Below are 56941 nucleotides of genomic sequence, written 5' to 3'. Positions count from 1 at the left end.
GATGCCGATGGCCTTGGACACGAACGGCACGGTGCGTGAAGCACGCGGGTTCACTTCCAGCAGGAACACCACATCGTCGCCAGCCTCATCCACCTGCACCGCAAACTGGGTGTTCATCAGGCCGACCACGTTCAAGCCTTCGGCCAGCATCACCACCTGGCGACGCAGCTCGGCCTGGGTCTTGGGCGAGAGCGAATACGGCGGCAGCGAGCACGACGAGTCACCCGAGTGCACGCCGGCTTCTTCGATGTGCTCCATTAGGCCGCCGATCAGCACGTTGCCGTCCTTGTCGGCAATGATGTCCACGTCCACTTCCACCGCATTGTCGAGGAAGCGGTCCAGCAGCACCGGCGAATCGTTGGACACCTTCACCGCATCGCGAACATAGCGCGCCAGATCGGATTCGCCGTACACGATTTCCATGGCGCGGCCGCCCAGCACGTAGCTCGGGCGCACCACCAGCGGGTAGCCGATCTCGCGCGCCAGCACCAGCGCTTCTTCCGGGTTGCGGGCAATGCGGTTCGGCGGCTGCTTCAGGCCCAGCTTGTCGACCAGCTGCTGGAAACGCTCGCGGTCTTCGGCCAGATCGATCGAGTCCGGCGAGGTGCCGATCACCGGCACGCCGTTGGCTTCCAGCGCGCGCGCCAGCTTCAGCGGGGTCTGGCCGCCGTACTGCACGATCACGCCCTTGGGCTGTTCCAGCTCGACGATTTCCAGCACGTCTTCCAGCGTGAGCGGCTCGAAGTACAGACGGTCGGAGGTGTCGTAATCGGTGGAGACGGTTTCCGGGTTGCAGTTGACCATGATGGTCTCGTACCCGTCGTCGCGCAGCGCCAGTGCCGCATGCACGCAGCAGTAATCGAACTCGATGCCCTGGCCGATGCGGTTGGGGCCACCGCCCAGGATCATGATCTTGTCGCGATTGGTCGGCAGCGCTTCGCATTCGTCCTCGTAGGTCGAATACAGGTACGCGGTGCTGGTGGCGAATTCGGCCGCGCACGAGTCGACGCGCTTGTAGACCGGGCGCACCTTCAGCGCGCGACGCAGCGTGCGCACCGATTCTTCGTTGCTGCCGATCAGCTCGGCCAGGCGCGCATCGGAGAAACCGGCGCGCTTGAGCTTGCGCAGACGCGGCGCGTCCAGCGCGGCCATGCCATCGTCGGCCAGCTGCTGCTCGTGGCTGACGAGTTCTTCGATCTGATCCAGGAACCAGGGGTCGATGAACGACAGCGCATACACCTCGTCCACGCTCATGCCGGCGCGGAACGCATCGGCCACATAGAACAGACGCTCCGGGCCGGGGGCCTTGAGCTCGCGCTTGAGCGCAGCGATATCGTCTTCGCTGCCCAGATCCAGGCCGGTCGGGTCCAACCCGATCTTGCCGGTTTCCAGGCCGCGCAGCGCCTTCTGCAGCGATTCCTGGAAGGTGCGGCCCATCGCCATCACCTCGCCCACCGACTTCATCTGCGTGGTCAGGCGCGCATCGGCCTGCGGGAATTTTTCGAACGCAAAGCGCGGAATCTTGGTGACCACATAGTCAATCGACGGCTCGAACGAGGCCGGGGTCAACCCACCGGTGATCTCGTTGCGCAATTCGTCCAGCGTGTAGCCCACCGCCAGCTTGGCGGCGACCTTGGCGATCGGGAAACCGGTGGCCTTGGACGCCAGCGCCGACGAACGCGACACGCGCGGATTCATCTCGATCACCACCACCCGGCCATTGGTCGGGCTGATGCCGAACTGCACGTTGGAGCCGCCGGTATCGACGCCGATCTTGCGCAGCACTGCAATGGACGCATCGCGCAGGCGCTGATATTCCTTGTCGGTGAGCGTTTGTGCCGGCGCCACGGTGATCGAGTCGCCGGTGTGCACGCCCATCGGGTCGAGGTTTTCGATCGCGCAGACGATGATGCAGTTGTCCGCGGTATCGCGCACAACCTCCATCTCGAATTCCTTCCAGCCCAGCACCGATTCTTCCACCAGCACTTCGGTGGTCGGCGACAGTTCCAGGCCGCGGCCGACGATATCGATCAGTTCTTCGCGGTTGTAGGCGATGCCGCCACCGCTACCGCCCAGGGTGAAGCTGGGGCGGATGATGGTCGGGTAGCCGACGCGGGTCTGGATATCCAGCGCTTCTTCCAGCGTATGCGCCACTTCGGCCTTGGGGCAATCCAGGCCGATTTCGCCCATCGCCACGCGGAACAACTCGCGGTCTTCGGCCATGCGAATCGCTTCGCGCTTGGCGCCGATCAGCTCGACGTTGTACTTCTCCAGCACACCGTGGTCGGCCAGGTCCAGCGCGCAGTTCAGCGCGGTCTGCCCGCCCATGGTCGGCAGCAGCGCATCGGGCTTTTCCTTGGCGATGATCTTTTCGACCGTCTGCCAGTTGATCGGCTCGATATACACCGCATCGGCCATGTCCGGGTCGGTCATGATCGTGGCCGGGTTGCTGTTGACCAGCACCACGCGGTAGCCCTCGTCGCGCAGCGCCTTGCACGCCTGCGCGCCGGAGTAATCGAACTCGCAGGCCTGGCCGATGACGATCGGGCCGGCGCCGATGATCAGAATGGTTTTTAGGTCGGTGCGCTTTGGCATGGGGGTCCTCAGTAAAGTCGGTCCTGCCACGCCGCAGGGGCGCGCCAGGTAATCTGGTTGGGCGATCGGGCATCGATCGCACCATGGTCGACCGCGGCGCGAACCTCTCGCTGCATCGCGGCCCAGCTCGGAGCGGCCGCGCCAATGCGCGCGCCGATCGTGTTGTTGTGGGCATCCATCGCCCGACTGGCGTTGCCCTGCCCGCCGCGCTCCATCACCGCCGTCACCAAATCCACGCAACGCGGGGACAAGGTGTAGGCGACGATGGCGCTTGCAAGGCTGTGCCGATACGCATCGGCCGGGCCGTTGCGTCCACCTGCCAGCCCAGCGCCGAGCCACTGCGAATACACCGCAACCAGCACGAACGCCGGATAGGCCGCCAGCGCCAGCGCCGCCAACACGTACACACGCCAACGGCACGGTCGCGACGGCAGAGCCAGCGACGCCATCATCAGGCCCTGGCCGCCATCAACGCGGTAAACCGGTCGAACAACGGCCCCACATCGCGCGGGCCCGGCGAAGCTTCCGGGTGGCCCTGGAACGAGAACGCCGGTGCGTCGGTCAGGGCGATGCCCTGGTTGGTGCCATCGAACAGCGAGCGATGGGTGACCCGCACATTGGCCGGCAGTGTGGTTTCGTCCACCGCAAAGCCATGATTCTGCGAAGTGATCATCACCCGCCCGCCATCCAGATCCTGCACCGGGTGATTGGCGCCGTGGTGGCCGGTGGTCATCTTCACCGTCTTCGCGCCGGCGGCCAACGCCAGCAGCTGATGGCCCAGGCAGATGCCGAAGGTGGGCATCTTCTGCGCGATCAGTTCCTTGATCGCGGCAATCGCGTAATCGCAGGGTTCCGGGTCGCCCGGGCCGTTGGACAGGAACACGCCATCGGGCTGCATCGCCAGCACCTCGGCCACCGGGGTCTGCGCCGGCACTACGGTGACGTCGCACCCGCGCTCGGCCAGCATGCGCAGGATGTTGAGCTTCACGCCGTAGTCGTAGGCCACGACCTTGAACGTGCGTCCTTCGACAGAGTTCGCACCTGCATCTGCGGACTTGCCACTATTCAACGCACCGAGGCCGAGAAAGGCGTCGGAGTTCAGATCGAGCGAGCCTTCCTGCCAGGTGTAACGCGTCTCGGTGGAGACCACCTTGGCCAGATCCATGCCCTTCAGGCCGGGGAACTTGCGCGCGGCTTCCAGCGCCTTTTCGACGTCGATCTCGCCGGCCATCAGCGCGCCGTTCTGGGCGCCCTTCTCGCGCAACAGGCGGGTCAGCTTGCGGGTGTCGATGCCGGAGATGGCGACTACGCCGCGGGCCTGTAGCCACTCCGGCAAGGCCACCTGGCTGCGCCAGTTGCTGGGGCGGCGCGGCACATCGCGCACGATCAGGCCGGCGGCCCAGATCTTGCGGGCTTCGTCATCCTGGTCGGTAAAGCCGGTATTGCCGATGTGCGGATAGGTCAGCGTGATCATCTGGCGGGCGTAGGAGGGATCGGTCAGGACTTCCTGATAGCCGGTCATGGCGGTGTTGAACACCACTTCACCGACAGAAAGCCCGGTGGCGCCTACGGATTCGCCCTCGAACACGGTGCCGTCTTCGAGGACAAGGATTGCGGGTTGGGTCACGTGGGGGTCTCGCTCTGGCTGCCTGGGACTCCGATGCGCTTCCGGCCAAATTCCGGTTGCAGCAAAGCGCGGACGCGGTGCTGGGGACCGGTCCGACGCTGGTTCGGGCAAGCGAGAATTGTAAAGGCAAGTGCCCCGGCTTGCCAGCCTGCAGCGCAGTCAATGCGCCGGGCGCATCGCAACGGCGGCATGAATACGCCGCGCAACCGTGCAATTGTTCATACGCGGTTGCGCGATGTCTTACAGCACCAGGTCGCGTACCCGGTAGCTGCCGGCCGGCCGGCCAATCAGGCGTTTGGCCGCGTGCAGGGCGCCGCGCGCGAAGATGTCGCGATTGGTGGCGCGGTGCACCAGCTCGACGCGCTCGCCCAGCCCGGTGAACTGCACCGTGTGCTCGCCGACGATATCGCCGGCCCGTAGGCTGGCAAACCGCGGCTGCGCCCCGCTGCCGGTGGCAGCTTCGCCCAGCGTCAATGCGGTACCGGATGGCGCGTCCTGTTTGTGGACGTGATGCGCTTCGATGATGTCGCAATCCCACCCTGGCAAGGTGCCGGCGGCACGCTCGACCAATTCGGTGAGCACCGCGACACCCAGGCTGAAGTTGGAGGCCCACACCAACGGAATCTGTTGCGCAGCATCGCGCAGCGCGGCGCGTTGCGCCTCGTCCAACCCGGTGGTGCCGGACACCAGCGGCTTACCGCGTTGCGCGCACAGCGCCAGGATCGGCGCAAAGCCTTGCGGCAGGCTGAAGTCGATGGCCACATCGAAGGCTGGTGCACCGCCCAGTTCGCTGGCGGCAAAGAACGGCACGCCGTCCACCACGCGCTGCGATGGCGAGCGCCCTACCACCGCGCCGACGACATGCAACGCGTCGTCTTCAGCCGCCAGGCGCAGCAATGCCTTGCCCATCCGCCCGGAGGCGCCGTGGATCAACACTTTTACAGGGGACGTTGTCATGCCCGCAGGCTAGCGAGGCGGTGGAGGTTGCACAAGGTGCGGGAATCGGGAATCGGGATTGGGGAATCGTCAGAGCGGTGTGTGCGGTCTGAGCGATTGTTGGGGATGTCGTGGTTTGGTGGATGTGGAGCCGCTTGTGGCTTGTCGTGTTGACGTTTGCAGTGGCGCCGCGGCTGGCTGCGCGCATCTGTGGAGACTGCGCGTGCTCGGCGATGCGCTTGGGCCTTCAGCGCCGCCGCAGCGCGTGACGTTAGCTTTGCGCTGATTTTTGCGCGGTTGGCTAGCGGCCAATCACTGACCGCAGAGCGCGACGACTGCCCGGAGCGGCTAACAAAACGTAGCGAGCAGTGCACAGCTGGGTGTGCACGGCGCGCAGCAACCGACGCGTGCGAGTCGTACAAGAGAATTCCGAGCACCGGCCGCGCCCGCCTGGAGGTGAGCACGGTGGTTTTTTGTTAGCTGCTCTTTATTCGTCGACGCCGGTCAGGCGCCTGCTCCAGCTCTCCACTTCGCTGCGCTGCAGGCGGCGCTCGAACAAGGCCTGCCACGACGGCACCAACGGAAGACGTAGCAGCTCGGTGATGGCCGCGACATCGACTTCGCGTGCATACAGCACCTGCTGTACCCGCGACAGGCTCCACTTCGGATGCGGCCGCTCCTGCAGTGTCAGCGTGTCGCCGGAGGCCACGGCACCGGGCTGCAGTACGCGGTAATACCAGCCGGTGCGGCCGGTTTCCTGCACCCGGCGCGCCATGTCGCGCACACCGAAGCGGTCCGACAGCTTCCAGCACGGTTGACGCAGCTGCGAGACCTCCACCACGGCCGTGCCCAACCTAAAGCGATCGCCAAGGCAGACCGTGGCCTCGGTCAGGCCGGTGCTGCTCAGGTTCTCGCCGAACGCGCCGGCCGCTTCCAGCAGTGCATGCGCGCCAATCTCGTTGCGCCAGGCAGCGTAGTGGTCGCGCGGATAATGATGAATCGCCTTGTCCGGCCCGCCATGCACGCGCCGGTCGCCCTGCTCGTCGCCTTGCAAGCCTTCGACACCGACTTGCAGCGACCCGTGCACGACGCGCTTGTCGATCGCGCTGCGGCTACCGGGGCGGGTGAAGTCGCGCGCAACACCAATTGCGACGCTATCGATGTGCGTGGCAACCGGCGCTTGCGACACCAACGCAGGCGATGTCATGCGCCCTGCCCTGGCAGTTCGGCCAGCGCCTCGCGTAGCACCTCACCCAGCACCTGGATGCCGGCATCGATCTTCTCGCCCGGCACGGTGACGAACGACAGCCGCAGCGTGTTGACTTGCGGCAAGGTCGCAAAGAACGGCGCACCCGGCACGAAGGCGACATTGCGTGCGATCGCACGCGCCAGCAGCACGGTGCCATCCAGACCCGGCGGCAGCGTCACCCAGAGGAACATGCCGCCTTCGGGGCGGTTCCACTGCACCTGCGCCGGGAAGTGGCGGTCCAACGCGTCCAGCATGAGACTGCACTGCCGCGCGTACAGCGCGCGGATCTGCGGGATATGCGTGTCGAGAAAGTCGTCCTGCAGCGTCTGATACACCATGCGCTGGGTGAACGAAGGCGTATGCAGATCGGCCGCCTGCTTGGCCTGGATTAGCTTGCCCAGCACCGCCTCCGGCGCGACGACATACCCCAACCGCAACCCGGGCGCCAACACCTTGGAGAACGAGCCCATGTAGATGACGCCTTCCGGGTTCATCGACAGCAGGCTCGGCAGGGGTTCGCCGCTGTAGTACAGCTCGCCGTACGGGTCGTCTTCGACGATCGGCACACCGGCCTCGGCCGCACGCGCGACCAGCGCCTGACGTCGCGCCAATGGCAGGCGACGACCAGTGGGATTCTGAAAATTGGGCAGGCAATACAGAAAGCGCGCATCGGCCAGCAGCGCCGGATCCAGCGCATCCACCACCACGCCATCGTCGTCCGATGGCATGCCGACAAACGCTGGTTGGAACAGCGAAAACGCCTGCAATGCGCCCAGATAGCTCGGCGTCTCCACCAGCACCTTGCTGCCTTCGTCGATGAACACCTTGCCGAGCAGATCCAGGCCTTGCTGCGAGCCGGTGGTGATCAGCACCTGGCTGGGCCGGATCGTGGCGCCATCGCGACTCAAGCGCGCGGCCACCCATTCGCGCAATGGCGCATAGCCTTCGGTGGGGCCGTATTGCAACGCTGCCTGCGGCGCATCGCGCAACACCTGATCGCTGGCCGCGCGCATGCGCTCGACCGGAAAGGTCGCCGGCGATGGCAGACCGCCGGCGAAGGACGTCACCTCCGGCCGCTCGGTCACCTTGAGGATTTCGCGAATCGCCGAACTGGTCAGCGCCTGCGCACGTCGGGAGATCTGGAAGGAGGTCGTCATACCGCAAGCATACCCAACGCCCGTAATGCAGGCGCTGTGCACTGCAGCGTGCGTGCTGCGATGTAGAGCGCTGACAGAACGTGGCGAGCCGTCGTCAGGTGGGTGTGGACGGCCGCGCCTAGAACCGGAGCGGACGAGTGGACACTGCCGCACCGAGCATCGGCCGCGCCCAACTGGCGGTGCGCGCAGTCGCGTCGTTAGACGGTCTTGGCGGCAGTAGAAGGCACCGTGGTTACCGGCTACCGATACGCCGGACCAACCCAGGCGGTGCCTTCGCTACGCGTGATCAAGGTCTTCCAGCGCTTGCGCACCACCTTGTCGCGCGAACGGAAAGTCATGCGCAGACCCGGCAGGCCGAGCGTTGCGCGTGTTTCGACCATCGCCGATTGCTCATCGGGCGCGATCTCGATCTTGGTAATCGAATGCTTGTAGTCCATCAGTTCTTCCGGCTCCGCCACAGAGCGCATCTGCTGCAGCACCTGTGCCCACTCGCCGTTGGACTTGCAGTACTTGGCGCGATTGACGGTCTCGCGTTTCTGATGGGAGTCCATGCGGTACAGCACCACCATTTCGAATTCCGGCGCGGTCATGGCGCAGAGCGCCTCACCATCCTGACTCACCATCGCCTTGTCGTGCGCCGCGTAGAAATCGCGCACCTGCGTCTCGTCGAGCGCGTTGCCGCCATAGTTGTACAACCCCGCAACCGCGGCCAAAACCGCCAACAACACCAGCAAACGCATGTACTGCCCCCTGTCACGCCGCGTCCTGCGGCCGTGCAAGTTTAACCGAGGCGAACGGGATCAGTGCTTGCGTGTTGGCACTGGGCCGCAACTGTCGCAACCACCGCAGGCCGCACTGCTTTGCGTGGCCGGCGGCGCCACGCGTCTCCCCAGGGTCTGCATCCAGGCCGGTCGCCCATCGCGCAGCAACGCGAGTGCCAGCGCGCCGCGCATGCGTCGCAAGGCGCTCGGGAATTGCTTCTTCATCACCACCCAAAGACTGACCAGCACTGCGATAGCGATGACCACGTATTGCAGGGTGAGCGAAAGATCCATGTCAGCCGGCGCCAAACAACACGGCCAGCTGGTAGGTCACCAGCGAGGCCAGATACGCCAGTGCGAACAGGTAGACCGCACTGATGGTCATCTGCTTCCACGAGTTGGTTTCGCGCTTGATCGTGGCCAGGGTGGAGATGCACATCGGCGCGTAGATGTACCAGACCAGCAGCGACAGCGCGGTGGCCAGCGACCAGCCGTCGCTGATCAGCGGCGACAAGGCCTGCGCCGCTGCGTCGTCATCGGCAGCCGACAACGCATAGACGGTGGCCAGCGACGCCACCGCCACTTCGCGCGCGGCCAGGCCGGGAATCAACGCGATGCAGATCTGCCAGTTGAAGCCCAGCGGCGCGAAGAACACCGCCATCGCGTGGCCGATGCGGCCGGCAAAGCTGTAGTCGATCGGCGGCAAGGTCGCATTGGCCGGCGCGGCCGGGAACGACAGCAGGAACCACAGCAGAATGGTCAGCGCCAGGATGATGCCGCCGACGCGCTTGAGAAAGATCACCGCGCGTTCCCACAAGCCCAAGGCCAGGTCGCGCAGCTGCGGCACGCGGTACGACGGCAGCTCCAGCATCAAGGGATGCTCGCTTTTGTCGCGACGCCACTTCTTCATGGTCCACGACACCAGCAACGCGCTGACGATGGCGGCGGCATACAGGGCGAACAGGATCAGCCCCTGCTGATTGAAGATGCCCCACACGGTTTTCTGCGGAATGAACGCACCGATCAACAGCGCGTACACCGGCAGGCGCGCCGAGCACGTCATCAATGGCGCGACCATAATGGTGGCAAGGCGATCGCGCGGGTCCTGGATGCTGCGCGTGGACATGATGCCCGGCACCGCGCACGCAAAGCTCGACAGCAACGGAATGAACGAGCGCCCGGACAAGCCGGCTGCCGCCATCATGCGATCAAGCAGGAATGCCGCACGCGGCAGATAACCGGATTCTTCCAGTGCCAGGATGAAGGCGAACAGGATCAGGATCTGCGGCAGGAACACGATCACCCCGCCCAGACCGGCAATGATGCCGTCCTTGAGCAGACTGTTGAGCGGGCCCTCCGGCAGCGTGGTGCCCACCCATTCGCCCAGCAATGCGGTGCCGGCATCGATCAGGTCCATCAGCGGCGTGGCCCAGGCGTACACCGCCTGGAAGATCAGGAACATCACCACCGCCAGCGTCACCAGCCCCCAGATCGGGTGCAGCAGCCAGCGGTCCAGCGCATCGTCCACGCGCGAGGTCCGCGTCGGCATGGTCACCGCCGCGCTCAGGATCTGCCGCACCTGCGAATGGTAGTTGCCGTCGGCAGGCGGCGTGGCGGTCGGTGCCGCCAGGCTGGCGGCCTGCGCATCGATGCGCTCGACCAGAGCCTTGGCGCCACCGCGCCGCACCGCAACGGTCTCCACCACCGGCACGCCGAGCGCCTGCTCCAGCGCCGGCAGATCGATCACGATGCCACGCCGTTGCGCGGCGTCGACCATGTTCAGTGCCACGATCATCGGCCGCCCCAACTCGCGCAGCTCCAGCGCAAAGCGCAGATGCAGGCGCAGGTTGGTGGCATCCATCACGCACACCAGCACGTCCGGCGCCGGCTCGCCGGGGTAGAAACCACGGCACAGGTCGCGGGTGATCGCTTCGTCCAGGCTGGCCGGTTGCAGGCTGTAGGCGCCTGGCAGATCGAGCACCGCAAAGTCGCGACCGGACGGCGCACGGAAATGCCCTTCCTTACGCTCGACGGTGACGCCGGTGTAGTTGGCTACCTTCTGGCGACTGCCGGTCAGCTGGTTGAACAGCGCGGTCTTGCCGCTGTTGGGGTTGCCCACCAGCGCCAAACGCAGCGGCACGGCCGCCGCATTCATGCCGATGCTCCGTCTGTCCGCACCTGCACGCGCGCGGCCTCGCTGCGGCGCAGGGCAAAACGCGTGTAGCCCACCTGCACCAGCAACGGTTCGCGGCCGACCGGCCCGGTGGCCAGCACGGTCACTTCCTCGCCTGCGACAAACCCCAGCTCGCGCAGGCGCCGGGCGATCGTGTCGTTGGGGAGACGATCCTCCACGGAGTCCACGATAGCGGCGCGATGCAAAGGCATGTCGGACAGCGTCACAAAGACGGCCTGATTGTTAGGAATGGTTCTCAATTCTAGCATCGACGCACCGCGTCATGGCTCCGGCGACCCGTGCCGCTATCATGGTTCGCATCCCATTCATGGACGTATGCGCAATGCAGGACACCGGCTTGATCGTTGAGGACCAGGGACCGGTCCGCAGCTTGCGACTGCACCGCCCGACCGTCCACAACGCCTTCGATGCGACCTTGATTGCCGCGTTGACCGACGCACTGCAGCAGGCCGGCACGGCGGCGCACATTCGCGTGGTGATCCTGACCGGTGACGGCGGCGCCTTCTCTGCCGGCGCCGACCTGCACTGGATGCGCGGCATGGCCACCGCCAGCGAGGCCGAGAATGCCGCCGATGCACTGGCGCTGGCGCGCCTGATGCGCACGCTCGACGAACTGCCCAAACCCACCATCGCGCGCGTCAATGGCGCAGCCTTCGGCGGCGGCGTGGGGCTGGTGGCGTGCTGCGATATCGCCATCGGCTGCACCGAGGCGCGCTTCGGCCTGACCGAGAGCAAGCTGGGGCTCTTGCCCGCGGTGATTTCGCCGTATGTCATCGCCGCCATCGGCGCACGCCAGGCGCGCCGCTGGTTTGCCACCGGCGAGATCTTCGACGCCGGCACCGCGCAGTTGCTGGGGCTGCTGCATCAACTGGTGGCGGCCGATCAACTGGACATTGCGGTGGAGCGGCAGGTGCGTCTGCTGCTGGCGGCCGCGCCGCTAGCCGCCAGTACGGCCAAGTCGCTGGTCCGTTCGGTGCTGCCGGCTGCCGACCGCGATGCCATCGATGCCGCCAACGCCGCGTGGATCGCCCGCTTGCGCGTCTCGCCCGAAGGCCAGGAGGGCCTGGGCGCATTCCTGGAAAAACGCTCGCCGGCCTGGATGCCGGAGAACGCGGCATGAGCGTGATCGATCATGTGGGACTTGCATGCAGCGACCTGGGCGCCAGCGTGGCGTTCTATCAGGCCGCATTGGCTCCATTGAACATTGCATTGATCACGGAGCTGAGTGCAGAACAAACAGGCACCCGCGCCCACGCCGGCTTCGGTATCGAGCGGCCAGTTCTCTGGCTGGGCGCCGACCCACAGGCGCCGGGCAATACGCATCTGGCGTTGGCCGCCACCCACCGCGCCGAGGTCGATGCGTTTCATCGGGCTGCGCTCGCTGCAGGCGGCCGCAACCATGGTGCACCTGGCCTGCGCACGCAGTATCACCCTGACTATTACAGCGCTTTCGTACTCGACCCCGATGGCAACAACATCGAAGTGGTCTGTCACTGCGCCGCATGAGCACGTTAACGATGTCTTTCACTGATGATTGTCGACGCGCCGCAGCGACCTTGCGCGGTGTGGTGTTGGTCGCTGTTCGCACTACTGCAGGCAGCGGGGCTCGCGCATGAGCGACTTCGTGCGCATTGTCGAGGTCGGCCCGCGCGATGGGCTGCAGAACGAGGCGCAACCGATCGCCACCGCCGACAAGATCGCGCTGATCGATCGGTTGTCGGCCACCGGCCTGCGCACCATCGAGGCGACCAGCTTCGTCAGCCCGCGCTGGGTGCCGCAGCTGGCCGACGCAGCCGAGGTCTTCGCCGGCATCGCCCAGGCGCCAGGCATCGCCTATCCGGTGCTGGTGCCGAACCTGCAGGGTTACACCCGTGCGCAGGCAGCCGGCGCGCAGGAAGTGGCGGTCTTCACCGCAGCGTCGGAGGCCTTCAACCGCACCAATACCAATGCCGGTATCGACGAATCGATCGAGCGGTTCCGGCCGATCCTTGCACAGGCTGCCAGCGACGGCGTGCGCGTGCGCGGCTACGTCTCCACGGTGCTGGGTTGCCCGTATCAAGGCGAGGTGCCAGTGGCCGACGTGGTGGACGTCGCGCAGCGGCTGTACGCGCTGGGCTGCTACGAAATTTCGCTGGGCGACACCATCGGCGTCGGCACCCCGCGCAAGGCGCGCCAGATGCTGGCCGCGGTGGCAGAGGTGGTGCCGATGCACGCGCTAGCTGTGCATTTCCACGACACCTATGGGCAGGCGCTGGCCAATATCGCCGCCTGCCTGGAGCAAGGTGTGCGCGTGGTCGATGCCGCAGTGTCCGGCGCCGGTGGTTGCCCCTATGCCAAGGGCGCCAGCGGCAATGTCGCCAGCGAAGACGTGGTGTATCTGCTGCACGGCTTGGGCATATCGACCGGGATCGACCTACCTGCCCTCGCCCACACTGGCCGCTGGCTGGCGCAGCTACTGGGCCGCGACACCGGCAGCAAGGTCGGCAAGGCGCTGGCGGCCGCCGGCTGACACCGCGCTGCTGCCGTTGCAGCGGCAGCGTCCACCGGCGCGATCACGCAAAAGCTTCGGCTAGAATTGCCGGCCGCCTCGTCCACCGTTCGCGTGCCGGCATCCGCCGCCATGCTTGTCTCTACCAGGGAACCACCGCATGCAGTCATCCTCTGTTCTTGCCGTCATCACCGGTGGCGTGTCCGGCCTGGGCCTGGCAGTGGCGCAGCGCATCGTGGCCGACGGCGGCAAGGTCGCGTTGTTCGACGTCAATGCCGACAAGGCCGATGCAGCGCTGGCCTTGCTGGGTGCCGGCAACGCGTATTACTTCGCCACCGATGTCACGGATGAGGCGCAGGTTGCCGCCAATATCGCGCAGGCCGCGCAAGCGCTAGGCGGGCTGAATCTTGCGCTGAATTGCGCCGGCATCCTCGGCGCCGGCCGTGTGCTGGGCAAGGAGGCGCCGATGCCGCTGGCGACCTTCCGCACCACCGTGCTGGTCAACCTGGTCGGCAGCTTCAATGTCGCCAAGGCCGCGGCCGATGTGATGCAGCACAACGCTGCCGGCGACGATGGCGAGCGCGGGGTGATCATCAACACCGCCTCGGTGGCCGCTTATGAAGGTCAGATCGGCCAGGCGGCCTATGCCGCCAGCAAGGGCGGCGTGGTCAGCATGACCCTGCCGATGGCGCGCGAACTGGCGCGCTTCGGCATCCGCGTGATGACGATTGCACCGGGCGTGTTCTGGACCCCGATGGTCGACGGCATGCCCGAGGCCGTGCAGCAATCGCTGTCCGCCTCCATCCCGTTCCCGTCGCGCCTGGGTCAACCCGACGAATACGCCGACACCGTCGCCTTCATCCTGCGCAACCGCTACCTCAACGGCGAAACGATTCGCCTGGACGGCGGCGTGCGGTTGGCGCCCAAGTAGGCCGGGAATGGGGAATCGAGAATGGGGAATCGCAACGGCGCCCTACTCTCAGCACCCCGCTACCAGCTTTTCCGATTCCCCATTCCCTACTCACGATTCCCATGAAAGCTAACGACATCAAGAAAGGCAACGTCGTCGAATACAACGGCGGCATTTACCAGATTCGCGACATCGAGCGCAGCTCGCCGCAGGGGCGCGGCGGCAACGTGCGCTTCCGCTTCATCATGTACAGCGTGCCGGGCGGCATAAAAACCGATGCCAGTTTCGATGCCGACGACAATCTGCCCGAAGTGGAACTGCTGCGTCGCCTGTCCACGTTTTCGTACAAGGATGGCGAAGCGTTCGTGTTCATGGACGACGAAGACTTCACGCCCTACACGCTGGACGCCGATGTGATCGGCACCGACGCCGGCTACATCACCGATGGTTTGACTGGCATCTATGTGCAGGTGATCGACGACCAGCCGGTGGCGGTGCAGCTGCCGCAGACGGTGACGCTGGAAGTGATCGAGACGCCCCCGGAGCTCAAGGGCGGCACCGCCACCAAGCGTCCCAAACCGGCCAAGCTCAACACCGGCATGGAAATCATGGTGCCCGAGTACATCACCAACGGTGAGCGCGTGCTGGTCAACACCACCACCGGCGAATTTGCCGGCCGCGCCGACTGATGCGTCGCCTGGCCGTTGCCCTGACGTTGGGGCTGCTGGCTGCCTGCACCACGGAACCGGCCCCTGCGCCGGCCTCCGCTGCGGTCGCCTGCACCGATCCCAAGGTGGAAGAAGAATGGCTGCAACATCCGGCAGGCCTGTGCGGCATGCCGGAGGATGTGCGCAAGCTGGTGGAGGACTACGACACCTGCGAACACTTCGCCGGTGAAGAGCCCTACGACGCCGACCGTCGCCACGAAATCGAAGTGGCGATTGCGCAGTTCTGCACACCGGCACCGGCACGCCTTGCCAAGCTGATGCAGCGGTACCGCAACGATGCGCAGGTGAGCCAGTGGTTGCGGCAATACGCCACCCAGGCGGAGTTGCAGCCGGCAACTTGAGCAGTGCGTGCGAGAGATGTACCGGTTTGCTGCGCACTCGATGGCAGCAAGCCGCTCTTCCATGCTGAAACATGCTTAATAGCGCGCATTTCTCGCTGGTGTTTGCGCGGAAACGCTACGTGCGCGCGGTCGTCGGCAACGAATAGCTCGCTCTGTCTAGAAGCGCCACCTAGTCGCACGCCCGTCCGGTTCTCGGCTGCACTTGCACAACGTCTGCAGCGCCATCACCAACCGATGCAGACGCCACCGTTATTGCTCGCCAAGCGCCTGCTGCACCGGCACGGCCGCAGCTGCCTGCACCGGCTGTGCAAGCACCCGCAGTCGTGCACGCAGTCTTTCCACGTTCGCCTCACCCTGCTCCAGACCGTCGCGCAACTCGGCTGGCAACTGTTGTCGGCCCAAGGCCTGCAATTGCTTCCAGCCATCGGCCAAGCCGCTGCTCGCCTGGGCGACCTGCGCGCTCACCCGTTGTTGCTCGTCCGCCTGCGGCAGTCCGTAGCCGGGGCCATCGAAACCGGAGTCATCGAGAAGCGCCGCCGGGTGACTGAGCTGCGCCTGCCGGGCGAATAGGCTCTGCAGCTGCTCCTGCACTGCTGCACGCTCGGCAATGCCGGGCCGCAACAGGCGCTTGAGCGCATCGCGCGCCACCAGTTCCTGCCGCCGTAACGCGGCTTGTTCCAGCAGCAATGCGGCTGCGGTTTCGCGCAGGCCACCGCGCTCGAACCACTGCGCGCGTGCACCAGGCGCGGCATCCAGCCATTGGGCCACACTCGTCTGCGGCACCGGGATACCGCGTCGAAGCACATCGAACATGGCCTGATAATGCGCGGCCGCCGATTCGAAGTAATAGCCCTGACGTGTGGCCTGCGCGCGGTCGTCCAGCACGCGCAGATCGGCAAGGCCGGCACGCTGCAGGCGCTGGCGCACGCCACGCGGAGTGATCGATGACAGGCCGGCTGCGGCCAGACGCGGCACCCCGTCGTGCAACAACTTGTAGGTTTCCACCGCGCAGTTGTTGCTGATGAAGTAATAGCGCCCGTCGTAGCTCCAGTGCACCTGCGCGGCGCGCGTGAGCAAAGCAGCGATCTCATCCGGGCTCAGCGCCAGCGGCACCGACGACAGGGCACGCAGTTCCACCTTGGTGTATTCGTCGATAACCTGGTTCAACGGCAGCACGAACAGCCGCGACGGATACGAGCCGGTCAGCCCGCGCCAGCTGGAGATCTGCACATCGCCAACGAATGCCCGAAACGACAGCACGCGGTGATACTGCAGATCCAGCCGGCACGCCGGCCCTTGCACGCGACCGGGCGCGCAGATCACCAAGCGCAACATGCTGTGGCCCCAGCGACTCATCGGCTGCTCGTTGCCTTCGGCAAGCAGATAGTCCACCGCATAGACCCGCGATGGATCCAGCGTCAGCAACGACATCGCACCGGCATCGTTGTCGGCCTGCAGATACGGCAAGGTCGGCGCGCATGCTGCCGCCTCCTGCAGCGGCCCTAGCCGCTCGGAAAACCATGCCGCCAGCGCGGGACGGCGGCAGGCGTAGTCCGCATCCAGCACGTAATGCTCGAGATTGACCGCAACAAATTCGGCCGGGCTATGTCGCTCGTACGCATCGGGACTACGGTCGCTGAAACGGTTTACGCCGCGTCCGACCCGCCAGGGACGCACCTGCCAGCCGGCAAGATCGCGCAGGCGTGGGTCGCGCGACAAGCTGCTGCCGGTGCCACGGTCGCGCACATGCGCCAGTTCGTGCACCACCGCTGCCATCGCCGCCCGCGTGGCTGGCGCGCCGATGTCGGAGCGTGCGCTGGCGGATTGCACGCTCCAGGCTTGCAACAACGCATGATCGAGCAGGATGCGATTGCCGATCGCGCGGCCGTGCACCTGCGCCGGCAGATCGCGGCGCCACTGCAATTGAATGGGCGCCGCATCGCGCGCTACCCAGCCCGGCGGCAAGCGCTGTAAGACTTGCTGCACCAGCGCCTGGCTGGCAGCGCGCTCTGACGGAGTCAACTCCGATGCGACAACCGTCACCTGCAGCTGAGGCGAAAGCTGCGATTGCGCTTGCGCCGCCGGTGCGATCGCTGCGGCCAGCCACAGCCATGCGCACCGGCGGCGACGATTCACTGCGCCAGGATGGACTGAGCCAGTTCCAGATCGCTGGACACACGCGCCGCATCGCTGCGACTGCGCAATTGCAGCAACGCCGCTTCCAGACGCGCGCCGCGAATGGCGCCATCGCTGGCGACAAAGCCGGCCGCATCTTCGCGTGCGTCGGCAACCACCTTGTCGTCGCCGGAACTGCTGCTGTTGGACGAACCGGCGGACGATGCACCGGCCGAAGTACCCGCAAGACTGGATGCGGCGGCTGCCAGCGGCAGCAGGGTCAAAGCACAAAACACCAGAGAGCGCATCATCGGCGTGTCGATTCCATGTGAGGTAATGAAGAGACTACCCGGCAGGCGTCGCGCCGGGCACGTTGTCCATGTCGAACAGCTTGCCGGGATTCAGCAAAAGCTGAGGATCCAGCACATGTTTGACGCCACGCATCAGCGCGATTTCTGCGGCAGAGTGCGTGCTCCACAGGTACGGCTTCTTGACCAGGCCAATGCCGTGTTCGGCGGAAATGCTGCCGCCAAAGCGCTGCAACGCGTGCGCCAGCACCTTGGTGACCTGCTCGCAGGCCGTCACAAAATCAGCTTGGCTGGTGTCGTCGGGCTTGAGCACGTTGATATGCAGGTTGCCGTCACCGATATGACCGAACCACACCACATCGAAGTGCGGATACGCCTCGCCAAGCAATGTCTGGGTTTCGGCCAGAAACGCCGGCATTGCCGAGATGCGCACCGACACGTCGTTCTTGTACGGCGTATAGCGCGCCACCGCTTCGGTGATGCCCTCGCGCAGCCGCCACAGTTGCGCGGCCTGCGCATCGCTCTGGCTGATCACCCCGTCGCTGACCCAGCCCTGCTCCATGCAGGTTTCAAACGCAGCCATCGCGGCAGCTTCCTGCGCTGCATCGCCGGCCGCGAACTCGGTGACCACGTAATACGGGTGGACCTCGGCAAACGGTGCCTGCGCGCCGTGCGCGAGCACGTGCTCCAGCGCGCGGTCGGTGAAGAACTCGAACGCTTCCAGACGCAGCTGCGCGCGAAACGCGGCAAACACCTGCATCAATACCTCGAACGAGGGCAGTGCCAGCAGCATCACATTGCTCGGCGGCGGCGGGTCGGTCAGCCGCAGCGTCGCTTCGACCACGATGCCGAGCGTGCCTTCGGAACCGATCATCAGATGACGGAAATCGTAGCCGCTGGAATTTTTCACCAACGCATTGTTGAGCTCGAGCAACTCGCCGCCACCGGTGACCACTTTCAAACCGGCCACCCATTCGCGCGTGTTGCCATAGCGGATCACGCGAATGCCACCGGCATTGGTGGCGATGTTGCCGCCGATCGAGCAGGACCCGCGTGCGGCGAAATCCACCGGGTACACCAGACCATGATCGCGCGCGGCGTTGTGCACCGCTTCCAGCGGCATGCCGGCCTGCACGGTGAGCGTGCGATCCACCGCGTTGAAGTCCAGCGGCTTGTTCAAGCGTTCCAGGCTGAGCACCAGCTCGCCGTTGGCGGCCACCGCGCCACCGGACAACCCGGTACGGCCGCCCGATGGCACCACCGCCACGCCTTGCGCATTCGCCCATTGCACCACGGCCTGCACTTCTTCGACCGAGCCTGGCAGTGCAATGGCCAGCGGGTTGGGCGTCCAGCGCCGGGTCCAGTCGCGGCCGTAATGCTCCAGGTCGGCCGGCTCGGTCTTCAAACGCAATGCCGGCACGGCCTGTTGCAACGAAAGAATGCGGGGATCGGTCATGGGGCACGGCGCGGCAGTAGGAACCGCACAGCGTGCCAGTGCGCGCCGGCCTCGTCCAGTTGCGCCGTGGTGCGCTTGCGCTGCGTTGGATTCAGCTGAAACCGTTGCAGCGCAAGGGATTGCCGCGTGCAACCCATGCATGGCGAGCGCCCAATCCGGCACCTCATCTGGCATAGTTGCCGACCCGATTGCTGCAATGCGCTCCCCCATGTCGCCGAAGAGAACCTCGTTTCCCAAGCAGGACATCCGCGTCCTGTTGCTGGAAGGCATCAGCCCGACCGCCGTGGATGTGTTCCGCGCCGCCGGTTATTCGCAGATCGAATTGCACGCCAAGTCGTTGCCCGAAGACGAGCTCATCGCGCGCATTGCCGACGCGCACATCGTGGGCATCCGCTCGCGTACGCAGTTGAGCGCCGAGGTGCTGGCGCATGCCAAGCGGCTGATGGCGGTGGGCTGCTTCTGTATAGGCACCAATCAGGTCGACCTGGATGCGGCCGAGCTGGCCGGCATTCCGGTGTTCAACGCGCCCTACTCCAACACCCGCAGCGTGGCCGAGCTGGTGATCGCTGAGGCGATCCTGCTGTTGCGCGGCATCCCGCAAAAAAATGCCGAATGCCATCGCGGCGGCTGGTCCAAATCGGCTGCTGGCAGCCACGAAACGCGCGGCAAGGTGTTGGGCATCGTCGGCTACGGGCACATCGGCACCCAGGTTGGCGTGCTGGCCGAGTCCTTAGGGATGCAGGTGATCTTCCACGACATCGAAACCAAGCTGTCGCTGGGTAACGCCCGTGCGGCGATCGACCTGGACGACCTGCTGGCGCGCTCGGACGTGGTGACGCTGCATGTGCCGGAGACGCCATCCACCAAGGACATGATCGGCGCGGCAGAAATCGCTCGCATGAAGCCTGGCGCGCATCTCATCAACGCCTCGCGCGGCACCGTGATCGATATCGACGCGCTGGATGCGGCACTTACCTCCGGCCAGATCGGCGGCGCGGCGGTGGACGTGTTCCCGGTCGAGCCCAAGGGCAACGGCGATGCATTCGAATCGCCGTTGATCGCGCACGACAACGTGATCCTGACCCCGCATGTGGGCGGCAGCACGCTGGAAGCGCAGGACAATATCGGCATCGAAGTGGCCGCCAAGCTGGTGCGCTACAGCGATAACGGCAGCACCTTGTCGGCGGTTAATTTCCCGGAAGTGACGCTGCCCGAGCACCCCGACAGCCTGCGACTGCTGCACATCCACCGCAACGTGCCGGGCGTGCTTTCCAAGATCAACGAGCTGTTCTCGCGCCACAACGTCAACATCGACGGCCAGTTCCTGCGTACCGATGCCAAGGTCGGCTACGTGGTGATCGACGTCAGCGCCAGCGAGGCGCAGGCCACCGCGCTGAAGGAAGGCCTGGCCTTGATCGAAGGGACATTGCGGACGCGGATTTTGTATTGATCGGTTGGTACAGGAGCGGCCCTCATCCGGCGCTTTGCGCCACCTTCTCCCGCAAGCGGGAGAAGGGAGTGCAGGTCATCCTTCTCCACCTACCCCCTTCTCCCGCTTGCTGCCTTCTCTCGCTTGCTGCCTTCTCCCGCGCTTGATCCCTTCTGCCGCAGGCTCTCTTCTCCCACCTGATCCCTTCTCCCGCGCTTGATCCCTTCTCCCGCGCTTGATCCCTTCTCCCGCGCTTGATCCCTTCTCCCGCGCTTGATCCCTTCTCCCGCGCTTGATCCCTTCTCCCGCGCTTGATCCCTTCTCCCGCGCTTGATCCCTTCTCCCGCGCTTGATCCCTTCTCCCGCGCTTGATCCCTTCTCCCGCGCTTGATCCCTTCTCCCGCGCTTGATCCCTTCTCCCGCCTGCGGGAGAAGGTGCCCGCAGGGCGGATGAGGGCACACTCCCTGAGCACCCGTCACACGCCTCGGGCCACCCACTTCTCGGCCATGCGCCGCATCGACGGATCCAGCTCTGGCTCGGCGAGCAGCTCGGCAATCGGGCGCCACGCCAGGGCCAGCGATTCTTCGCTGACTTCGAACGCTTCGTCCGCGCCTGCGACCACCACGTAACGCGCGTCGAAATGCCAGTGCCCCGCCACCTCGCCGCGCGCGGGGATCCAGTGGCGGTCCAGGTCGAACAGCTCGGCATCTGCCAGCCGCAAACCGGTCAGACCGGATTCTTCTTCGGCTTCGCGCAACGCCACCTGCGCCAGATCGCGGTCGCCGTCGGCGTGGCCGCCCAGCTGCAACCAGCGCTGCAACTTGCGGTGGTGGGTCAGCAGCGTGCGGCTGCCATCGGCGCTGACCACCCAGGCCGAGCCGGTGAAATGACCTTCGACACGCTCGCGCAAGAACGGATCGGTGGCATCGTCCAGCAGCTGCACGAACTGGTCGGTCACCTCGGCCTCGTCCGGCCAACGTGCGCGGTAGGCAGCCAGTCGCTGCCGCAGGGTTGCATCCACCATCGGTCGTTCTCGGTTGCGCATGGATCAGCGACCATTATCGCCATTCATGCTGCGTACGCGCTTGTCGTGAGCGTGTAGCTTTGGCAAGGTAGGCCGCTTGCCTGTCCCATTGGGATGCGGCGCACACCTTCGCCCAGGCGCGCGCGCCTTCGTTCTGCCACTTAGGGATGTACCGAATGCTGAAGTCTCTGTTGAGGGTCAAACCGATCGAGCCCGCTGGACATGTGGATGCGGGCGAACCGGTCGAAGGCGGCCTGCAGGGCGAAGCGACGCTACAACGGACCCTCACCGCCAAGCACCTGATCATGCTCGGCATCGGCGCAGTGATCGGCGCCGGTATCTTTGTGATGACCGGCCAGGCGGCTGCCAGCCATGCTGGGCCAGCGGTGATGCTGTCGTTCGTCTTCGCGGGCATCGCCTGTACGTTTGCTGGCCTGTGCTACGCCGAATTCGCGGCGATGATGCCGGTCTCCGGCAGCGCGTACTCCTACTCGTACGCCACGCTTGGCGAAGGCGTCGCCTGGTTCATTGGCTGGTGCCTGGTATTGGAGTATCTGTTTGCAGGGTCAAGCGTCGCGGTGGCATGGTCTGCCTATCTGATCAGCTTCATCACCGGGACGCTGGGTCTTCCATTCCCGACAGAGCTGACCAACGCCCCGCTTGCCTGGATCAATGGCAAGTTCGTGGCCTCTGGCAACATCCTCAATCTGCCTGCCGTGCTCATCGTGGCTGCTGTGAGTGGGTTGTGCTACGTCGGCATTACCCAGTCAGCCTTCATCAACGCGATTGTCGTTGCGATCAAGATCGCAGTGATCTGCCTGTTTGTCGGCTTCGGCGCGGCATATGTCGACCCGGCTAACTGGCATCCCTTCATTCCCGAAAATACTGCGCCCGGCGTATTTGGCTGGAGCGGCGTGTTCCGCGCTGCCTCGATCGTGTTCTTTGCCTACATTGGCTTCGATGCGGTATCGACCTCGGCCGGTGAAACCAAGGATCCGCAACGCAACATGCCGATCGGTATCTTAGGCTCGCTGGCGGTGTGCACCATCATCTACATCATCGTCTGCGCAGTGCTGACAGGTTTGATGCCCTATACCCAGCTCGGCACCGCCAAGCCGGTGGCCACCGCGCTGGAAGCGCACCCGCAATTGAGCTGGCTCAAGACCGCGGTGGAGATCGGCGCGATCGCCGGCCTGTCCTCGGTGGTGCTGGTGATGCTGATGGCGCAGCCGCGCATCTTCTACACCATGGCCAAAGATGGACTGATGCCCAAGCTGTTCGGCAAGGTGCATCCGAAGTTCCATACGCCGTATGTCGGCACCGTGATCGTCGGCGTGGTCGCCGCATCACTAGCCGGGTTGATCCCGCTCAGCGTGCTGGGCGAACTGGTGTCCATGGGCACCCTGCTCGCCTTCGCCACCGTATGCGCCGGCGTGATGGTGCTGCGCTTCACCAAGCCCGAGCTGGAGCGTCCGTTCCGGGTACCGCTGGCGATGATAATTTGCCCGTTGGGTACGCTTGCGTGCCTGGCCCTGTTCTTCCAGGCCTTCCAGGAGCACTGGAAGGTGTTTGTGGGCTGGACCGTGATCGGCCTGTTCATCTATTTCGGCTATGGCATCCACCATAGCCGTCTGGCCCGCAAGGCCTGACCCTCTCAAGACCGGCGTTCGCGCCGGTCTTCTCGTTCAACGATCGCGCGCAGCGCCAAGCCGGAACCGCTCCATGTTCAAACAACTTTGGGCCACCAAACACCCGCATGCCAGCCATGAGGCGGCCGACGGGCTGGGCCTTCAACGCGCGCTCGGTCCCTGGGGGCTGACAGCCCTGGGCATCGGCGCGGTGATCGGCGGCGGCATCTTCGTGATCACCGGTCAGGCCGCGGCCGACCATGCCGGCCCGGCGATCGTGCTGTCGTTCGTGCTCGCGGCGATCTGCTGCGCGTTCTGCGCCATGGCCTACGCCGAATTTGCGGCCATGGTGCCGGTGTCCGGCAGCGCCTACACCTATACCTACGCCACCTTCGGCGAGCTGGCGGCCTGGTTCATCGGCTGGATGCTGGTGCTGGAATACGGCGTCTCCGCCTCGGCGGTGGCGGTCAGCTGGACCGGCTATTTCCTCAGCCTGCTGGAACACTTCGGCATCCATTTACCGGCCTCCCTGGTCAGCGCACCGCTGGACGGCAAGCTGCAACGCACCGGCGCAATCGCCAATCTGCCGGCCGCCGGCATCGTCTTGTTGCTGACTTGGCTGTGCTATGTCGGCATCCGCAAATCGTCGGCGATGAACATGGCGATGGTGATCCTCAAGACCGGGCTGATCATTTTGGTCATCGCGGCGGGCTGGAAATACGTGGACCCGGCCAACTGGCATCCCTTCATCCCCGCCAACGAAGCACCGGGCAAGTACGGCATGGAGGGCGTGCTGCGCGGCGCCGCGATGGTGTTCTTCGCCTATATCGGTTTCGAGGCGGTGTCGGTGGCGGCACAGGAATCGCACCGGCCGCAGCGCGACCTGCCGATCGGCATGATGCTGTCGCTGGTGATCTGCACCGTGCTCTACATCGCCATGGCCGCGGTGATGACTGGCCTGGTGCCGTTCACCCAGCTGGGCACCGATGAGCCGGTAGTGACGGCGGTGGCCGCGCATCCGCAGCTGGCCTGGTTGCGGGTGGTGGTGGAAGTGGGCGCGCTGATCGGGTTGTCGTCGGTGGTGCTGGTGATGATCATCGGGCAGCCGCGCATCTTCATGATCATCGCGCGCGACGGCCTGCTGCCGGCGATCTTCACCCGCATCCATCCCAAGTACCGCACGCCGCACATCAATACCGTCATCACCGGTGTGGGCATCGCACTACTGGCTGCCATCTTCCCGCTGGATGTGCTGGGCGAGCTGACCTCGATGGGCACGCTGATCGCCTTCGCTGCCGTGTGCGCCGGTGTCTTGATCCTGCGCCGCACGCATCCGGAACTGCCGCGTCCGTTCCGCATGCCGGCCGCGTGGCTGATCTGCAGCGCCGGTGTGCTGAGCTGCCTGGCCTTGCTGTCGGCAATGACCTTGCACAACTGGATGCTGATGGGTCTATGGACCTTGGTCGGGCTGGTGGTCTATTTCGGCTACGGCTATCGCCACAGCCGTCTGCGCGACAGCCGCTGACCCTGCGCATGTGCGGAGTCCGGGCGTGGCAGGTCGAACACCCTGCTGCGCTGCACCTGACCGTAATCTGGTGGGGCAGTAGAATAGCCGTATGAATGCGACCACTGCCCCCCTGCCCTATAGCGCCGCCCGTTTGCACGAGCTGGCGCAGTTGCTGATCGGCAACATCCGCGAGCTGGCCCAGGCCGGCTGGACGCCCGCCACCAGCAGCAATTTTTCTCATCGTCTGGACGAACAGCACGCCGCGATTACCGTCTCCGGCCGCGACAAGGGTCGCCTGGTCGAAGAAGACATCATGGTGGTGGACTTCGATGGCCAGGCCGTTGGCCGCCCGCTGCGTCCATCCGCCGAAACCTTGCTGCACACCCAGCTGTATCGCCGCTTCCCGGAGATCGGCTGCGTGCTGCATACGCATTCGCCGGTGCAGACGATTGCGTCCCGCCTGTATGCAGGCAGCGGCGCGATCCGTCTGGAAGGCTACGAATTGCTCAAGGCGTTCGAAGGCAATACCACCCACGACACCGCGATGGACGTGCCGGTGTTCGCCAACACCCAGGACATGCAGGTGCTGGCCGCGCAGGTCGAGGCCTTGCTGGACAAACAGAGCATGTGGGGGTATCTCATCGAAGGACACGGCCTGTATGCCTGGGGCCGCAACATGGCCGAGGCACGCCGCCATCTGGAAGCGTTCGAATTTCTGCTGCATTGCGAACTCGAACTGCTGAAACTGCGCGGCCCGCGCTGAGTGTTGTCCGTCCCCCATTCGTGAGCCAGACCGCCATGAGCCGACTGCGTATCTTTGCCGACACCAACCCGACCACACCGGAATTCGACAGCCGCGATGGCGATGCGATCGCTGCCGAGCTGGTCAAGATCGGCGTCACCTTCGAGCGCTGGGCTGCCAGCCAGCCGGTCGAACCCGGCGCCACGCCCGAGCAGGTGATGGCTGCCTACCGCGCCGACATCGACCGCATCAGTCGCGAGCGCGGCTTCAAGACCGTGGACGTGGTGAGCATCGCGCCGGATAACCCCAAGCGCGAAGAAATGCGCGCCAAGTTTCTGGACGAACACTTCCACAAGGAAGACGAGGTGCGCTTCTTCGTCGCCGGCTCGGGCTTGTTCACGCTGCACGTGGATGCCAAGGTCTACGAGATCGAGTGCGTCAAGGACGACCTGATCGCGGTGCCCGATGGCACCTTGCACTGGTTCGACATGGGGCCGGAGCCGCATTTTGTGGCGATCCGCTTCTTCACCGAGCCGGACGGCTGGGTCGGACATTTCACCGGCACCGAAATCGCCAAACAATTCCCCCGCTACGCCCCCGAGACACCTCACAAGGCCAGCTGACGATGACACGACCGCAAGCGATCCTCACCGATATCGAAGGTACGACCAGCAGCATTTCGTTCGTCAAGGACGTGCTGTTTCCGTATGCACGCCGTGCCATGCCCGCCTACGTGCGCGAGCACGGCAATCACCCGCAGGTGCGTCACTGGCTCAACCAGGTGGCCGACGAGATCGGCGAAGACGTGCCGGACGAGGTGTTGATCACCACGCTGCAGACCTGGATCGACGAGGACCGCAAGCACACCGCGCTCAAGGCCTTGCAAGGCCTGATCTGGGGCGACGGCTACAAGACCGCCGACTTCACCGCGCACATCTATGCCGATGCGGCGATCCAGCTGCAGGCCTGGCACGCGCAGGGCATTCCGCTGTACGTGTATTCGTCCGGCTCGGTACCGGCGCAGAAGCTGTTCTTCGCGCATAGCGATGCCGGCGACCTGAGTGGTTTGATCACCGACTGGTTCGATACCGAGCTTGGCCCCAAGCGCGAGAGCGCCAGCTATCGCCGCATTATTGAGCGCATCGGCAAGCCTGCAACGGAGATCCTGTTCTTGTCGGACGTGATCGAAGAACTCGACGCCGCCAAGCGCACCGGCATGCGCACCGCGCTGCTGGACCGCCGCGAAGACTATCCCACGCCGCGCTCGGCCGAGGACGTGGGCAGCCACCTGCGCGTGGAAAGTTTTTCGCAGCTGGTGTTTTGAGCCGGCAGGTTCGCTGAGACATCGGCTGTCGCGGTGCGGCGGCCGGTGAGGTTGCAAGAACGCTGTGTGTGATGCGTTGCACGTAGGACCTACAGGCACCTGGACCGAAGCGTCATGTGACGGATTGGCCCTTATACGACGACTGATTGCGGTCGCATGAGGGCATCTTGCAAGCAATACAGACGTGTTGAAGCCACCGAAGCAGGCTGGCTTGGCGCAACCGCTTGCAGCTCGTGCATGCGTCAGTGGAGTAACTGGTTCGCCAGCTGATGCATGCGCCAACAACGGGTTGGAAGACGATGCGCAGCGGCTTGCAAGGCTGGACGATGCGTTCTGGCCTGCGCCGCGCTCCTGCCGGCTTGAGCAGTCTCCGCATCTGTCTGAGGGCAGTCGCAGTCGCCAGATGCAACGTTCGATCGACCGCCCCACACATTCCCATTCCACGCATCATCGAGGCATCGGCGTTGTCCCCATCGCTCCAATCACGCTTGGCGTCGCACGCGTTGATGCGCCGGATGCTGGTGCTGCTCGCCGTGGTCTTGCTGGTTGCCGGCTGTCATCCCGATGCGGGCGCGGCGTTGCCGGCACAGACAGCGGACGACGCGGCGCAGGTGGACCCGGTCGACCAGGCCGCGCTGAAAAAAGCGCTTGCCGCCGTGCAGCCGCAACGCAGCGGCGTCACCGATCTATATGTCGTCGGCTTTGCCGGCGACGCGAGCGACGACGTGTTTCGCAACGAAACGCTGTACCTCAAGCAATTGTTCGAACAACGCTTCGACGCGCGCGGCCGCGTGGTCACGCTGGTCAACAATCCGGACAATCTGGGCGAGCAGCCGTACGCACCGCTAGCGACCTACGACAATCTCTACGACACGCTCGCTGCGATCGGCAAACGCATGGATCGCAAGGAAGATGCGCTACTGCTGTTCGTCACCACCCACGGTACCGAAGACCACACGTTGTATGTGCAGGTGGATGAGAACGAAGAAGACTTCATCAGCCCGCAGGATCTGCGCAAGGCGCTGGACGATGCCGGTATCGACAATCGCATCATCGTGCTGTCGGCCTGCTATTCGGGCGGCTTCATTCCGGCGCTGCGCTCGCCGGACACGCTAGTCCTGACCGCGGCACGTGCCGATCGGCCATCGTTCGGCTGCGGCAACACGTCCAATGCCACCTACTTCGGCCAAGCCTGGCTGATCGATGCGATGAACCGCAGCGACGATCCGCTGGCCGCCTTCGACATTGCCAAGACCGCGATCACCGCGCGCGAGAAACAGGACGGCGAGTTGCCGTCATTGCCGCAACAATCGTTGGGCAGGCGCATTGCGCCGGTACTGGCGCGCTGGCGCGCCGGGCTGCACCTCGGCCCAACAATTGCCTATCCGTATCCGCCGCTGGAGGACGAGCCCAACGCCGATATGGACACCGAAGCGCAGCGCGAGGCTGACGCCCAACCGGCAGCCGATACGGCGGGAGCGGCTGCGCCGGCATCGACTGCGTCGCGACGCAAAGCGCCGATTCGCCCGAGACCCGCATCATCGCGATAAAGCCGACGCGCTGAGACTAATTCTCATTTCGCCAGCAATGTCTGCGCATCGCTACACTCGCGCAGCAAGCCAGCACCTCGCCAGCCAGCACCGATCTTCGCCAGCGCGCCTTCGCCTGCCAGCCCGGATCTCAAGACGCCTCCTTCGTGGAGGCGTTTGCGTTTGTGGGGCTCGATACCGAGTCCCCCAGCGATGCCGCAGGAGCGTCCTTGGGCGCGACGGGCGTTACCGCACCGCCTCTCGCCGCCTTGCACGCGCGCATCTGCTCAAGGGTCGGCGCGCTGCAAGCGATACACCGTGCGTGCGCTGTATTGCCCGGTCGGCAAAGTAGCGCGCACCTCGACAACATGTTCGCCAACGCCGAGCGTGGTCGGCAACGCGCTGCGCCACAGATGCGTCGATGGCGTGGCTTCGGGCGAGCGGTCGTAACCACGCAGTTCCGGCGCTGCATCGTCGCGCGCATTCTCCGCAAGCAGCACTGGGTCCGCACGCTCGACGCGCTTCATCGCCTGCCACGGCCCAGCATCGATGCGCGACTCCACCACGGTGCTGTCCTGCCCCATGAACACATTGGCGTACACGCCCCAGGCAGGATACGCGCCCTGCCGCAGCACCTTGGGCGCAGACAGCGACAGCTGTGCATCGTCGGCCGCGCGCGCGGCGTGATACGCCAGGGTGTAGTCGCCGCTGGGAGCGACCTTCAACACCGCATAACCGTTGGGCGTGCCGTCGCTCATCGTCGCAGCGGGAATGCCGTCGGCATCCTTGACGCCGGACCAGAACGCACCGCAGGCCGCGCCAACGTTGTATTCGTGCAACGGGCGCGCGCCCTGCCAGCCTTCGTCCGCGCCATGCTCCACCTGCCGCTGCGTGTGGCTATGCCCGCTGAGCACCAGCACATGCGGGAAATCCTTCAGTAGCGCGAACAGGCGGCTACGGTCAGCATGCCGGAAGGTCTCCTGCCCCGGGGCTGCATCGAACAATGGGATATGCATGCCCAGCACCAGCAGGCGCTCACGCGGCAGCTGCGCCAGATAGTTCTGCAGAAACACGAACTGGTCTTCGCGCAGACCGCCCACATACGCCGGCTTGCCGCCGGGTGTATAGATCACATCGTCCAGAAACACGAAGCTGGCGTTGGCTTCTTCTACCGCGTAGGTGTCTGGCCCGTACACCGCACGCCAGCTGTCGAGCGACTGCAGATCATCGCCGGCATCAAAATTCAGATCGTGATTGCCGGGCACATGGAACCACGGCACGCCGAGCTGCGTGGTGACCTTGTTCAAAGCCGGATACAGGCTCAGATCGTCGCTGACGATGTCGCCCAAGGTGGTGCCGAGCCGGGCGGCGGTCTTGCCGACCAGCGGCGCCACGATATCGCGCTGGTAATAGCCCACATCAGTGAGGCTGGCGGTCTGGGTGTCGGCAAACACCAGCATGTCGAACCCGCTGCCCGCCGCCTGCGTGCGTGGCGTCAGCGCGAAATTCCAGTCATGCATCTTGCGACCGGTCGCGGCGATGCCTAGATACTTGCGCTTGATCGAACCGCGCGGCGCGTAGTGCCGCCAGAACCCGGGCAAGCCATCAGCGGCGGGCACAAAATTACGATCGCCTGGTTTGATCACGAACACCGTCTGCCCCTCGCGCACCGGCAGACGATAGCGACCTTGTGCATCGGTACGCACGATCTGCGTGCCGTTGGACACCGCCACATCGGCAACACCGGACTCATCGGCACTGCGACCGGCACGCCCGTCGCGCTCTTCGTACACGATGCCATCGACCACCACATCGCGTGCATACGCGCTGCCGGCGAGCACACCCAAGGCTAGAAGAGCGAAGCGAAGCTGCATGCGTGTTCCCGCCAAAAGACCAGCGGAAATTGTACCCGCCGAGGCAACGTGGACGGCGTAGGCGTGCAAACCACATCGCACCGCATCGCATCGTAGGAGCGCACCTGGGCGCGACGGGGCTTTACCGGTAACGCCCCCATTGCGCCCAGGTGCGCTCCTACGCAAAGACCGGCGGGACGTGTACCTGTTCTGCGGCCACGTGAACGAGATGGGCACACCACACCACGTCGTAGGAGCGCACCCGGGCGCAATGGGGGCCTTATCGGTAACGCGTCGCGCCCGGGTGCGCTCCTACCAATCGCTTTATTTGTGCCGCGACTCCAACAATGCCACTGCATCGCCCAGACCCAGGCCGCGTGCGCGCAGCAGCACGATCAGGTGGTACAGCAGGTCGGCCGATTCACCGAGCAACTCCGCATCGCCCTGCACCACGCCCGCCAGGGCGGTTTCCACGCCCTCCTCGCCCACCTTCTGCGCGATGCGGCGGATGCCTTGCTCGAACAGCTGGGTGGTGTAACTGCCATGTGGCCGCTCGCGCTCGCGCGTGGCGATCAATGCATCCAGGCTACCGAGGAATTGACCGGGCGCGCTCGGAAAACAACTGATGCGACCCAGATGGCAGGTGGGACCATGCGGACGCGCCAACACCAGCAACGTATCGGCGTCGCAGTCGGCTTCGATCGAGACCACGCGCAACACGTTGCCCGAGCTTTCGCCCTTGGTCCACAAGCGTTGCTTGCTGCGGCTGAAGAAGGTGACTTCGCCGCGCTGCTGCGTCACTGCCAACGCCTCGGCGGTCATGTAGCCCAGCATCAGCACGCGCAGATTGTCGGCGTCCTGCACGACGACCGGCAACAAGCCATCGCCCTTGCTCCAGTCCAGCGCCTGCAGTGCGTCGTCGGTTGCCACGGTGTCACTGCCCATCACGTACCTCGATCTGTTGCGCGCGCAAAAATTGCTTGAGTTCCGGGATCGGAATCGCGCCGCTATGAAACACACTGGCAGCCAGGGCGCCGTCCACATCGGCCTGGTCGAACACATCGGCAAAATGCTGCAGTTCGCCTGCACCACCGGACGCGATCAACGGTACCCGACACAGCGCACGTACCTGGCGCAACTGCGCGATATCGTAGCCGCGCCGCACGCCGTCGTTGTCCATGCAATTGAGCACGATCTCACCGGCGCCCAGACGCTGCGCTTCGGCCACCCAATCCAGCGTGCGCATCGGCAGCGCCTGGGTCTTGCTGGGGTCGCCGGTGTAGCGACGTACCCGCCACTGGCCGTCTTCTTCGCGAATGGAATCGATACCGACCACCACGCATTGCACGCCAAAGGCATCGGCCAGTTCGGAAATCAGCTGCGGGCGGCCGAGTGCAGGCGAGTTGATCGAAATCTTGTCGGCACCGGCGTGCAACACCGCACGCGCCGTCTCGACATCGCGGATGCCGCCGGCAACACAAAACGGAATGTCGATCAGCCGAGCCACACGCTCGACCCAGGTGTAATCGACCGAGCGCCCTTCCGGGCTGGCGCCGATGTCGTAGAACACCAGCTCATCGGCGCCCTGCGCGCGATAACGCAATGCGAGTTCGACGATATCGCCCATGTCGATGTGGTCGCGGAACTTGACGCCCTTGACCACGCGCCCATCGCGCACATCCAGGCAGGGAATGATGCGACGGCTCAACATGCCAATGCGTCCTTGAGATCCAGGTGACCTTCGAGCAAGGCCTTGCCCAGCACGATGCCGGCGCAGCCCGAGGCCTTGGCCGCGGCGACGTCGGCAAGATTGCGCGCGCCGCCGGAGACCTGCACCTGCAGCTGCGGCGTGAGTGCCCGCAGATGCGCGTACAGGTCCATGTTCGGCCCGGACAACATGCCATCGCGTGCGATGTCGGTGCACAGCAGGTGCTGCAGGCCGGCCTGCGCATAGCGCACCGCCAATTGGTCCAACGTGGCCTCGGCCGCTTCGGTCCAGCCATGCACCGGCAGCTGCCACACACCCGCCGCATCCTGGCGCGTGTCCAGCGCAATGGTCAGACGATCCGCACCAAATTCCTGCAACCAGGCAATCACGGTGTCGCTCTCGCGCACCGCCAGCGAGCCGATCACCACGCGCGCCGCACCTGCGTCGAGGATGCGCGCCACATCGTCGCGCGAACGCACGCCGCCGCCGGTCTGCACCTGCAAGCCGGTGGCGCGCACGATCTCGCCCAGCGTGCTGGCCAATGTGTAGCCACCGGCCTTGGCCGCATCCAGATCCACCAGATGCATCCATTGTGCGCCGGCATCGGCAAACGCCTGCGCGCGCGGCAGCACATCGTCGCCATACTGGGTTTCGCGCGCGTAATCGCCCTGCAACAAGCGCACCACGCGGCCGTTGCGGATATCCAGCGCCGGGTAAACGGTAAAACTCATGGGAAGCTCATCTCAAGAAAATTGCGCAGGATGCGGGCCCCGGTCTCGGCCGAGCGCTCCGGGTGAAACTGCGCGCCGCAGCGCAGGCCTTGCTGCACCACTGCAGTGAACAAGCCGCCGTGATCGCAGGCGGCCACCGTGTCCGGGGTGACTGGCGCGGCGTAACCATGCACAAAATAGGCGCTGGCGCGTTCGGGCAGGCCGGCCAGCAAGGCCGATTCGCGCATCGGCACCAATTGGTTCCAGCCCATATGCGGCACGCGGATGCCCAGTGCAGGCGTCATGTGGCGCACCACACCCGGCAACAGGCCCAGACATTCCACATCGCCTTCTTCGGAACGCTCGAACAGCAGCTGCATGCCCAGGCAGATGCCAATCAATGGCACCTGCAACTGGCGCAACGGCTCGATCAACCCTTGTGCGCGCAGACGCTTCATCGCTTCCGGTGCCGCGCCGACGCCAGGCAGGATCACCCGATCGGCACCCTGCAAACCGGCCGCATCGCGCACCAGTCGGGCTTCCACGCCGAGCCGCTCCAATGCGTAGCGCACCGAGCCCAGATTTGCGCCACCGGCGTCGATCAGCGCAAGGTCGGTCATAGCGCGCCCTTGGTCGAGGGCAGCGCCGTGCCTTCGCGACGGATCGCCTGGCGCAGGGCGCGTGCAAGCGCCTTGAAGCACGCCTCGACCTTGTGGTGATCGTTCTCGCCCCGCACGCTCAGGTGCAGGTTCAAGCCGGACGCATCGCAGATGGAACGGAAGAAATGCGGGACCAGCTCGGTGGGCATATCGCCCACGCGTTCGCGCTTGAACTCGCCATCGAACACGAAGTATGGCCGGCCACTGAAATCCAGCGCCGCGCTGGCGATGGTTTCATCCATCGGCAGGGTGAACCCGTGTTGCGCGCCCTCGCCTGCCGCAAGCCAGGGGCTTTCGACCGGATCGAACCCATACCGGCCAATTCCGCGCTTGTTGCCCAAGGCTTCGCGCAGTGCCTGGCCCAGCGCCAGGCCGGTGTCTTCGATGGTGTGGTGCTCATCGATATGCAGGTCGCCGTCGGCGCGGATATCCAGCGCAAAGCCGCCGTGCTTGCCGATCTGCTCCAGCATGTGATCGAAGAACGGCAGGCCGGTGGCAGTATGCGGTTCGGCGACGCGATCCAGGTCCAGCTCGACACGGATCTTGGTTTCTTTGGTATTACGCTGAACCACCGCACGCCGTGGCGCATCGGCCAGTTCGTGCGCGATGCCCGGCCAATCCCAGTCGCCGCCGAATTCGTCGGTGCGTAGCTGGAAGCCGCGGATGTTGAGGTTCTGCGCAAACTGGATATCGGTGAGGCGGTCGCCCACCATCGCCGAGCGCGCCCAATCGATGTTGCGGTCTTGCAGATAAGGCACCATCAGCCCAACGCCGGGCTTGCGCGTGGGCGCGTTGTCGGCCGGCCAGCTGCAGTCGATCAGCACTTCGCGGAACTCGATGCCCTGGCTTGCGAAGATCTGCAGCATCAAGTTGTTGGGGCCATCGAATGCGACGCGCGGATAGCTCTCGCTGCCCAGACCGTCCTGATTGGTGACGATGACGAACTGATAGCCGGCATCGCGCAGCTTGAGCATCGCCGGAATCACGTTATCGACAAAGCGCAGCTTCTCGTAGGCGTCGATCTGGTAGTCGGCCGGCTCGGTGATCAGCGTGCCATCGCGGTCGACAAAAAGGATCGGGGTCATGCGGCCTCCTGCTTGCGCTGCAGCGCGCCGAGCACGCGTTGGTTCTGCTCGACCGTGCCCAGCGTGATGCGCAATGCATCGGACAGGCGCGGCACCGCGCGTTGATCGCGCACCACCACGCCGGCTTCCAGCAGCGCCTGGAAGGCAGCCTCTGCGTCGTCGAAACGCACCAGCAAAAAGTTACCTTGCGACGCATACACCTGGCGGACGCCAGCAAGCTGCGTCAATGCAATGCGCACGCGCTCACGCTCGCTGCGCACCTCGGCAATGCGCCGGCGTGTGACCTCCAGTGCCGGTGCAGACAACGCCTGCTCGGCCATCACCGCGCACGGCGTGGGCACCGGATACGGGGCCTGGCAGCGTCGCAACAACGCGATCAATTCGGCATTGGCGATCAGGCAGCCAATGCGTGCAGCGGCAAGCGCATGCGCCTTGGACAAGGTGCGCAGCACGGCAAGATTCTCGTAACGGCTCAGCAGCGAAACTGCAGACGGCACGTCCGAAAATTCGCCGTAGGCTTCGTCCACAACCACCAGTGCTTTGCCCTGCAGCGCCTGCACTGCGACTTCGATGTCCTGCAACGCAATCGCCGAGCCCGCCGGGTTGGAGGGCGAGCACAAAAACACCAGCTTCGCCTTCGAGGCCAGTGCCGCCTCGACGATGGCGGCGATGTCTGCATGGAATCCATCGCTGCCATCGACCAATGGCACCTCGACCAGCGGCGCATTCTGCAAGCGCGCGCAGACCGCATACATGCCAAATACCGGTGGCGTCACCACCACTGCATCGCGCTCGGGCACGCACAGGCCGCGCACCAGCAGGTCGATCGCTTCGTCGCTGCCGCGGCCAATCAGCAGTTGCTCGGGCGCGCAGCCATACAACTCTGCCAGCGCCACGCGCAGGCCCTTGGGTTGCGGGTCGGGATAGCGTCGCGTGCTGCCGTGGGGATCGGCCGGGTTGCCCCAGGCCGATTCGTTGGCGTTGAGCCAGACATCGCCCTGCAACTCGCTGGTGCGTGCCGACGAATAACCGGCAAACGCACGCAGGTCTTCGCGCACCAACTCAAGAATCGATGGCGTGCTCATGCCGCCACTCCCATGCGCAGCGCCACCGCATTGGCATGCGCATCCAGGCCTTCGGCGCGCGCAAGAATCAACGCGCATTCGCCGATGCCATCGATGCCGGCCTTGCTCGCCGCCTGCACGCTGACCATGTTCTGGAAGCTGGCCACGCTCACGCCGCTATACGCGCGCGCCGCGCCGCTGGTCGGCAACACATGGTTGGTGCCGCTGCAGTAATCGCCTAAGGCTTCGGGTGTGTAGTCGCCGAGAAATACCGAGCCGGCGGCTTCCACCTGGTTCAACCATGCGCGCGGTTCGCGCAGCGCCAGAATCAAGTGCTCGGGCGCATAGCGGTTGCTGATCACAAATGCCTCGTCCAGCGATTGCACCTTGATCAGCCGCGACTGCGCCAGCGCCTGACGGGCGATAGCGGCACGCGACAGCTGCGCCAGTTGTGCATCCAACTCCACTTGCACGGCGGCAATCAACGCATCGCTGTCGGACAACAACAAGACCTGCGAATCCGGGCCGTGCTCTGCCTGCGACAGCAGGTCGGCAGCCACAAAGGCGGGCTGCGCGCCGGCATCGGCAATCACCAACACTTCCGACGGACCGGCCGGCATGTCGATCGCTGCCGCGCCGGATTGCGCCACCTGCTGCTTGGCTTCGGTGACGTAGCTATTGCCCGGCCCGAACAACTTGTCGCAGCTCGGTACCGATTCGGTGCCATAGGCCATCGCGGCAATCGCCTGCGCGCCGCCGAGCTTGAATACGCGGCGCACGCCGGTGAGCTGCGCGGCCACCAGCACTGCCGGATCCACGCTGCCATCCTTGCGCGGCGGCGTGCACAGCACGACCTCGCGGCAGCCGGCCAGACGCGCAGGAACGCCAAGCATCAACGCGGTCGACGGCAACGGCGCGCTGCCGGCCGGCACGTACAACCCCACCCGCCCGATCGGCCGCACGATCTTTTCGCAGACCACCCCTGGCGCGGTTTCCACTGCATACCCCTCGCTCATGCCGGCGCGGTGGAAGGTGTCGATGCGTGCAACGGCATCCTGCATCGCCTGGCGCAGCTCCGGCGCGACGGCGGCCTCGGCGGCGGCGAATTCGGCCGCGCTCACTGCAAAACTGTCCAGCGACACGCCATCGAAACACGCAGTGATTTCGCGCAACGCCGCATCGCCACGGGCACGCACATCGCTGATCAAGCTGGCGACCGCGTCGCGCGTCTGTGTGGCCACGGTCTGCACCGGGCGCGTCAAGGCGTCGGTACGCGACGCGCTGTCGAGTTGGGACCAATCGAGAATGTTCATGCCAGCGAGCGCTCCACTGTCAGCACCATCAAGCCTTGCGCACCTGCGCGTTCGAGTTCTTCCAACCGTTGCCAGGTCACCGCGCCGTGGCACATGGTCTGCAGCCGCAGTGCGCCGTTGCCATCGTCCGGCAGCTGTACCAGCGGGTCGGCATCGGGCAGCAGGCGACGCAGGGCATCCACGTTGCCGTGTTCGGCACGGAACATCAGCAGTTTGCTGTCGCGCAACTTGAGCACGCCGTCCATGCGTCGCAGCAGCATCGCCAGCAACGCGGCGCGCGCATCGGCCGGCTCGCGTACCGCGCCGGCCAGCACGGCCTCGCTTTCCATCACCAGCTCCACCGGCTTGAGCTGATTGGCCGCCAACGTGGCGCCGCTGGACACCAGGTCGCAGATCAGGTCGGCGGTGCCGAGACGCGGTGCGATCTCCACCGAACCCGACAATTCCACCACCGCCGCATCGATGCCCTGTCGCTCCAGCCAGTCGGCCAGGATCGCCGGGTAGCTGGTGGCGATGCGCTTGCCTGCCAGTTGCTGGATGCCCTGCCAGTCCCATTCTTCCGGCACTGCCAGCATCAGCCGGCACTGGCCGAACCCGACCCCGCGAACAGCGTGGTACGCAGCCGGCAAGCCAGCGCGACGACGCGACGACGCCTGCTCGTCCAATTCGTTCTGGCCCACGATGCCCAGGTCGCAGACGCCGTCGGCAATCAGGCCCGGGATGTCGTCGTCGCGCACCAGCAGCAAGTCCACCGGCAACGATTCGCCATAGCAAAACAATTTGTCGCGGCTCTGCCGCCAGCTCAGCCCGCAGGCGGCCAGCAGGCTGCGCGCCGGCTCGGCCAGACGGCCGTTTTTCTGGATGGCAATACGCAACCGGTCACGTGCCGGCGCTGCCGTGGAAGCACTCATCTTGTTCTCTCAGTGGGAATCGACAGGGCGCGACGACTGCTCGCGCAAGGCCTCGGCATAGCCGCCGGCGCCATGATCCAGGGTGCGCGCAACGCGCCCGATGGTGGTCACGCTGACCTGGGTCAGCTCGTGGATTTCGCGGTACGGCACGCCCTTGATCAGCAGCGGCACCACCCGCCAGCGGTCGGCCATGGCCTCCAGCTCGGCGGGCGTGCACAAATCGCGCAGAAATGCCTCGACCGAACCGGGCTCAGTCAGGCATGCCAGTGCATCGGCCAGCATCTTGAGGGAGGCGGCGACGTCGGTGGTTTCGCGGGGAGCGGGTCGTTGTTTCATTGCGTTAATGTAATAGCGTGTTAGTACATTAACGCAAGCGGATGTGATTGTCACCCCGCTCGGGCCTTGGGAATCAAGGGCGTTAAGGCTGACGCGTTAGAACGCTCGTTCGGCACCCGGCAGTCACTGCGAAACCGAAGCAGCTGGTATGACGATCGCAAATGATGATGTGACTCAGCCGGCCTCCCCGACGAGCATCTCCATGGCGGCACTGCCCTAAAAAGCGCCGTGCCCCTTCGGTGCCGAGGGACCCCACAACACGTGCCAGGACACTGCCTCACTCTTCAGTGGCGCTAGTGGCGCCTTATCGATCTGCCATCGATGACAGATCACCAACAAGGATTCGACCGTCGCGGGATCCACCGGCACGGTCAATTCCAGATGCAACTGGCGCCCTCTGCCTTTGACACCAACGTAGGCCGGTAACGCTGCGAGCCAGCCGAAAAACTGCTCTTCGTCTTGCTGCGCGAAGAACGCCGGCCCGTCCAGCACGATTTCGATCGAGTCACGCATCAGCTGGAGCGAACGCCCCCGGCCACCAACATCGCCTTGGCCTGCTCCAACTCCACCTGCAGCGTGCTCGCCAACTCTTCGCGCGCCACATCGAACTGCTGCTCGCGGACCAGGTCCTTGACCGCTACCACGCCGCGCGCGAGTTCGTCGTCGCCGGCCAGCACCACAAAGCGGATGCCGGCGCGGGCGGCGTACTGGAACTGCTTGCCGACCTTCTTCGGCTCCATCTGTACTTCGGTGTTGATGCCACCGATGCGCAGCCGGCGCGCGATATCCAGCGCGTCGTCCAGGCGGGTTTCGTCCATCAGCGCCACCATGGCCTGCACGCTGCTTTCGGCAATGCCCTGGATCAGGCCGGCCTCGCGCAGCTGCCAGAACAGGCGAGTCAGGCCGATCGAGATGCCCACGCCCGGCAACTTGGACTTGGTGTAGTGGCTGGCCAGGCTTTCGTAGCGGCCGCCGGAGCAGATCGAGCCGATCTGCGGGTGGTCGGTGAGCGTGGTTTCGTAGACGGTGCCGGTGTAGTAGTCCAGCCCGCGCGCGATCGAGAAATTCAGGCAGTACGCGCTTTCCGGCACGCCCAGCGCCTTGACCAGCTCCAGCACTTCGCGCAATTCGGCAATGCCCTCACCCAGCGTCGCACTCGCGCCGACCGAGGCTTCCAGCGCCTGCAACTGCACCAGCGCATCGGCATGGCCGCTTGAGCGCACCGCCACGAAGGCCAGGATCTTGGCGACCTGCTCGGCAGCAATGCCGAAGCCCTCGCCCACAAGCGTGTCGCGCACATAATCGGCGCCGCGCTTGTCGATCTTGTCGACCTCGCGCAACACAGCCAGCTGCAACTCGCCTTCGGCCACACCCAGACTTTCGAAGAACCCACGCAGCAACTTGCGGTTGTTCAACTGCACCTTGAAATCGCCGATGCCCAGCTCGGCGAACACCGCGTGGATCACCGCCAGCACTTCAGCGTCGTAGCGGATGCTCAGCGCATCCTTGCCGATCACATCGATATCGCACTGGTAAAACTCGCGGAAACGCCCGCGCTGCGCACGCTCGCCGCGGTACACGCGCTGCATCTGATAACGACGGAACGGGAAGCTGAGATCGTGCTCGTGTTCGGCGACATAGCGCGCCAGCGGCACGGTGAGGTCGAAGCGCAGCGCCAGCTCCGGCAAGCCGCCGTTTTCTGCACCGTCGTCGGCTGCGGCAGCCGCATTGGCCAGCGCGCCGGTGGACTGCACGAAGTACACCTGACGCTCGGTTTCGCCGCCGGATTTGGTCAACAGCACGTCGGACAGCTCGAACACCGGGGTCTCGACCGGCAGGAACCCGAACCGCTCGTAGTTGCGGCGGATGACGTCCAGCATGCGCTGGAACGCGATCTGCTCGCGTGGCAGCAATTCCATGATGCCGGGCGGCGTACGGGGCTTGATCACGAGCGAAACTCCTGCAGAACGACTGGGGCGAGCCGGCAATTCTACCGGCTGGGCGGCCGCGCTGAGCGCATGGCGTATCATCGATCTGCGTCCCAGGCAGTGCGTGACCCATGTATCGGCAGCTTTCAGACCCCAGCGTGACCTGCCCGGCGCCCGGCGCGGCATCCGGCAGCGACGCGCGCAGCTCCGATTGCGCGCTATGCGCGGTCCGCGGCCGTGCGATCTGCGCGGCGTTGTCGCCGCAGGAAATGGACGCACTCGATGAGGCCACCACAGCGTCCAGCTATGCACCCGGCAGTACCTTGGTGCGTGCCGGCGATGCGCGCCAGCACGTCTACACCGTCACCTCCGGTGCCTTGCGCCTGGTTCGCACGCTGGCCGATGGACGCCGCCAGATCACCGGTTTCGTGCTGCCGGGCGACTATGTGGGGCTGACCGAAACCGCGCAGCACCGCCACGACATCGAAGCTATGATCGACAGCCGCGTGTGTCGTACGCCGATGGCGCAGATGCGCCAGTTGCGCGATCGCTACCCGCATCTGGAGCGCAAGCTGCTGCAACGCGCCAGCATGGAACTGGCCGCCGCGCAGGACACCGGCCTGCTGTTGGCGCGGCTGCAACCCAGCGAACGGTTGGCGCACTTTCTGCTGCGTCTGGCTGCCCGCTCGACCCAGCCCGGTGCCAGTGGCGACACCGTGGCCCTGCCGATGAGCCGCGGCGACATCGCCGACCATCTCGGGCTGACCATGGAAACGGTGAGCCGCACCTTCACCAAACTCAGGCAGCAGCAGCTGATCGCGCTGCCGCAACTGCAGCTGGTGCAGATCCTGGACTACGCCGCCCTGCGCAGCCTGGCGGGCGACACGGTTTGAGCGCTATCTGGTCGATGGTGGTTGAACACCTGGTTTGATTGCAGAGCCGCACCACTGCACGTTGGCGAAGACGCGGCGCCAGTGCTCGCGGCGGTGACGAAGACAGCTGTGTGCTGGCCGGATGGCGGCACTCAATGCGACAGCGCCGATGCACTCAATTCACGCCGGCCGTGTACTCAACTACGTTGTCGAATCACGACGCAGCGCACGACACTTCAACGCCCACCCGCACTCGCCACCGATGCACCGCAGCCGCTGCTGAGGAGTTGCGACTGCCGCAACCAGGCGCGGTCCGGGTAATAGGCGAACACGAACGCGCCCTCGCGCAAGGTGTCGATCAGCTGCCTGGCCACTGCCGGCCGCACTGCCGGGCAGCCAAGGCTGCGGCCCAGCCGCCCCTGGCTGCGGATGATGGCCTCGCTGACGTAGGGCGCACCGTGGATCACGATGGCGCGGTCGCGCGCGTGATCGTTGAAGCCCGGCTCCAGCCCTTTGAGCCGTAACGAATAGCCGTTGTGGCCGGTGTAAGACTCTTGCGCGGTGAACGCACCCAGGCTGGACTGGAAGCTGCCGTCGGCGTTGGAGAACTTCGCGGCCAGGTTCTCGCCGGTATTGCGCCCGTGCGCCACCCATTCCTGGAACAACAACCGCTGCCGCGCCAGATCGAATACCCACAGCCGGCGTTCGGTCGACGGCCGGCTGTAGTCGATGACGCTGAGCACACGCTCATCGCCCACCTGCTGGCGTTGCCGCGCGCATTGCAACGCTTCGGTAGCCAACGCCAGAACCTGGCGGTCCAACGACGGCGCCTGACGCGCCAAGGCATCGATCAGCCCGGCACGCGGAGCGCCCAATGGCGATACTGGGGACGCAGCCATGGTATCGGCCGCCACGGCCGCACCCGCCGCTGCCCATCCGCACAACGCGGCGGCAACGGCAATCACTCGATAAGACATGCAGCAACCCACATCGAACGCGGCGCCACGCCGGGGCCGCACCCCGATAGAGATAGCCCCATGCGCGGCACTTTCCAACCCCGGCTGGCTGAACGCGTTTGGCTCAGGCCGCATCCGCAAGCAGGCGCTGCCGGAACACGGCGTAATCCGGCGCCAGCGCTTCGGCGTGTGCCGGACGTTGCAGCAGCGCCGCCAATGCCGGCGGAACATCGACCGCGCGGCCGATCAACGGCTCCACCACCCCTTCGAACTTGGCCGGGTGAGCGGTGGCAGCCACGGCCCAGTCGCCGGTGACGCCCTCGGCACCTTCGGCACGCAGTTGCTCAAGCACATGCACTGCGGTGGCGGTGTGCGGGCAATGCACTTCGCCGTGGCGCGCATAGCGCTGCTGGATGGTGTGGCTGATGGCCGCATCGTCGACCGACAGGGCGCGGAAAGCCTCGCGCAACTCCGCATCGTCACCTTGGTACAACCAGCGCAGCCGCTCGAAATTGCTTGGTGCACCCACGTCCATCGCATTGGCCAGGGTCGCCACGCTGGGCTGCGGGGCGTAGTCGTCGCCGGCAAAGTAATCCGGCAACACGTGGTTGGCGTTGGACGCCAGCGCGATCTTGCCCAACGGCACCCCGAGCGCGCGTGCCAGGATCGCGGCCAGCCCGTTGCCTAGATTGCCGGTGGGCACCACCAGATTCAGCACACTGCCCGCCGTCGCCTGGTGCTGCAGGGCGGCATGCGCGTAGTAGCTCATCTGCGGCAGCAAGCGGCCCAGGCTGATGCTGTTGGCCGAGCTCAGCGGCACCTGCGTCTGCAGCGCAGTGTCGCTCAAGGCCTGCTTGACCATCGCCTGGCAATCGTCGAACGAGCCGGCCACCCGCAATGCCTGGATGTTGTCGCCAAAACAGCCCAGCTGATGCGCCTGACGCGGCGACACCCGCCCGTCCGGATACAGCACCACCACGCGCAAGCCCGGCTGGCGATGGAATGCCGCCGCCACCGCAGCGCCGGTATCGCCGGACGTGGCCACCAGAATGGTGAGCGGGCGGTCTTCGGCACGACGCAGACGGGTCAGGCAGGCAGCCAGGAAGCGCGCACCGAAATCCTTGAATGCAGCGGTCGGGCCATGAAACAGCTCCAGCGCGTAATCGCCGGGCGTGGCCAGTGCCACCAGCGGCGCCAGGAAATCGAACGCCTCGGCGCAGATGGCGGGCAACTCGGGCGCCAACGCATCGCCTTCGAAAAACGGCTGCAGCAAGGTGGTGGCTGTCGCGGCCAGGTCGGCACCGGCGGCCAGCGTGCGCGCCGGCGGCAAGGTCTGCGGCACATACAGTCCGCCATCGGGGGCCAGGCCGGCGGCAATCGCCTGGCTCAGGCTTGCGGCGGGTGCGCCGCCACGGGTGGAGATGAACATCAGCGTGACTCCAGGCAAAAACAGGACCGGGCGTGACCCGGCAATGAAATGATCGAGGCAATGGGCATGGCTGGCGCGGTTGCTGCGTTCCGCCGAATGGTCGCCTGCGCGCGCCGGCGCGGCGCTATGCTGCGCGCACCTTTCCGTGGAGTCGGCAGATGATCAAGGTCAGTGTGATGTACCCCTACCGCGAAGGCGCCCGTTTCGACCACACCTATTACCGCGACCAGCACATGCCGCTGGTGGCCGCGCGCATGGGTGCGGCCTGCCTGCGTTACACGGTGGACAAGGGACTCAGTGGCGGCGAGCCCGGCAGCACGCCGGCCTTCATCGGCATGTGCCATATCTTTTGCGACTCGGTGGAAGCCTTTAACGGCAGCTTCGGCCCGCACGCGACGGAGATCCTGGGCGACATCGCCAACTACACCGACCTCAGCCCGGTGATGCAGATCAGCGAGGTCGTGGTGGAATGAGGTGCTTGCAGCGTGTTGCGTGCTCCACACGCCGCACGCTGCATTCTGCCGAGCCGGGACATGCAGATGCCGGCTCATTCGATCAGCCGTGCGGCCGGGCTGGCGATCGGCGACACCCAGGACTGACTATCGAACCCGGCAGCGGCGAAGGCAGCCTGCACCGCAGGCGCAGCGGCTTGCGCGGCGGCGCGCGTTTCGAACCAGGCAAACACGCTGGGGCCGGCACCGGAAATGCTGGCGCCCATTGCGTCATGCTCCAGCGCAGCCTGCTTGGCGGCGGCAAAGCCGGTGATCAATGGCGCACGGCGTGGCTCGACCAGCACATCGCGCAAGCCGGCACGCACCAACTCGGCATCGCCGGCATGGCAGCCCGCCAGCACTAACGCAAGATTGGTGCTCTGCGCGACAAACTCGCGCAATTGATAATCGCCGGCCAGGGCCTCGCGCGCACGACGGGTTTCCAGCACGGCATCCGGGTGCACCAATAGGCTATGCCACGCCGCTGGCACCGCGATCGGCACCAGCCGCTCCAGCGTGCACAACACCAAGCCCCCTAAAAACAGCGGCCCCAGATTGTCGCCATGCCGGCTACCGCTGGCGACGGCTTCGCCATCGAGCGCATGCTGATACAACTGCGTCGTGCTCAACGGCGTGTCCAGCAGCGCGTTTGCCGCCACCAACGCGGCCACGCACGAGGCTGCCGAGCCACCCATGCCCGAGCTCAGCGCAATGCCCTTGTCGATCTCCACTTCAAAGCCGTAAGGCAGCTCCAATGCAGCGCGCATTGACATCAAGGCGGCGCCGGCGGTGTTGCGCTCGGCATCCAGCGGCAACGCGACGGTAGTGCCGCGAATGGCGGCGATGCGTACCACCGGCGCATCGATGCGACGCACCGTCACCGTATCGCCCACGCCATCGACCGGATACCCCAACAGGTCGAAGCCCACGGCGACGTTGGCAACCGATGCCGGGGCGAAGGCACGCGCTTGGTGCAGAGCGCCCATGCCGGACGAAACACCGTTTGCTTGCGTATACGCGACTGCGGATTGACCGCTCACCGCCTGATTCACAACCGCGCCCCCTCGCCTGCTGCAACGCGCAGCAGATCGGCAAAGACACCGGCCGCGGTAACTTCCGGTCCGGCGCCCGGGCCCTGCACCACCAACGGGTTTTCGCAGTAACGCCGCGTGGTGAACTGCACCACGTTGTCGGTCAGACGCAGATTGGCGAACGCATGATCGGCCGGCAGTTCCACCAGGCCCACGCTGGGCGCACGCTCGGGCGGCAGCTGCGCGACATAGCGCAACACATTGCCGCGTGCGCGCGCATCGGCCAGCCGTTGCGCGAATCCCGCGTCCACGTCCTGCAGATGCGCCATGAAGTCATCCACACTGGCCTGACGCAAGGTTTCGGGCACCAGGCTTTCTACGTTGACGTCTTCCAGGCTGATCGCACGCCCCGCTTCACGCGCCAAAATCACCAGTTTGCGGGCCACATCCACGCCCGACAGATCGTCGCGCGGGTCCGGCTCGGTATAGCCCATGCCCCGCGCCTGAGTGACCAGTTCGGAGAACGCTACGCTGCCGTCGTATTTGTTGAACAGCCACGCCAGCGTGCCGGAGAAGATGCCTTCGATCGAGGTCACCGCATCGCCGGTATCGACCAGATCGCGCAACGTGGTGATCACCGGCAGGCCTGCACCCACGGTGGCCTCGTAACGGAAGCGCGCACCGCTGGCGTCGGCCGCAGCACGGATCGCTTCATAGCGCGCCAATGGGCCGGAGCCGGCTTGCTTGTTCGGCGTCACCACGTGGATACCGGCCGCCAACCAACCCGCATAGCGGTCAGCCACTTCGGCACTGCCGCTGCAATCGATGATCACCGTATGCGGCAGATGCGCAGACAGCAGATGCGTGGTGAAACGCTCCAGATCGGTCGCGGTGGCTGCGGACGCGAAGGCATCGCGCCAGTTGCCCACCAGACCGCGCTCGTCGAGCAACATGCGTCCGCGCGACACCACCGCGCGCAAGCGCAGGTCGATATTGGCCTTGCCTAGCAATTGCGGCTGCGCGATGCGCAACTGATCCAGCAACGCCGCGCCCACATTGCCCGGCCCGATCACGCCCACCGAGAACGTCTGCGGCGACAGCCAGAACCCGGCATGCGCCGCGCGCAAGGCCTTGGTCGCATGCGCCGCATCGATGGCCACCGAGATATTGCGCTCCGACGAACCCTGCGCGATGGCCAGGATATTGACCTGCGCGCGCCCCAGCGATTCGAACAAGCGCGCCGCCACACCCGGCTGGCCGGCCATGCCATCGCCCACTGCCGCCAACACACTGATGCCGGTGGTCAACTGCACACGCTGCACCTGGCCGACGGTGAGTTCGTGCGCAAACGCCTGCAACAACGCATTGCGTGCACGCTCGGATTCGTGCTGTTTGACCACGCAGCAGATCGAATGTTCGGACGAGCCCTGCGAGATCATCACCACCGACACCTGCGCCGTCCGCAGCGCCGCGAACACGCGCTCGGCAGTGCCTGGCACGCCGATCAAGCCGGTGCCTTCCAGATTCAGCACCGCCAGGTCGGGACTGAGCGTCAACCCCTTGATCGGCCCGCTCACCGCGCTGCTGGCGGTGATGCGCGTGCCCGGATGTTCCGGCTGGAAGGTGTTGCGGATGATGATCGGCAGGCCGCGCTCGATCGCCGGCGACATGGTCTGCGGGTGCACCACCTTCGCACCGAAATAAGCCAGCTCGCAGGCTTCGTCGTAACTCAAGGTTTCCAGCTGCACCGCCTCTGGCACCACGCGCGGATCGGCCGACAGCACGCCATCCACATCGGTCCAGATATGCAGCTCCTCGGCATCGAACAAGGCCGCGAAGATCGCGCCGGAATAATCGCTGCCGTTGCGCCCCAGCGTGGTGATCCGGTCGGCGCGGTCGCGCGCCACAAATCCAGTCACCACAACCCGCGTCTGCGGATGCGCCTGGCGCCAGGTCGCAAGCCGCTGCGCGCTGACATCCCAGTCCACATCCACGCCGAGCTCGCCACGGTTGACCACCAACACATCGCGCGCGTCCAGCACCGCGCAGTCTTCGCCGATCGCGCGGAAGTGATCGCCCAGCAGTTGCGCCGAATACACCTCACCCAGACCCTGCACGCGGTCGAGCACCTCGCGCGGCAACTCGCCGATCACCGCCAAAGCACCCAGGATCTGCGCCAGATGCTCGAAGCGTTCGTCCAGCCATTCCACCGTGGGACCCGAGTGTTCGCCGAGCAAGGCCACCGCCGCACCGCGATGGCGTGCGCGCGTGTCATGCCAGCGCTCGCGCCACTCCGGTCGGTCCTGCGAAGCCAGCTCGGCCAGTTCGATCAAGGCATCGGTGACACCTTTCATCGCCGAGACCACGGTGACCTGCACGGTCTCCTCGCGCGCCAGCAACAGGCGCGCAACATGCCGATAGCGCTCGGCATCGGCCACCGACGTGCCGCCGAATTTGTGCACGACGGTGCGTGCGGAAGAGGCGGCAACAGCAGCGGGTTCGAGCGAAACGACAGGCGATGACATCGACAGACCTCGTTAGGGAGGCCCCGTCCGCATCAGATGAGGGAGGAAAGCCCCCGCATCCTGGTCCGGGTGCGGGGCCGTTGTTTTCGGAAGTTACGCGAAGACGACGGGCCGCACCGGGCGAATGGTGACGGTAGTAATGGTGGTGGTAATGCCGGCCACGCCCGCACCCGGCCGCAGCAGCGGCTGACAGAGAAGCGAAGCGGTGGCACAGGCGTTAGGCATGTACGCAAAAGACATCACCGGGCCGAGGCCTGTCAAGCATTGCGTGAATGCGCGCCTGCGCCGCGATGATCGTGTGATCAGAAAACCTTGCTGGACAGTGCTTTAAGCAATCCTTCGGCAAGCGATTGATTGCTATGGAAACTTTTTAGGCAGTGGCAAGGCCGTTGCTTGCGCAGCCCACGTACCCGCGGAAAGGGCGTCGCAGCAAGCAAATCGTCGCGCGCGGCTGTGTTCGTGCGCTTAGCTCATCCTGCCTGGAACTCGGCCAAAGCGCCTTGAGCTAGCTTGCTCACAGAGCGCCAGGGTTGAGCTGCCACACCGCGTAATTCAATGCTGCTGCAAAGCTGACCCATAACAGGTACGGCACCAACAGCCACCCGGCCAACCGTTGCCGCTTGCCGAAGGCGGCAATCGTGCAGGCCAATGACAGCCACAGCGCCACGATGTCCGCGAATGCCCACGCCCCCTGATGCCACGCAAAGAACAACCAGCTCCACAGCCCGTTCAAGCCCAACTGCAGAACAAATAGACCAAGCGCTCCCTGGCAAGCACGCCATCCCCCGTGTCGCCAGACCAGCCAGGCCGCCACCGCCATCATCCCGTACAACGCCGTCCACACCGGACCGAACAACCAACCGGGCGGCGCCCACGCCGGCCGCGCCAGTCCCGCATAGAAGGTGGCCGCCTGGATGGACGCCATCGCACCAAGCCCGGCCACGGCGTAGCACAGCACCAACCACCCAATCAGTCCGAACCACTGCCCTTTTTTCGACATCATCACGACATATCCCAGAGTGAAAAACGAGGCGCTGATGCCGCACTCGCAGAAGCCGCTAAGCTGCCATAACGGCTGTCCAGGCGGTACAAATGCTGCGTTCGAGAGTTTCAACCGAGGCCACCGGCACGGCATGCTGGACATGCACATCTTCCGCACACCGAACGACGTGCGCTAGCAGATCGAGCAGTGGCTACCCGACTAAAGCGAACAGACACCGCACGACAGCATGGGCGGACTAACGCCGGCCGAGTTCCGTGATCAACATCAACCGCGGACCTCTAAATTTCATGTGGTACTGAATTGCGGGGAGTCGACAGCTGCTGATGAAGTTGTCGTAATTGACGAAGCGCGGGTCGGTCTCGATCAGGTAACGACGGCCCGGCCCATTGCTGCGCCAAGCGTTGATGCCGCCGAGGCCGACTGCCGCGCGCCCCATGGCAGTACGATCGGTGGCGTTGCCATTGGACAGGCGATACAACCCGCCGATTGGCAGATCGATCTGCGTCAGCGAGGTCTGGCCGCCGCCAACGATGTTGGCGAAGGGGATGGTGGCGGGGTCGAACACGTGTGCGGGTTTCGTTCGCACCTGCGGTGACACCGATACCGGCAGCGGTGGTCTGAACATTCGTCTGACTCGACGGTGCTACGCACCAGGCCGCTGTCATCGGAGATCATCGGTGCGACCGACATCTTGACGATGCCGCTTGATGTGGCGAGCGTGGCGTCCTGCGTATTGGTGCCGACTTGCGTGCCGGTGCTGCCGCTGGTGCCTGTCGCAACGCGGATGCTGCCGGCGCTACCGCTGGCACGACCGTTCACCACAAGGCTGCCAACAGTTGCTGCGGTCTGGCGGGTACGGCCGCTCAGGCCGCCTTGTGCACCGATGCCGTTGAGCGCACTGCCGCTGATGCTGCGCCTTGCTGCAGGTCATGCTGGCGGTCAGGGCCGCCGCTTAATTACCTCCGTCCCTAATGTTCGTGCCTTGCCTTTCGCGGGCTCACGCGCATGGGGATCTATTTATGCCACCAAATCACTTGACGCCGTTCCAATGGGGGTGATAAAGCAGTCTGGCTCCGGTTTTCATGGATGGCGCTCAACCCAAGGACGTCCTCCCGATATCCAAGCAAGAATCGAAGCAGCATGGTACGACCGGGTCTTTCCGCCTGCTGAGCCGTAACCTGGCACGCGAACTGACCGATGCAGAACTCAATGCCGTCTCTGGTGGCACCACATCGCGGACCCGCCTTGCGGCCGCGGAGGCAAGCTTAAGCAACATCATTGACGATGAGGATGCCTGACGCAGTACGCCCTCCCTTACGGTTTGTGACATGAATGATGGAGCGTCGTTATTGTTTCGCATGGGTGTGGTCGTGATGCTGACCGGCAGCAGTTTGCCGGTCAGCGCTACCGCCGCTGCGCCCGTGCTGCTGGAGCAGGTCCCGTCGGATGCGGTGGTTGATCTTGCATCGCTGCAGTGGGTTGCTCCTCGGTTCTCCGCCGACGCGGCCGAGCGTGCGCGATGGGATTCGCTGCTCGCGTGGGCGCGAGGTCCGGCAAGCGAGGCGGAGACACAACGTCTGCGAAAAGCGTTTGCGGACCGTGGCGTGGATGCGTCGGCGCTGCCGCGCGGGTGCTATGGCAACCATCGATGCGCGCTGGTAGTCAGCGCCGAGGCCACGGCAGCTGATGCTGCTTCATTGGACGCGTTTGCTACTGCCGCGCGGCAGGCGCAGCCCTATGTGGCTACGTATCGGCAAGTCGCAACCTCGGTCGATGCCGTTCACAAAGTCCGTGACGATGTGGATTCCGCCACCAAGGATGCCAAGGATGCCAAGGATGCCAAGGAGCTTGGGCGTCGATTCGCACAGGATCAAGTGTTGAGATACGCCTTTGATTCGCTACCGGGTCATGGTGAGGAAGCGATCGGCACTCCCACGTTTGCCTTATATGCATTTGCGCTCGAGGCGGACCTGCGCTTACTGGACGACAGCAATATCCTGTACGCCCAGGAGCAGATTGCCCGCTACGGAGGTTGGCCTGCGCCGCCGAGGATCAGCGAGGACATGCAGCAGCAACTGTGGGCGCTCGTGCAGCACGGCGACCATCGCCCTGAGCTGCAGTACGACGCGCTGCAGGCCCTGCAGCGGAGTTACGAGGGTCGTGCCCTGCCCCGTCAGTATGCTTTCCTACATGATCGGGTGATGCTTAAGTTGACCGGCACGCAGCGTTACGGCACGCAGGTGACGTGCGTCGACGGAAAGCGTGTGGCGCAGCCGCTTGATGGCAGCGGTGATGTGGACGCGCTGCGCACGAGCGTGGGGATGGCTTCGCTCGCAGATTATCTCAAGGACTTTCCGAGTTGCACTGCGGCACCATGATGCGGGAGCTTGGGATGCCCTGAGGCTGTAGCCCGGATGGAGCAAAGCGCAATCCGAGGCTGTTGGTGCATGACATCAGCAAGTGCGTTGCATCGTTCGCGCGCACAGAGCCACGGAATGCGCTTCGCTCCATCCGGCCAAGGATTGTCGAGTGTTACGGTGAGTAACCCAACTCTGAAGCGTCCTCGATTCTTCGAGTCACTCAGAAGTAGAGGTGGTTGTTGATTGTGCCATTGCGAAGCGGATGGGTGGCAAGCCGCCGAGTGATCGATGTGGCCGTTGGTGGTTGTATCGATGACGCCAGTCCTCTGCCATGCGCCGAACCTCGTCGAGCGTGGTGAACACGAATCGGTCCAGTACTTCGGTGCGGAAGGTGCGGTTGAAGCGTTCGATGTAGGCGTTCTGGGTAGGTTTGCCGGGCTGGATGTGGATCAGGGTGACGCCATGCTGCTGTGCCCACTGCCTGAGCGCAGCGCTGATGAACTCCGGGCCGTTGTCCAGGCGCAGTCGCCTTGGAGCACCACGCAGCTCGACCAATTCGTCCAGTGCCGGATGACCCGTGCCGAGGGCAGGCTGGTGTCGATTTCGATCTTCATCGATTCGCGATTGAAGTCATCGTTGATGTTGAAGGTGCGGAAGCGGCGTCCAGACCACAAGGCATCGGACATGAAGTCCGCCGACCACGTGTGGTTTGCCGCTTGCGGGATCTCCAGCGGCGCGCGGATGCGGTCAGGCAATCGGCGCTTGCCGCGACGTGGAAGGTTGAGCTTCAGCGCGGTGTAGACCCGCCAGGCGCAGGTCTTGCCCCAGCCCTGCGGTCGCAATGCCCAATCCATCAGCAGGTCAAAACCGTGGCCGGGGTTGTCCTTCAAATGCGCCTCGATTGCGGCGATGAGCGGGCCATCGTCGCGCTGGCGCGGACGGTAATGCCGTGCAGATCGGGACAGCTGCAGCACCCGATCAGCTCGACGGGCACTGAAGCCGTGAGTAGTTTGCATGGTCAGACTCAATTCAAGTCGACGAGCCTGGCTCAACCTTTTCGCGACAGCACGTCCTTGAGCGCGTGGTGATCCAATGCCAACTCGGCATAAATGCGCTTCATCCGGGCTAACTCGGCTTCCACATCCTTTAGATGCCGCAACTGCGACACCTCCATGCCGGCGTACTTGGCCTTCCAGACGTAATAGGTCGGCTCGCTGATCCCGTGCTTGCGGCAGGTCTCACCAACCCTTGCACCGGCCTCGACTTCTTTGAGGATCCGAACCATCTGTTCTTCGGTGAACTTCGACTTCTTCATACAGAGCTCCTTGGGATGGAACTCTGCTTCCAAGTGGATCGAGTTAACGAGGACGCTTCAGTACCCCGCTAGATTTTTTTTCAAGTAATGGCCCTCACATCCTTGGCAGTTCTAAGCGCTGTGCCGTCTTTACTCGGGCCCGCCGCAATATTATTTAGATTAACCAGAAACCATAGCGGACCCTTACGGCCGCAGTCTCTTCGATCCGTCGAGCAATAGCTCATCGTCATTGTCCAGAGGCTGGTAACACTAAGCCGATCGACTTTGCTTGACGACCGAGCCAGCCCGACGAAATCCAACTTGATCCCGATAGACCACATGGTCCAAAAGAGTCTCGCGCTACGTGGGCCTGAGAGCTTTTTTGACAGCACTTCCTGCGGCATGACCTTGTCCAGGCTCAGATCGGCGACCAACTGCTTGAACTTGCGGTTCTCTTCTTCAAGCTGGCGTAGCCGGCGCAGTTCGGACACGCCTAGCCCGCTAAACCTCTTGTGCCAAGCGTAGAAGGTGGATTAGCTAATGCCCATCTTGCGGCAAATCGCCTCGACCGTCGTCCCGGTCTTAGTCTGCTTCAGGGCAATTGGGATCTACTCTTCGGTGAACTTCGACTTTCTTTCATGACCATGGGTCTCTTTAAGCCTGATTTTCGCCGAATCCTCCAGTTTTGGCTGGCACAAATTATAGGGAAGATATCATCAACCGCAGATCTCTAGTCTTAGCTGGCATTGAATTTCGGAGAGTCGACACTTCAAAGTTAATAACACACCCTAGACCAAAGACGTCGATGTAGCAAGATAAGTCCTCCTTGGATTACTTCAATCCTGACCACTCTACCCAAGCTGCCAGGTATCGGGAAGATTCCATATCGAGACGATCAATTAATTCATTGCCTGGCAAGCCATTTCTCATTGAAGCCTTGTGTAACGCTTCCAAAAGTCCCGTCGCAACAGAAGTGGATAGGCTGTTTTCCTTTTCCATAGCCAATTTTATTAACGAGAAAATGTTATCCTTTTTTTCCTCGTTCAATACGGGGAAATCATTCGCAAAATACCTTCCAAGCGACGAAAATATCACGACCCATGGAATATCGCCCTCCCACCCATTTAAACTCGACAAGTAATCTCTTGGCGATAGATTTTCAATGAATTTCAAATAAAAATCATAACAATCCAATTTAATCTCCTTTAAGTAAATTCTGCATATCTTTGATCACCTTTGCAACTAAATCTCTATCTACTGCCAACTTCGCAGCTGAACCCATATTTACTGCAGATCCCTCATGAAAGGTCTCAGGATTTTATTTTGACCATCGCTGGAGTACTTTAGTATAGTCCTTTGCTTTCTGTGAATGCGATTTTCCGCCAACCAGTTCACCTGTTCTCATTTCATATCGAACTGCATCTGCAGTACTTATAGATCCAATTTTTACTCCATCGCGGTACAGGTCATCGATCACCGACGTTGCCGCCACCAGTGATCGTCGAGCCAAGCGATGTTTGATTATGGCTATTGAAGATGCTCTCGCTGGTGGCAAAGTCGACACCGGCGCACCTGATAAGTGAACCTGACCCCGTTATCGATAAGTGAACCTGACCCCGTTATCGCGACGGGAGGTGTACCTGCCTCACTATCTGTGTCCCAGCCAGCAATTGCCGGCTCTCGTTTCGCATCCCTATTGAAAGGGGAGCTCCCCCCCCTTATCAACTGGCCTGACTTTATCCGGCACCGCGTCAGGAAATTTCACCAATTTTGATATAGCTCCTTCAGCAACTAAACCTGCCGCAGTAGCAACGATGGTAAGCGCCCGGAAACGGCGCCCGTCGAATAACGTATCGGCCACGAAATCCATGCTCCAGACTTGATTGGGACCGGTCAGCACCGTGCGCTCCAGGCGATGGGCCGCAGCCTTGCGGCGGCGCGGACGTTTTAAGGTCGGCCTGGTAGTACAGTCGATACACACGCTTGTGGCTGGCCTTCCAGCCTTCCCGCCGCAACAGCACGTAGATCCGCCAGAAACCATAACGGACCCGGGCGGCTGCGATCTGTTCTATCCGTCGAAGCAGTGGCGCATCATCATTATCCCGAGGCTGGTAATACGATGCCGAGCGACTTTGCTTGACGACCGCGCACGACCGACGAATTCCAACCCGATACCGGTCAACCAGATGGCCCAAGAGCGCTTTGCGCTGCATGGGCCTTAGAACTTTTTTGACAGCACATCCTGCAACATCACTTTTTTCAGGCTCAGATCGGCCACTAGCTGCTTGAGCTTGCGGCTCTCTTCCTCAAGCTGGCGTAGACGTCGCAGTTCGGCAACGCCGAGCCCACGGAACTTCTTGCGTCACGCATAGAACGTGGTCTGGCTGATGCCCATCTTGCGGCAAATTTCCTCGATCGCCGTACCGGTCTCGGCCTGCTTCAGAACGAATGCAATTTGCTCTTCGGTAAACTTCGACTTCTTCATGGCGACGGGCCTCCTTGGGCCTGAGCTTGGCCGAACCTTCTAGTTCTGGCTGGTCCAAGTTGCCGGGAGGAGGTCAGTCAAGCACACGTCACCATTCCTTTAAAATCTGCATCCGCGTCACATTACGGATGGTATATACATCTTAGTATCGGAAAGAAAGTACAAAATTCCACAGATTGCTGGCGTCAAGAAATTTAAGAAAACTTTCAACGTCTTCGCGACTCTGGCTTAGCGAGTCTGCCCTGCAATGAAAACTGCCGGTAATCCCTACTAACCACGGGAAATCTATTCCTTCAGCAACTAAAGGTTCAGGCTTCTCACTGCAACGACAAACAAATCGGGAATCTGAAGCGTTGAAATTCCCAAATATAATTCCACCTTCATAATGGTAATAATTGTTTAGCTTATCAAGCATCAAGCTTAAGTCAATTAAATTAACGCCGCTTTGAATTTCGAGGACCATGATTATGGCCATTTAAAAAATCAATTATCTTAAGTTGCTTGTTTTTCATGGTATAAAATTTATTCAAGCCGTTTACGGTATTCGATTTTGGCGCATCCACTGCCTGCCGCCCGCACCGCGCTACCCACGCACTGCACGGTGGTGCCAAGATGGGTGGCCTCGCTGCTGAGCTCAAATAGTTGCCACCGGTGGACTGGAGGGTGAGCGGGCTGCAGCTGGGCGCGCACCTGTCCGGCGTGCCCATCGCGATGCCGCCGGCGCCATTGACGCTATAACGCCAGCTCATCGGCTTCAGGTAGATTAAGCGCGTACGCTATGCAATGCAGATCCTGCAACTAATGACGGTTTTCTGGACTAATCAGGAATTGAAAGTTAACACCAACATAATTTTAACTTTCTTTAAAATCGACATAATCCTCGAACTCCCAAGACATCACACGAGACAACTTAGTTGCAAGCTCATTCCAGCTGGCCTCTTCAAATTTCCCAATATATTCTGATATAAATCCATATATTTCTTCATAATTATATCTATCAACAATTAACATAAATCGACCCCACTTTATTCCGTAATTTTTCTTCTTTATCCAATCCGCAGTACATACATCGATAAAGAAATCATCCCCTCCTTCAAAATCTTCGGGGCCAATTACTGCCCTTAGCTGCTCAATAAAACAACTTGGATCGTCAGGTTGGTCTTTCTTGAGGTCCCAAGTATCTGCATGGAGTCCGAACAATCTAGCCTTCATAATTAATCTCAGTTTAAATTTATGTTTAGATGCCCATTTGATATCTTACTCCTTTTCCCGCCGGAATCTATTTCATACCTTTCAAAATTTGCTTGAGTTCCTGTCGTAGCCTTTTCTGAATTAGGTTTAGCAGTAGGCGGCCTATAGACTCTCGTACCATCAGCACTCGTCCATCCTGTCCCGTCGGAAAAGGGTCTTGCACCAGCACCGACCCACGTCATACCCAACCGATCTGCTTCCAAGGCAGTTGCACTGCCAATACCGAAATTTGGGTTGCTCGTCCCGCTTCCAGCCATGGCTTCCTTCAGCCGGACGTCTTGGTCGGCAATCGAGCTAAGCTCCCTCGCAGCTAGGTCGGCGCGTAGCTTTGAGCCGCCTGCTGCGTCTGCTTCGCCATTAGACCGAATGACGGGAGGTGTACCTGCCTCACTATCTGTGTCCCAGCCAGCAATTGCCGGCTCTCGTTTCGCATCCCTATTGAAAGGGGAGCTCCCCCCCTTATCAACTGGCCTGACTTTATCCGGCACCGCGTCAGGAAATTTCACCACTTTTGATATGGCTCCTTCAGCAACTAAACCTGCCGCAGTAGCAACAAGAAGTTGAGCGCGCTCCTCCGCGGTCATGGTCAGCGACTGACTTATTCCGTACTGCATATACAGGCCTGGCAGCGGCGCTTGTGAATAATTTCTTATCGCATTCCCTGCGCCAAGTAATCCGCTCCAAGTGCCTTTCACCAGATCTAGACCTACATAACCGCCGGGCCGAGCAAAAAATGCCCCAAGCTTGAGGGCGCTGTTACCAGTGCTACGGACCAGATAATCTAGATCTTGCGCGGGGCCATACCCAGAGAATATTGCTTGTTCCTCCGTAATTGCCGTTCCCGTCCAGTAGGTACTCTGCCTGCTTAATTGCTCAACCTTATACTCCTCGCGGGTCCAGCCAGCCCCTGCCATGTAGTCTTGACCCATTTCCTGAGCCACCGAGCTTTGATAAGCGATCCATTCCTTTTCTCTTGCGACATCGATCGCATCTACTTCTCTTGTAATTCCGTCTTTACAAGCCTGGACGTTCCCTCCGGCTTTATCGCATGCGTTGCGTAACACATCTGCTGCATTAATTTCTTCGCGTGATAGCCAATTGTTTTCCACAGCATTTTTAGCGATGTTTGCACCAATAACCGAATCATTTAGGCTGCCACCAGCTAATCCACCAGCGATCGCCCCAACTGCCTGCGACAGAGCCACCAGCATCTGCTTGTCCTGTTCCGGCAGCAGGTTCGGATTGAACTTACCGGTTACCGGGTCGATGGCACGCGGATCATCGCCGTAAAGGGTTTGGGTCAAGTACTTTGCCGCCAACTCACCACCGGCCCCTGCCAACGCGCCGCCGGTCATGGATGCGCCGTTTACCTCGGCAAGTACCGCGCCAAGCACCGCATGCGACACCAACTGCAATGCCGCGTTTGGATTGCTGCCATGGTTCTGGTCGAAAGTCTTGCCGATCAGCTGCGCAGCGTACGGTGCCAATGCGTTGCTGGCGACCTGGCCGGCGCCTTGGCCGGAGACGCCGCCGACCAATGCCGTCGTCACCGCCTGCAACGCTCGGCTGTAGTCGCCGCCAATGCCCCATTGCTGTTTGGCCTCATACGCCGCGCTGTATGCGGGATT

General features: G+C 63.6%; 52 protein-coding genes, 2 other RNA genes and 5 pseudogenes (1 of these 59 cut by a window edge). 18 read left to right on the top strand and 41 right to left on the bottom strand.

What is annotated here, in order from left to right; genetic code table 11:
• The 12 genes from carB to ASF90_RS04395 all read right to left on the bottom strand — a co-directional run.
• On the bottom strand, positions 1–2595 hold the 5' portion of the coding sequence (carB, locus tag ASF90_RS04440; protein ID WP_055846488.1) for a carbamoyl-phosphate synthase large subunit. It extends 648 nt beyond the left edge of the window; the window shows 2595 of its 3243 coding nt (coding positions 1–2595); its start codon is at positions 2593–2595; the stop codon falls past the left edge of the window.
• 8 nt (positions 2596–2603) lie between these two features.
• The gene (locus ASF90_RS04435) at positions 2604–3047 is read right to left on the bottom strand and encodes a hypothetical protein (protein ID WP_055846485.1); all 444 of its coding nucleotides are present in this window, start codon (positions 3045–3047) and stop codon (positions 2604–2606) included.
• On the bottom strand, positions 3047–4222 hold the full coding sequence (gene carA, locus ASF90_RS04430) for a glutamine-hydrolyzing carbamoyl-phosphate synthase small subunit (protein ID WP_055846483.1): 1176 nt from the start codon (positions 4220–4222) through the stop codon (positions 3047–3049). Before carA ends, ASF90_RS04435 begins: the two co-directional genes overlap by 1 nt.
• Before the next feature lie 240 nt (positions 4223–4462).
• Positions 4463–5179 carry a 4-hydroxy-tetrahydrodipicolinate reductase gene (dapB, locus tag ASF90_RS04425; protein WP_055846480.1) on the bottom strand — a complete coding sequence of 239 codons (717 nt, stop codon included), beginning with the start codon at positions 5177–5179 and terminating at the stop codon, positions 4463–4465.
• Positions 5180–5504: 325 nt separating this feature from the next.
• A non-coding RNA gene (locus tag ASF90_RS21380) (sX9 sRNA) lies at positions 5505–5580 on the bottom strand.
• Between the two features lie 65 nt (positions 5581–5645).
• Complete coding sequence (locus tag ASF90_RS04420) at positions 5646–6365, bottom strand: MOSC domain-containing protein (RefSeq protein ID WP_055846477.1); 720 nt, start codon at positions 6363–6365, stop codon at positions 5646–5648.
• On the bottom strand, positions 6362–7564 hold the full coding sequence (locus tag ASF90_RS04415; protein WP_055846475.1) for a PLP-dependent aminotransferase family protein: 1203 nt from the start codon (positions 7562–7564) through the stop codon (positions 6362–6364). Before ASF90_RS04415 ends, ASF90_RS04420 begins: the two co-directional genes overlap by 4 nt.
• A 68-nt stretch (positions 7565–7632) precedes the next feature.
• Positions 7633–7710, bottom strand: a non-coding RNA gene (locus ASF90_RS21375) — sX9 sRNA.
• A gap of 93 nt (positions 7711–7803) precedes the next feature.
• Positions 7804–8304 carry a hypothetical protein gene (locus ASF90_RS04410; protein ID WP_055846472.1) on the bottom strand — a complete coding sequence of 167 codons (501 nt, stop codon included), beginning with the start codon at positions 8302–8304 and terminating at the stop codon, positions 7804–7806.
• Between the two features lie 60 nt (positions 8305–8364).
• The gene (locus ASF90_RS04405) at positions 8365–8619 is read right to left on the bottom strand and encodes a DUF6587 family protein (RefSeq protein WP_055846469.1); all 255 of its coding nucleotides are present in this window, start codon (positions 8617–8619) and stop codon (positions 8365–8367) included.
• 1 nt (position 8620) lies between these two features.
• Positions 8621–10480, bottom strand: coding sequence for a ferrous iron transporter B (locus ASF90_RS04400; protein ID WP_055846466.1), 1860 nt, complete (start codon positions 10478–10480; stop codon positions 8621–8623).
• On the bottom strand, positions 10477–10725 hold the full coding sequence (locus tag ASF90_RS04395) for a FeoA family protein (protein WP_055846464.1): 249 nt from the start codon (positions 10723–10725) through the stop codon (positions 10477–10479). Before ASF90_RS04395 ends, ASF90_RS04400 begins: the two co-directional genes overlap by 4 nt.
• A gap of 116 nt (positions 10726–10841) precedes the next feature.
• On the opposite strand from ASF90_RS04395, the gene ASF90_RS04390 reads away from it, so the two are divergent.
• The 6 genes from ASF90_RS04390 (at position 10842) to ASF90_RS04365 (ending at position 14986) form a co-directional block, all read left to right on the top strand.
• Positions 10842–11639 (top strand): enoyl-CoA hydratase-related protein, encoded by a 798-nt coding sequence (locus ASF90_RS04390; RefSeq protein WP_055846461.1) that lies wholly within the window; start codon positions 10842–10844, stop codon positions 11637–11639.
• On the top strand, positions 11636–12025 hold the full coding sequence (locus tag ASF90_RS04385; RefSeq protein ID WP_055846458.1) for a VOC family protein: 390 nt from the start codon (positions 11636–11638) through the stop codon (positions 12023–12025). Before ASF90_RS04390 ends, ASF90_RS04385 begins: the two co-directional genes overlap by 4 nt.
• Before the next feature lie 106 nt (positions 12026–12131).
• Complete coding sequence (locus ASF90_RS04380; protein ID WP_055846456.1) at positions 12132–13028, top strand: hydroxymethylglutaryl-CoA lyase; 897 nt, start codon at positions 12132–12134, stop codon at positions 13026–13028.
• 139 nt (positions 13029–13167) lie between these two features.
• Positions 13168–13938 carry an SDR family oxidoreductase gene (locus tag ASF90_RS04375; RefSeq protein ID WP_055846453.1) on the top strand — a complete coding sequence of 257 codons (771 nt, stop codon included), beginning with the start codon at positions 13168–13170 and terminating at the stop codon, positions 13936–13938.
• A 101-nt stretch (positions 13939–14039) separates the two neighbouring features.
• Positions 14040–14606 carry an elongation factor P-like protein YeiP gene (gene yeiP / locus ASF90_RS04370; RefSeq protein WP_055846450.1) on the top strand — a complete coding sequence of 189 codons (567 nt, stop codon included), beginning with the start codon at positions 14040–14042 and terminating at the stop codon, positions 14604–14606.
• Positions 14606–14986: a hypothetical protein gene (locus tag ASF90_RS04365; RefSeq protein WP_055846446.1), complete on the top strand. Its 381-nt coding sequence runs from the start codon at positions 14606–14608 to the stop codon at positions 14984–14986. Before yeiP ends, ASF90_RS04365 begins: the two co-directional genes overlap by 1 nt.
• 249 nt (positions 14987–15235) lie before the next feature.
• Here ASF90_RS04365 and ASF90_RS04360 read toward each other — a convergent pair whose 3' ends face one another.
• From ASF90_RS04360 to ASF90_RS04350, 3 genes are read right to left on the bottom strand one after another with little or no spacing between them, the layout of a single operon-like run.
• The gene (locus ASF90_RS04360) at positions 15236–17122 is read right to left on the bottom strand and encodes a DUF4105 domain-containing protein (RefSeq protein WP_055846443.1); all 1887 of its coding nucleotides are present in this window, start codon (positions 17120–17122) and stop codon (positions 15236–15238) included.
• Positions 17119–17412: a DUF2388 domain-containing protein gene (locus ASF90_RS04355; RefSeq protein ID WP_011036997.1), complete on the bottom strand. Its 294-nt coding sequence runs from the start codon at positions 17410–17412 to the stop codon at positions 17119–17121. The genes ASF90_RS04360 and ASF90_RS04355 overlap by 4 nt, the downstream gene beginning before the upstream one ends.
• A gap of 34 nt (positions 17413–17446) precedes the next feature.
• Positions 17447–18865: an FAD-binding oxidoreductase gene (locus ASF90_RS04350; protein WP_055846440.1), complete on the bottom strand. Its 1419-nt coding sequence runs from the start codon at positions 18863–18865 to the stop codon at positions 17447–17449.
• 208 nt (positions 18866–19073) lie between these two features.
• Between ASF90_RS04350 and serA the strand changes: the two genes are divergently transcribed.
• Positions 19074–20315: a phosphoglycerate dehydrogenase gene (serA, locus tag ASF90_RS04345; protein ID WP_055846438.1), complete on the top strand. Its 1242-nt coding sequence runs from the start codon at positions 19074–19076 to the stop codon at positions 20313–20315.
• Positions 20316–20770: 455 nt separating this feature from the next.
• Here the strand turns inward: serA and ASF90_RS04340 are convergent, their stop codons facing one another.
• A complete protein-coding gene (locus ASF90_RS04340; protein ID WP_055846435.1) occupies positions 20771–21319 on the bottom strand; it encodes an NUDIX hydrolase in 549 nt (182 codons plus the stop codon).
• A 176-nt stretch (positions 21320–21495) separates the two neighbouring features.
• On the opposite strand from ASF90_RS04340, the gene ASF90_RS04335 reads away from it, so the two are divergent.
• The 6 genes from ASF90_RS04335 (at position 21496) to ASF90_RS04310 (ending at position 28070) form a co-directional block, all read left to right on the top strand.
• Positions 21496–22968: an amino acid permease gene (locus tag ASF90_RS04335; protein WP_055846433.1), complete on the top strand. Its 1473-nt coding sequence runs from the start codon at positions 21496–21498 to the stop codon at positions 22966–22968.
• A gap of 73 nt (positions 22969–23041) precedes the next feature.
• Complete coding sequence (locus ASF90_RS04330; protein ID WP_055846430.1) at positions 23042–24472, top strand: amino acid permease; 1431 nt, start codon at positions 23042–23044, stop codon at positions 24470–24472.
• A 91-nt stretch (positions 24473–24563) separates the two neighbouring features.
• Entirely contained in the window at positions 24564–25217 is a 654-nt protein-coding gene (locus ASF90_RS04325; protein WP_055846428.1) for a methylthioribulose 1-phosphate dehydratase, read from the top strand.
• A 35-nt stretch (positions 25218–25252) separates the two neighbouring features.
• On the top strand, positions 25253–25819 hold the full coding sequence (locus ASF90_RS04320; protein ID WP_055846425.1) for an acireductone dioxygenase: 567 nt from the start codon (positions 25253–25255) through the stop codon (positions 25817–25819).
• A 2-nt stretch (positions 25820–25821) separates the two neighbouring features.
• Positions 25822–26520 carry an acireductone synthase gene (mtnC, locus tag ASF90_RS04315; protein WP_055846422.1) on the top strand — a complete coding sequence of 233 codons (699 nt, stop codon included), beginning with the start codon at positions 25822–25824 and terminating at the stop codon, positions 26518–26520.
• A gap of 506 nt (positions 26521–27026) precedes the next feature.
• The gene (locus ASF90_RS04310) at positions 27027–28070 is read left to right on the top strand and encodes a C13 family peptidase (RefSeq protein ID WP_236699199.1); all 1044 of its coding nucleotides are present in this window, start codon (positions 27027–27029) and stop codon (positions 28068–28070) included.
• 266 nt (positions 28071–28336) lie between these two features.
• Here ASF90_RS04310 and ASF90_RS04305 read toward each other — a convergent pair whose 3' ends face one another.
• The 12 genes from ASF90_RS04305 to hisS all read right to left on the bottom strand — a co-directional run bounded on the left by ASF90_RS04305 (position 28337) and on the right by hisS (position 39637).
• Positions 28337–29923, bottom strand: a complete 1587-nt coding sequence (locus ASF90_RS04305) for a calcineurin-like phosphoesterase family protein (protein ID WP_055846419.1) — start codon at positions 29921–29923, stop codon at positions 28337–28339.
• A 303-nt stretch (positions 29924–30226) separates the two neighbouring features.
• The gene (gene hisIE, locus ASF90_RS04300) at positions 30227–30847 is read right to left on the bottom strand and encodes a bifunctional phosphoribosyl-AMP cyclohydrolase/phosphoribosyl-ATP diphosphatase HisIE (RefSeq protein ID WP_055846416.1); all 621 of its coding nucleotides are present in this window, start codon (positions 30845–30847) and stop codon (positions 30227–30229) included.
• Positions 30837–31613 (bottom strand): imidazole glycerol phosphate synthase subunit HisF, encoded by a 777-nt coding sequence (hisF, locus tag ASF90_RS04295; RefSeq protein WP_055846413.1) that lies wholly within the window; start codon positions 31611–31613, stop codon positions 30837–30839. The genes hisIE and hisF overlap by 11 nt, the downstream gene beginning before the upstream one ends.
• Positions 31607–32341, bottom strand: a complete 735-nt coding sequence (hisA, locus tag ASF90_RS04290; protein WP_055846411.1) for a 1-(5-phosphoribosyl)-5-[(5-phosphoribosylamino)methylideneamino]imidazole-4-carboxamide isomerase — start codon at positions 32339–32341, stop codon at positions 31607–31609. The genes hisF and hisA overlap by 7 nt, the downstream gene beginning before the upstream one ends.
• The gene (hisH, locus tag ASF90_RS04285; protein ID WP_055846408.1) at positions 32338–32940 is read right to left on the bottom strand and encodes an imidazole glycerol phosphate synthase subunit HisH; all 603 of its coding nucleotides are present in this window, start codon (positions 32938–32940) and stop codon (positions 32338–32340) included. The genes hisA and hisH overlap by 4 nt, the downstream gene beginning before the upstream one ends.
• Positions 32937–34064: a bifunctional histidinol-phosphatase/imidazoleglycerol-phosphate dehydratase HisB gene (gene hisB, locus ASF90_RS04280; RefSeq protein WP_055846405.1), complete on the bottom strand. Its 1128-nt coding sequence runs from the start codon at positions 34062–34064 to the stop codon at positions 32937–32939. Before hisB ends, hisH begins: the two co-directional genes overlap by 4 nt.
• The gene (gene hisC, locus ASF90_RS04275) at positions 34061–35149 is read right to left on the bottom strand and encodes a histidinol-phosphate transaminase (protein WP_055846402.1); all 1089 of its coding nucleotides are present in this window, start codon (positions 35147–35149) and stop codon (positions 34061–34063) included. The genes hisB and hisC overlap by 4 nt, the downstream gene beginning before the upstream one ends.
• Positions 35146–36441 carry a histidinol dehydrogenase gene (gene hisD, locus ASF90_RS04270; protein WP_055846399.1) on the bottom strand — a complete coding sequence of 432 codons (1296 nt, stop codon included), beginning with the start codon at positions 36439–36441 and terminating at the stop codon, positions 35146–35148. The genes hisC and hisD overlap by 4 nt, the downstream gene beginning before the upstream one ends.
• Positions 36438–37352 carry an ATP phosphoribosyltransferase gene (hisG, locus tag ASF90_RS04265; RefSeq protein ID WP_055846396.1) on the bottom strand — a complete coding sequence of 305 codons (915 nt, stop codon included), beginning with the start codon at positions 37350–37352 and terminating at the stop codon, positions 36438–36440. The genes hisD and hisG overlap by 4 nt, the downstream gene beginning before the upstream one ends.
• A 9-nt stretch (positions 37353–37361) precedes the next feature.
• Positions 37362–37688, bottom strand: a complete 327-nt coding sequence (locus ASF90_RS04260) for a YerC/YecD family TrpR-related protein (RefSeq protein WP_055846394.1) — start codon at positions 37686–37688, stop codon at positions 37362–37364.
• A gap of 216 nt (positions 37689–37904) precedes the next feature.
• Positions 37905–38201: a hypothetical protein gene (locus tag ASF90_RS04255; protein ID WP_055846391.1), complete on the bottom strand. Its 297-nt coding sequence runs from the start codon at positions 38199–38201 to the stop codon at positions 37905–37907.
• Positions 38201–39637 (bottom strand): histidine--tRNA ligase, encoded by a 1437-nt coding sequence (gene hisS / locus ASF90_RS04250; protein WP_055846388.1) that lies wholly within the window; start codon positions 39635–39637, stop codon positions 38201–38203. Before hisS ends, ASF90_RS04255 begins: the two co-directional genes overlap by 1 nt.
• A gap of 248 nt (positions 39638–39885) precedes the next feature.
• Between hisS and ASF90_RS04245 the strand changes: the two genes are divergently transcribed.
• Positions 39886–40509 carry a helix-turn-helix domain-containing protein gene (locus tag ASF90_RS04245; RefSeq protein WP_193552615.1) on the top strand — a complete coding sequence of 208 codons (624 nt, stop codon included), beginning with the start codon at positions 39886–39888 and terminating at the stop codon, positions 40507–40509.
• A gap of 215 nt (positions 40510–40724) precedes the next feature.
• Here the strand turns inward: ASF90_RS04245 and ASF90_RS04240 are convergent, their stop codons facing one another.
• Complete coding sequence (locus ASF90_RS04240; RefSeq protein ID WP_055846381.1) at positions 40725–41465, bottom strand: murein L,D-transpeptidase catalytic domain family protein; 741 nt, start codon at positions 41463–41465, stop codon at positions 40725–40727.
• A 103-nt stretch (positions 41466–41568) separates the two neighbouring features.
• Positions 41569–42873 (bottom strand): threonine synthase, encoded by a 1305-nt coding sequence (gene thrC / locus ASF90_RS04235; protein ID WP_055846378.1) that lies wholly within the window; start codon positions 42871–42873, stop codon positions 41569–41571.
• A gap of 158 nt (positions 42874–43031) precedes the next feature.
• On the opposite strand from thrC, the gene ASF90_RS04230 reads away from it, so the two are divergent.
• Complete coding sequence (locus ASF90_RS04230; protein ID WP_055846374.1) at positions 43032–43346, top strand: EthD family reductase; 315 nt, start codon at positions 43032–43034, stop codon at positions 43344–43346.
• 74 nt (positions 43347–43420) lie between these two features.
• Here ASF90_RS04230 and ASF90_RS04225 read toward each other — a convergent pair whose 3' ends face one another.
• From ASF90_RS04225 to ASF90_RS04215, 3 genes are all read right to left on the bottom strand, one after another.
• Positions 43421–44350 (bottom strand): homoserine kinase, encoded by a 930-nt coding sequence (locus ASF90_RS04225; RefSeq protein ID WP_055846372.1) that lies wholly within the window; start codon positions 44348–44350, stop codon positions 43421–43423.
• Positions 44351–44412: 62 nt separating this feature from the next.
• Entirely contained in the window at positions 44413–46920 is a 2508-nt protein-coding gene (gene thrA / locus ASF90_RS04220; RefSeq protein WP_055846368.1) for a bifunctional aspartate kinase/homoserine dehydrogenase I, read from the bottom strand.
• A gap of 514 nt (positions 46921–47434) precedes the next feature.
• Complete coding sequence (locus tag ASF90_RS04215) at positions 47435–47920, bottom strand: TspO/MBR family protein (RefSeq protein WP_055846559.1); 486 nt, start codon at positions 47918–47920, stop codon at positions 47435–47437.
• A 103-nt stretch (positions 47921–48023) separates the two neighbouring features.
• On the opposite strand from ASF90_RS04215, the pseudogene ASF90_RS24085 reads away from it, so the two are divergent.
• Positions 48024–48209, top strand: a pseudogene (locus ASF90_RS24085) (integrase core domain-containing protein); the annotation flags it as partial.
• On the opposite strand, the pseudogene ASF90_RS24080 reads toward ASF90_RS24085, so the two are convergent.
• Positions 48162–48838, bottom strand: a pseudogene (locus ASF90_RS24080) (hypothetical protein); the annotation flags it as partial. The pseudogenes ASF90_RS24085 and ASF90_RS24080 overlap by 48 nt on opposite strands.
• A gap of 167 nt (positions 48839–49005) precedes the next feature.
• Here ASF90_RS24080 and ASF90_RS04205 point away from each other — a divergent pair.
• Positions 49006–49221: a bacteriocin gene (locus ASF90_RS04205; RefSeq protein ID WP_055846361.1), complete on the top strand. Its 216-nt coding sequence runs from the start codon at positions 49006–49008 to the stop codon at positions 49219–49221.
• 30 nt (positions 49222–49251) lie between these two features.
• A complete protein-coding gene (locus ASF90_RS04200) occupies positions 49252–50301 on the top strand; it encodes a DUF6624 domain-containing protein (RefSeq protein WP_156364952.1) in 1050 nt (349 codons plus the stop codon).
• A gap of 198 nt (positions 50302–50499) precedes the next feature.
• On the opposite strand, the pseudogene ASF90_RS04195 reads toward ASF90_RS04200, so the two are convergent.
• The 7 genes and pseudogenes from ASF90_RS04195 to ASF90_RS24070 form a co-directional block, all read right to left on the bottom strand.
• A pseudogene (locus ASF90_RS04195) lies at positions 50500–51598 on the bottom strand (IS3 family transposase).
• Positions 51599–51943: 345 nt separating this feature from the next.
• Positions 51944–52185: pseudogene (locus tag ASF90_RS24075) on the bottom strand (transposase); the annotation flags it as partial.
• 223 nt (positions 52186–52408) lie between these two features.
• Complete coding sequence (locus tag ASF90_RS23205) at positions 52409–52771, bottom strand: hypothetical protein (RefSeq protein ID WP_153066547.1); 363 nt, start codon at positions 52769–52771, stop codon at positions 52409–52411.
• Between the two features lie 616 nt (positions 52772–53387).
• A pseudogene (locus ASF90_RS23200) lies at positions 53388–54062 on the bottom strand (transposase); the annotation flags it as partial.
• Between the two features lie 142 nt (positions 54063–54204).
• Positions 54205–54525: a hypothetical protein gene (locus ASF90_RS23195; protein WP_153066546.1), complete on the bottom strand. Its 321-nt coding sequence runs from the start codon at positions 54523–54525 to the stop codon at positions 54205–54207.
• A gap of 389 nt (positions 54526–54914) precedes the next feature.
• Positions 54915–55274, bottom strand: a complete 360-nt coding sequence (locus ASF90_RS21355; RefSeq protein ID WP_082473405.1) for an Imm8 family immunity protein — start codon at positions 55272–55274, stop codon at positions 54915–54917.
• 8 nt (positions 55275–55282) lie between these two features.
• The coding region (locus tag ASF90_RS24070) for a VENN motif pre-toxin domain-containing protein (RefSeq protein ID WP_236699198.1) at positions 55283–56941 on the bottom strand (1659 nt) is incomplete at its 5' end.

This window comes from Xanthomonas sp. Leaf148, from assembly GCF_001423585.1.
Classification (GTDB): Bacteria; Pseudomonadota; Gammaproteobacteria; order Xanthomonadales; family Xanthomonadaceae; genus Xanthomonas.
Note: the sequence above shows the minus strand (reverse complement) of the source record. Positions and strands in the feature narration are given on the sequence as shown.

What these genes read in the sequence shown, in the direction of transcription:
- ASF90_RS04435 (WP_055846485.1), bottom strand. Translation starts at nt 3,047, where the DNA reads ATGATGGCGTCGCTGGCTCTGCCGTCGCGACCGTGCCGTTGGCGTGTG.
- dapB (WP_055846480.1), bottom strand. Translation starts at nt 5,179, where the DNA reads ATGACAACGTCCCCTGTAAAAGTGTTGATCCACGGCGCCTCCGGGCGG.
- ASF90_RS04420 (WP_055846477.1), bottom strand. Translation starts at nt 6,365, where the DNA reads ATGACATCGCCTGCGTTGGTGTCGCAAGCGCCGGTTGCCACGCACATC.
- ASF90_RS04415 (WP_055846475.1), bottom strand. Translation starts at nt 7,564, where the DNA reads ATGACGACCTCCTTCCAGATCTCCCGACGTGCGCAGGCGCTGACCAGT.
- ASF90_RS04410 (WP_055846472.1), bottom strand. Translation starts at nt 8,304, where the DNA reads ATGCGTTTGCTGGTGTTGTTGGCGGTTTTGGCCGCGGTTGCGGGGTTG.
- ASF90_RS04405 (WP_055846469.1), bottom strand. Translation starts at nt 8,619, where the DNA reads ATGGATCTTTCGCTCACCCTGCAATACGTGGTCATCGCTATCGCAGTG.
- ASF90_RS04400 (WP_055846466.1), bottom strand. Translation starts at nt 10,480, where the DNA reads ATGAATGCGGCGGCCGTGCCGCTGCGTTTGGCGCTGGTGGGCAACCCC.
- ASF90_RS04390 (WP_055846461.1), top strand. Translation starts at nt 10,842, where the DNA reads ATGCAGGACACCGGCTTGATCGTTGAGGACCAGGGACCGGTCCGCAGC.
- ASF90_RS04385 (WP_055846458.1), top strand. Translation starts at nt 11,636, where the DNA reads ATGAGCGTGATCGATCATGTGGGACTTGCATGCAGCGACCTGGGCGCC.
- ASF90_RS04380 (WP_055846456.1), top strand. Translation starts at nt 12,132, where the DNA reads ATGAGCGACTTCGTGCGCATTGTCGAGGTCGGCCCGCGCGATGGGCTG.
- ASF90_RS04375 (WP_055846453.1), top strand. Translation starts at nt 13,168, where the DNA reads ATGCAGTCATCCTCTGTTCTTGCCGTCATCACCGGTGGCGTGTCCGGC.
- yeiP (WP_055846450.1), top strand. Translation starts at nt 14,040, where the DNA reads ATGAAAGCTAACGACATCAAGAAAGGCAACGTCGTCGAATACAACGGC.
- ASF90_RS04365 (WP_055846446.1), top strand. Translation starts at nt 14,606, where the DNA reads ATGCGTCGCCTGGCCGTTGCCCTGACGTTGGGGCTGCTGGCTGCCTGC.
- ASF90_RS04355 (WP_011036997.1), bottom strand. Translation starts at nt 17,412, where the DNA reads ATGATGCGCTCTCTGGTGTTTTGTGCTTTGACCCTGCTGCCGCTGGCA.
- ASF90_RS04350 (WP_055846440.1), bottom strand. Translation starts at nt 18,865, where the DNA reads ATGACCGATCCCCGCATTCTTTCGTTGCAACAGGCCGTGCCGGCATTG.
- serA (WP_055846438.1), top strand. Translation starts at nt 19,074, where the DNA reads ATGTCGCCGAAGAGAACCTCGTTTCCCAAGCAGGACATCCGCGTCCTG.
- ASF90_RS04340 (WP_055846435.1), bottom strand. Translation starts at nt 21,319, where the DNA reads ATGGTGGATGCAACCCTGCGGCAGCGACTGGCTGCCTACCGCGCACGT.
- ASF90_RS04335 (WP_055846433.1), top strand. Translation starts at nt 21,496, where the DNA reads ATGCTGAAGTCTCTGTTGAGGGTCAAACCGATCGAGCCCGCTGGACAT.
- ASF90_RS04330 (WP_055846430.1), top strand. Translation starts at nt 23,042, where the DNA reads ATGTTCAAACAACTTTGGGCCACCAAACACCCGCATGCCAGCCATGAG.
- ASF90_RS04325 (WP_055846428.1), top strand. Translation starts at nt 24,564, where the DNA reads ATGAATGCGACCACTGCCCCCCTGCCCTATAGCGCCGCCCGTTTGCAC.
- ASF90_RS04320 (WP_055846425.1), top strand. Translation starts at nt 25,253, where the DNA reads ATGAGCCGACTGCGTATCTTTGCCGACACCAACCCGACCACACCGGAA.
- mtnC (WP_055846422.1), top strand. Translation starts at nt 25,822, where the DNA reads ATGACACGACCGCAAGCGATCCTCACCGATATCGAAGGTACGACCAGC.
- ASF90_RS04310 (WP_236699199.1), top strand. Translation starts at nt 27,027, where the DNA reads ATGCGCCGGATGCTGGTGCTGCTCGCCGTGGTCTTGCTGGTTGCCGGC.
- ASF90_RS04305 (WP_055846419.1), bottom strand. Translation starts at nt 29,923, where the DNA reads ATGCAGCTTCGCTTCGCTCTTCTAGCCTTGGGTGTGCTCGCCGGCAGC.
- hisIE (WP_055846416.1), bottom strand. Translation starts at nt 30,847, where the DNA reads ATGGGCAGTGACACCGTGGCAACCGACGACGCACTGCAGGCGCTGGAC.
- hisF (WP_055846413.1), bottom strand. Translation starts at nt 31,613, where the DNA reads ATGTTGAGCCGTCGCATCATTCCCTGCCTGGATGTGCGCGATGGGCGC.
- hisA (WP_055846411.1), bottom strand. Translation starts at nt 32,341, where the DNA reads ATGAGTTTTACCGTTTACCCGGCGCTGGATATCCGCAACGGCCGCGTG.
- hisH (WP_055846408.1), bottom strand. Translation starts at nt 32,940, where the DNA reads ATGACCGACCTTGCGCTGATCGACGCCGGTGGCGCAAATCTGGGCTCG.
- hisB (WP_055846405.1), bottom strand. Translation starts at nt 34,064, where the DNA reads ATGACCCCGATCCTTTTTGTCGACCGCGATGGCACGCTGATCACCGAG.
- hisC (WP_055846402.1), bottom strand. Translation starts at nt 35,149, where the DNA reads ATGAGCACGCCATCGATTCTTGAGTTGGTGCGCGAAGACCTGCGTGCG.
- hisD (WP_055846399.1), bottom strand. Translation starts at nt 36,441, where the DNA reads ATGAACATTCTCGATTGGTCCCAACTCGACAGCGCGTCGCGTACCGAC.
- hisG (WP_055846396.1), bottom strand. Translation starts at nt 37,352, where the DNA reads ATGAGTGCTTCCACGGCAGCGCCGGCACGTGACCGGTTGCGTATTGCC.
- ASF90_RS04260 (WP_055846394.1), bottom strand. Translation starts at nt 37,688, where the DNA reads ATGAAACAACGACCCGCTCCCCGCGAAACCACCGACGTCGCCGCCTCC.
- ASF90_RS04255 (WP_055846391.1), bottom strand. Translation starts at nt 38,201, where the DNA reads ATGCGTGACTCGATCGAAATCGTGCTGGACGGGCCGGCGTTCTTCGCG.
- ASF90_RS04245 (WP_193552615.1), top strand. Translation starts at nt 39,886, where the DNA reads ATGGACGCACTCGATGAGGCCACCACAGCGTCCAGCTATGCACCCGGC.
- ASF90_RS04240 (WP_055846381.1), bottom strand. Translation starts at nt 41,465, where the DNA reads ATGTCTTATCGAGTGATTGCCGTTGCCGCCGCGTTGTGCGGATGGGCA.
- thrC (WP_055846378.1), bottom strand. Translation starts at nt 42,873, where the DNA reads ATGTTCATCTCCACCCGTGGCGGCGCACCCGCCGCAAGCCTGAGCCAG.
- ASF90_RS04230 (WP_055846374.1), top strand. Translation starts at nt 43,032, where the DNA reads ATGATCAAGGTCAGTGTGATGTACCCCTACCGCGAAGGCGCCCGTTTC.
- ASF90_RS04225 (WP_055846372.1), bottom strand. Translation starts at nt 44,350, where the DNA reads ATGGGCGCTCTGCACCAAGCGCGTGCCTTCGCCCCGGCATCGGTTGCC.
- thrA (WP_055846368.1), bottom strand. Translation starts at nt 46,920, where the DNA reads ATGTCATCGCCTGTCGTTTCGCTCGAACCCGCTGCTGTTGCCGCCTCT.
- ASF90_RS04215 (WP_055846559.1), bottom strand. Translation starts at nt 47,920, where the DNA reads ATGTCGAAAAAAGGGCAGTGGTTCGGACTGATTGGGTGGTTGGTGCTG.
- ASF90_RS04205 (WP_055846361.1), top strand. Translation starts at nt 49,006, where the DNA reads ATGGATGGCGCTCAACCCAAGGACGTCCTCCCGATATCCAAGCAAGAA.
- ASF90_RS04200 (WP_156364952.1), top strand. Translation starts at nt 49,252, where the DNA reads ATGAATGATGGAGCGTCGTTATTGTTTCGCATGGGTGTGGTCGTGATG.
- ASF90_RS23195 (WP_153066546.1), bottom strand. Translation starts at nt 54,525, where the DNA reads ATGGTCCTCGAAATTCAAAGCGGCGTTAATTTAATTGACTTAAGCTTG.
- ASF90_RS21355 (WP_082473405.1), bottom strand. Translation starts at nt 55,274, where the DNA reads ATGAAGGCTAGATTGTTCGGACTCCATGCAGATACTTGGGACCTCAAG.